This window comes from Arthrobacter sp. zg-Y40 (genome assembly GCF_020731535.1).
GTDB lineage: Bacteria > Actinomycetota > Actinomycetes > Actinomycetales > Micrococcaceae > Arthrobacter_B.
The window spans coordinates 683,059-724,133 of record NZ_JAJFZS010000001.1 but is presented as its reverse complement, the minus strand read 5'-3'; the positions used below and the strand labels follow the sequence as shown (position 1 = coordinate 724,133).

At 66.6% G+C, this 41,075-nt stretch carries 36 protein-coding genes and 1 tRNA gene (1 of these 37 running past the window's edge); 19 read left to right on the top strand and 18 right to left on the bottom strand.

What is annotated here, in order from left to right; all coding sequences use genetic code 11:
• Window positions 1–90: 90 nt before the first annotated feature.
• Window positions 91–1,914, bottom strand: coding sequence for a septum formation family protein (locus LJ754_RS03390; RefSeq protein WP_227925395.1), 1,824 nt, complete (start codon window positions 1,912–1,914; stop codon window positions 91–93).
• Between the two features lie 276 nt (window positions 1,915–2,190).
• Between LJ754_RS03390 and LJ754_RS03385 the strand changes: the two genes are divergently transcribed.
• The gene (locus LJ754_RS03385; RefSeq protein WP_227912583.1) at window positions 2,191–2,424 is read left to right on the top strand and encodes a DUF3073 domain-containing protein; all 234 of its coding nucleotides are present in this window, start codon (window positions 2,191–2,193) and stop codon (window positions 2,422–2,424) included.
• Window positions 2,425–2,572: 148 nt separating this feature from the next.
• On the opposite strand, the gene purM is transcribed toward LJ754_RS03385, so the two are convergent.
• The 5 genes from purM to LJ754_RS03360 form a co-directional block, all read right to left on the bottom strand.
• The gene (purM, locus tag LJ754_RS03380) at window positions 2,573–3,688 is read right to left on the bottom strand and encodes a phosphoribosylformylglycinamidine cyclo-ligase (protein WP_227925394.1); all 1,116 of its coding nucleotides are present in this window, start codon (window positions 3,686–3,688) and stop codon (window positions 2,573–2,575) included.
• Complete coding sequence (gene purF / locus LJ754_RS03375; protein ID WP_227925392.1) at window positions 3,685–5,250, bottom strand: amidophosphoribosyltransferase; 1,566 nt, start codon at window positions 5,248–5,250, stop codon at window positions 3,685–3,687. The genes purM and purF overlap by 4 nt, the downstream gene beginning before the upstream one ends.
• A 70-nt stretch (window positions 5,251–5,320) precedes the next feature.
• Window positions 5,321–5,614 (bottom strand): hypothetical protein, encoded by a 294-nt coding sequence (locus LJ754_RS03370; RefSeq protein ID WP_227912586.1) that lies wholly within the window; start codon window positions 5,612–5,614, stop codon window positions 5,321–5,323.
• A 104-nt stretch (window positions 5,615–5,718) separates the two neighbouring features.
• Window positions 5,719–6,084 carry a sterol carrier family protein gene (locus LJ754_RS03365; RefSeq protein ID WP_227925391.1) on the bottom strand — a complete coding sequence of 122 codons (366 nt, stop codon included), beginning with the start codon at window positions 6,082–6,084 and terminating at the stop codon, window positions 5,719–5,721.
• Window positions 6,085–6,086: 2 nt separating this feature from the next.
• Window positions 6,087–7,091: an asparaginase gene (locus tag LJ754_RS03360; RefSeq protein ID WP_227912588.1), complete on the bottom strand. Its 1,005-nt coding sequence runs from the start codon at window positions 7,089–7,091 to the stop codon at window positions 6,087–6,089.
• Window positions 7,092–7,376: 285 nt separating this feature from the next.
• On the opposite strand from LJ754_RS03360, the gene purD reads away from it, so the two are divergent.
• Entirely contained in the window at window positions 7,377–8,699 is a 1,323-nt protein-coding gene (gene purD, locus LJ754_RS03355) for a phosphoribosylamine--glycine ligase (protein WP_227925390.1), read from the top strand.
• Complete coding sequence (locus LJ754_RS03350; RefSeq protein WP_227925388.1) at window positions 8,696–9,604, top strand: phosphoribosylaminoimidazolesuccinocarboxamide synthase; 909 nt, start codon at window positions 8,696–8,698, stop codon at window positions 9,602–9,604. Before purD ends, LJ754_RS03350 begins: the two co-directional genes overlap by 4 nt.
• A gap of 170 nt (window positions 9,605–9,774) precedes the next feature.
• Here LJ754_RS03350 and LJ754_RS03345 read toward each other — a convergent pair.
• The 3 genes from LJ754_RS03345 to LJ754_RS03335 form a co-directional block, all read right to left on the bottom strand.
• A tRNA-Pro gene (locus tag LJ754_RS03345) sits at window positions 9,775–9,851 on the bottom strand.
• Between the two features lie 128 nt (window positions 9,852–9,979).
• A complete protein-coding gene (locus LJ754_RS03340; RefSeq protein WP_227912591.1) occupies window positions 9,980–10,936 on the bottom strand; it encodes a metallophosphoesterase in 957 nt (318 codons plus the stop codon).
• Window positions 10,936–13,281, bottom strand: coding sequence for a transglycosylase domain-containing protein (locus LJ754_RS03335; protein ID WP_227912592.1), 2,346 nt, complete (start codon window positions 13,279–13,281; stop codon window positions 10,936–10,938). The genes LJ754_RS03340 and LJ754_RS03335 overlap by 1 nt, the downstream gene beginning before the upstream one ends.
• A 35-nt stretch (window positions 13,282–13,316) precedes the next feature.
• Here LJ754_RS03335 and LJ754_RS03330 point away from each other — a divergent pair, with 35 nt between their 5' ends.
• Genes LJ754_RS03330 through LJ754_RS03320 form a run of 3 tightly spaced genes read left to right on the top strand, consistent with a single transcriptional unit; the run spans window position 13,317 to window position 14,858 of the window.
• The gene (locus LJ754_RS03330) at window positions 13,317–13,475 is read left to right on the top strand and encodes a DUF4177 domain-containing protein (protein WP_227912593.1); all 159 of its coding nucleotides are present in this window, start codon (window positions 13,317–13,319) and stop codon (window positions 13,473–13,475) included.
• Window positions 13,472–13,954 (top strand): RidA family protein, encoded by a 483-nt coding sequence (locus tag LJ754_RS03325; protein ID WP_227912594.1) that lies wholly within the window; start codon window positions 13,472–13,474, stop codon window positions 13,952–13,954. The genes LJ754_RS03330 and LJ754_RS03325 overlap by 4 nt, the downstream gene beginning before the upstream one ends.
• Window positions 13,947–14,858 carry an NUDIX hydrolase gene (locus LJ754_RS03320; protein WP_227912595.1) on the top strand — a complete coding sequence of 304 codons (912 nt, stop codon included), beginning with the start codon at window positions 13,947–13,949 and terminating at the stop codon, window positions 14,856–14,858. Before LJ754_RS03325 ends, LJ754_RS03320 begins: the two co-directional genes overlap by 8 nt.
• An 87-nt stretch (window positions 14,859–14,945) precedes the next feature.
• On the opposite strand, the gene LJ754_RS03315 is transcribed toward LJ754_RS03320, so the two are convergent.
• Complete coding sequence (locus LJ754_RS03315) at window positions 14,946–15,623, bottom strand: Crp/Fnr family transcriptional regulator (protein WP_146360700.1); 678 nt, start codon at window positions 15,621–15,623, stop codon at window positions 14,946–14,948.
• A 221-nt stretch (window positions 15,624–15,844) separates the two neighbouring features.
• Between LJ754_RS03315 and LJ754_RS03310 the strand changes: the two genes are divergently transcribed.
• Window positions 15,845–17,026 carry a MarP family serine protease gene (locus LJ754_RS03310; protein ID WP_227912596.1) on the top strand — a complete coding sequence of 394 codons (1,182 nt, stop codon included), beginning with the start codon at window positions 15,845–15,847 and terminating at the stop codon, window positions 17,024–17,026.
• A 69-nt stretch (window positions 17,027–17,095) separates the two neighbouring features.
• Here LJ754_RS03310 and LJ754_RS03305 read toward each other — a convergent pair whose 3' ends face one another.
• The 4 genes from LJ754_RS03305 to LJ754_RS03290 form a co-directional block, all read right to left on the bottom strand.
• Entirely contained in the window at window positions 17,096–18,085 is a 990-nt protein-coding gene (locus LJ754_RS03305) for a DUF2332 domain-containing protein (protein ID WP_227925386.1), read from the bottom strand.
• The gene (gene aroQ, locus LJ754_RS03300) at window positions 18,078–18,539 is read right to left on the bottom strand and encodes a type II 3-dehydroquinate dehydratase (protein ID WP_227912598.1); all 462 of its coding nucleotides are present in this window, start codon (window positions 18,537–18,539) and stop codon (window positions 18,078–18,080) included. Before aroQ ends, LJ754_RS03305 begins: the two co-directional genes overlap by 8 nt.
• A gap of 7 nt (window positions 18,540–18,546) precedes the next feature.
• Window positions 18,547–19,887 carry an MFS transporter gene (locus LJ754_RS03295; RefSeq protein ID WP_227925384.1) on the bottom strand — a complete coding sequence of 447 codons (1,341 nt, stop codon included), beginning with the start codon at window positions 19,885–19,887 and terminating at the stop codon, window positions 18,547–18,549.
• Window positions 19,888–19,951: 64 nt separating this feature from the next.
• Window positions 19,952–20,542, bottom strand: coding sequence for a TetR/AcrR family transcriptional regulator (locus tag LJ754_RS03290; protein WP_227925382.1), 591 nt, complete (start codon window positions 20,540–20,542; stop codon window positions 19,952–19,954).
• A gap of 104 nt (window positions 20,543–20,646) precedes the next feature.
• Between LJ754_RS03290 and LJ754_RS03285 the strand changes: the two genes are divergently transcribed.
• On the top strand, window positions 20,647–21,069 hold the full coding sequence (locus tag LJ754_RS03285) for an organic hydroperoxide resistance protein (protein WP_227925381.1): 423 nt from the start codon (window positions 20,647–20,649) through the stop codon (window positions 21,067–21,069).
• 78 nt (window positions 21,070–21,147) lie between these two features.
• On the opposite strand, the gene acs is transcribed toward LJ754_RS03285, so the two are convergent.
• Window positions 21,148–23,136 carry an acetate--CoA ligase gene (gene acs / locus LJ754_RS03280; protein WP_227925379.1) on the bottom strand — a complete coding sequence of 663 codons (1,989 nt, stop codon included), beginning with the start codon at window positions 23,134–23,136 and terminating at the stop codon, window positions 21,148–21,150.
• A 300-nt stretch (window positions 23,137–23,436) separates the two neighbouring features.
• Between acs and LJ754_RS03275 the strand changes: the two genes are divergently transcribed.
• The 4 genes from LJ754_RS03275 (at window position 23,437) to LJ754_RS03260 (ending at window position 28,599) form a co-directional block, all read left to right on the top strand.
• Window positions 23,437–24,648, top strand: coding sequence for a hypothetical protein (locus LJ754_RS03275; protein WP_227925377.1), 1,212 nt, complete (start codon window positions 23,437–23,439; stop codon window positions 24,646–24,648).
• Window positions 24,649–24,772: 124 nt separating this feature from the next.
• A complete protein-coding gene (gene nth, locus LJ754_RS03270; RefSeq protein ID WP_227925376.1) occupies window positions 24,773–25,570 on the top strand; it encodes an endonuclease III in 798 nt (265 codons plus the stop codon).
• Window positions 25,567–26,250 (top strand): NUDIX hydrolase, encoded by a 684-nt coding sequence (locus LJ754_RS03265; protein WP_227925371.1) that lies wholly within the window; start codon window positions 25,567–25,569, stop codon window positions 26,248–26,250. The genes nth and LJ754_RS03265 overlap by 4 nt, the downstream gene beginning before the upstream one ends.
• Before the next feature lie 210 nt (window positions 26,251–26,460).
• The gene (locus LJ754_RS03260; protein WP_227925369.1) at window positions 26,461–28,599 is read left to right on the top strand and encodes an acyltransferase family protein; all 2,139 of its coding nucleotides are present in this window, start codon (window positions 26,461–26,463) and stop codon (window positions 28,597–28,599) included.
• Window positions 28,600–28,655: 56 nt separating this feature from the next.
• On the opposite strand, the gene LJ754_RS03255 is transcribed toward LJ754_RS03260, so the two are convergent.
• The gene (locus LJ754_RS03255) at window positions 28,656–30,389 is read right to left on the bottom strand and encodes a bifunctional 3'-5' exonuclease/DNA polymerase (protein ID WP_227925367.1); all 1,734 of its coding nucleotides are present in this window, start codon (window positions 30,387–30,389) and stop codon (window positions 28,656–28,658) included.
• 76 nt (window positions 30,390–30,465) lie between these two features.
• Between LJ754_RS03255 and LJ754_RS03250 the strand changes: the two genes are divergently transcribed.
• Together LJ754_RS03250 and LJ754_RS03245 are read left to right on the top strand one after the other, a co-directional pair.
• Window positions 30,466–31,023 carry a DUF4334 domain-containing protein gene (locus LJ754_RS03250; protein WP_227925365.1) on the top strand — a complete coding sequence of 186 codons (558 nt, stop codon included), beginning with the start codon at window positions 30,466–30,468 and terminating at the stop codon, window positions 31,021–31,023.
• 92 nt (window positions 31,024–31,115) lie between these two features.
• Window positions 31,116–31,388, top strand: a complete 273-nt coding sequence (locus LJ754_RS03245) for a hypothetical protein (RefSeq protein ID WP_227912608.1) — start codon at window positions 31,116–31,118, stop codon at window positions 31,386–31,388.
• Here LJ754_RS03245 and LJ754_RS03240 read toward each other — a convergent pair.
• Together LJ754_RS03240 and LJ754_RS03235 are read right to left on the bottom strand one after the other, a co-directional pair.
• Window positions 31,339–33,888 carry an alpha/beta fold hydrolase gene (locus tag LJ754_RS03240; protein ID WP_227925364.1) on the bottom strand — a complete coding sequence of 850 codons (2,550 nt, stop codon included), beginning with the start codon at window positions 33,886–33,888 and terminating at the stop codon, window positions 31,339–31,341. The two genes, LJ754_RS03245 and LJ754_RS03240, sit on opposite strands and share 50 nt — an antisense overlap.
• A gap of 93 nt (window positions 33,889–33,981) precedes the next feature.
• Complete coding sequence (locus tag LJ754_RS03235) at window positions 33,982–34,569, bottom strand: DJ-1/PfpI family protein (RefSeq protein WP_331461500.1); 588 nt, start codon at window positions 34,567–34,569, stop codon at window positions 33,982–33,984.
• A gap of 195 nt (window positions 34,570–34,764) precedes the next feature.
• Here LJ754_RS03235 and ssd point away from each other — a divergent pair, with 195 nt between their 5' ends.
• The 5 genes from ssd to LJ754_RS16825 form a co-directional block, all read left to right on the top strand.
• Window positions 34,765–36,027, top strand: coding sequence for a septum site-determining protein Ssd (ssd, locus tag LJ754_RS03230; RefSeq protein ID WP_227925361.1), 1,263 nt, complete (start codon window positions 34,765–34,767; stop codon window positions 36,025–36,027).
• Between the two features lie 83 nt (window positions 36,028–36,110).
• Complete coding sequence (locus LJ754_RS03225) at window positions 36,111–37,268, top strand: TadA family conjugal transfer-associated ATPase (protein WP_227925359.1); 1,158 nt, start codon at window positions 36,111–36,113, stop codon at window positions 37,266–37,268.
• 40 nt (window positions 37,269–37,308) lie between these two features.
• Complete coding sequence (locus LJ754_RS03220; protein WP_227925357.1) at window positions 37,309–38,136, top strand: hypothetical protein; 828 nt, start codon at window positions 37,309–37,311, stop codon at window positions 38,134–38,136.
• Window positions 38,133–38,723 (top strand): type II secretion system F family protein, encoded by a 591-nt coding sequence (locus LJ754_RS03215; RefSeq protein ID WP_227925355.1) that lies wholly within the window; start codon window positions 38,133–38,135, stop codon window positions 38,721–38,723. Before LJ754_RS03220 ends, LJ754_RS03215 begins: the two co-directional genes overlap by 4 nt.
• 964 nt (window positions 38,724–39,687) lie before the next feature.
• Window positions 39,688–41,075 carry the 5' portion of an ankyrin repeat domain-containing protein gene (locus LJ754_RS16825; RefSeq protein ID WP_331461503.1) on the top strand. 1,543 nt of this gene lie beyond the right edge of the window, so 1,388 of the gene's 2,931 nt are visible here — the first part of the coding sequence; its start codon is at window positions 39,688–39,690; its stop codon lies beyond the right edge, outside the window.

Here is a 41,075-nt window from a genome sequence, read left to right as displayed (position 1 = left end):
CCCCCCCCCCCCCCCACCCCCCCGCGGGCGGGGCGGCGGCCGCCCCCCCCCCCCACGCCGTTCGTTTGTTTGTTTGTTTGTTGCTGCCGGTTAGTTGGTCCGGATCAGGGACTCCGTCAGTTCCTGGCCCTCGGGGCTGAATACAAAGCAGTCCAGCCGGCGGTCTCCGTTGGACCAGGTCTGCTCCGTGGGGATGGACTTGGCGACCTTGAGATCCGGGTAGGACGAGGCGCTATCGGCGTAGTCCACGGCGGCGCACACCTCGTTTACCCGGTCTTCCAGGGCGGCTGTGCCGGGGAAGTCGTCGCTGCCCTCGAACCGCTCCGATGCCACCAGCTGGGCGTCGTGCGGAGTCTCGCAGGTGACGACGTCGGCAGTGGAGTTCACGTCCTCCCAGTCCTGCAGGCAGGCGCCGGCTTCCAGGTCCACGGGGCTGACGTTTTCGCTGACCACCCCTTCGCCCTTGCCGTTAAAGACGAAGACCACCAGGAGGATGGCAACGACGGCGGCCAGGACTACGCCGCCGATCACCAGCAGCAGCTTGGTGTTGCGTCTGCCTGCGCCCTTGGCCGGACCTGCTGCGGTTGCGGGGGCCGGTGCCGGGGCACCCGGCTCCTCAACTGCCGGCGTCTGTCCCGTGGCGTCTGCTTTAGGCTTCCGTGCGGCGCCGGCGGCAGCGGCAGCAGCCTGGCTTTCCGCCAGACGGCGGGAACGGCGGGTATCGCCGGTCGGAACCGAAGCCGTTGTTGGCTCCGGCTCGGGTGTGTCTTCGGCTTCAGCCTTGTCCTGCGCAGGCAAGGCATCCGTCACGGGCGCCGCTGCATTGATTCCGTGCAGCAGGCCGGGTGCATCCTCTGGCCCGGCGTGGGACCGGGCTTCGGATGGGGCTTCCCCAGCCCCTTCCTCGGTGTCCTCAGTCGCGGGTTCTTCGACCGCAGCTTCTTCAGCTGCGGGTTCTTCAACTACGGCTTCTTCGGCCGCGGGTTCTTCGCGTCCGGTCTCCGGCGAGCCCGGTCCTGCCTGCGCCGCGTCGGGGGCTTCGGGGTCCGTTTCGGCTGCTTCTTCAGCTGCGGGGTCAACCCGAATCTCTGCGCCGGCAGGAGCGGGCTCGAGACCGGAAAGCCGGCCCGCTTCGGCGGCATTGGCCTCCACGGCGGCTGTTTCGGAAGCCACGTCCTCAAGCTCGGCGGCCTCCACCGCGTCACTGCTCAGTGCCGGTTCGGCCAGGGACGGCTCTTCCAGCTCCAGCTCCTCGGGGGCCACTACCACCGGTTCCGGCGGCAGTTCCACGTCGTCCTCCATGTCCCCGGGTTCGTCCGCGGTGCTTTCGACGCCGGAACTTTCGGCGGACGGGTTGTCGCCGGCGCTTTCGGTTGACTGGGAGTCAGCATCAGCGCCCTCCGCATGCACGGCGTCATGCTCGGGTGCGGATTCCGCGGCTACAGCGTCACCTTCTGCAGTCACAGTGTCATCGTCTGCAGCCTCTGCGGGCACAGTGTCATCGTCTGCACGTTCTGCACGTTCTGCACGTTCTGCGGACTCGGGGGACCCGGTACCGGCAACCGCCTCTGAACTGTCGGCGCCCTTCCCTGCTCGTGTTGCCCTGTCCGCCAGGCGGGAGAGGACGGCACCCACAGCCGTTGCAACGGCAGTCTTTTTTCCCGGTGCCTCATCGGCTTTCCCCGGCGTCTCATCGGCATCGGCGTCGGCTGGTTCGGCCGGCTGCGCGCCCGTGCGGACAGCACCGCTGCTGTCGGCGAAAGTGCGCTCCCACAGGCCTGTGTCGTGGCTTCCGTCGGCGGATAGCCAGGCAGGGGAGTCCGAATGCGCGCTCAGATCGGGGAAAGCAGTGGGGTTTCCTGCCCCCCCCGGTAGCGGAGAGTCCGCCCCCGGTGTATTTTTCTGATCGCTCATGGTGAACGGTGGTCCTCCCTGTAGGTGGCGCTGTGATGCGCCCCAAAACTGTATCTACCCCTGACTTTAGCCAATATTCGGGGGGCGGCGCAGGGGCAGGTGCAGGGGAGGCCGGCCTGATGTGCTCCCGGGGCAGCCCGGACGGAACTGCAGGGGGCACAAGGCGGCGGGAAAACATGTAATCTGTACTTACGACAAATTGACCAAATATTCCGAGGCCTCGTTCATCTGCCCGAACGACCCGCCTCCGGATCGACGCAAAAAGGGGGTCACGCCATGGGGCGCGGCCGTCAAAAGGCAAAAGCAACCAAGCAGGCACGGGAGATGAAGTACTTCACCCCTGCCACGGACTACTCGGCGCTCCAGCGTGAGCTTTCTGGACCGACGAGCCGTCCATCCAGTCGATATCCCGAGGAGCCGGCTGAGCCGGACTACTCGGCGTACGAGGATAAGTACGCGGATCAATTTGGCGACGATGACGATGATGAGGGCAATCGCCGCGCAGGCTAGCGGCAGCCTCAATACGTTGGCCAATTGCCATCCTTTCAGCGGACCACCTTCTGGTGGGTCCGCTGATTGGCGTTAACGCCGCGCTTGCCGGGCGGCCGGACGCAGAACGGCCCCGGACCGGGCGGTCCGGGGCCGCCTTGCTGTCTCGTCAGGCGTAGCTGCCGACCAGCCGCACCACTCCGCCGTCCACGCCCTTGGCGCCCTGGACGAAGTCGACGTCGGGGCCGTCCGGCGCCTGGGCGTCGCCCACGCTGCCCATCACCCAGGCGGGCACTCCCAATGCAGCCAGCCGCCGCAGTGCGGCATCGGCGCCGCCAGCGTCCACAATCGCCACCATGCCCACGCCCAGGTTCAGGGTGCGTTCCAGGTCCGGCTGGGGCACGTTGCCCAGTTCGGCAATGAGCTTGAACACCGGCGGGAGTTCCCAGGTGGAGCGGTCCACTGTGGCCTGCAGCCCCTTGGGCAGGACCCGGGCCAGGTTGGCGGCCAGTCCGCCGCCGGTCACGTGACTGAAGCCGTGCACACCGGCTGCGTCGTACCGGGCCAGATCCAGGCAGTCTGCCGCGTAGACGCGGGTTGGCTCGAGCAGTTCTTCGCCCAGTGTCCGGCCCAGTTCCGAGACCTGGCGTTCCAACTGCCAGCCGGCGTGGTTGATCACGCGGCGGACCAGGGAATAGCCGTTGGAGTGGATTCCGGAAGAAGCCATCCCGATCACCACGTCGCCGCGGCGCACCCGGTCCGGGCCCAGCAGCCGGTCCGCTTCGACAACACCGGTAGCGGCACCGGCGACGTCGTACTCGTTTTCGCCCAGCAGTCCTGGATGTTCGGCGGTTTCCCCGCCCACCAGGGCCGTGCCGGCCACCTCGCAGGCGGCGGCAATACCGCGGACAATGCCGGCGATCCGCTCCGGCACCACCTTGCCGCAGGCGATGTAGTCCGTCATAAAGAGCGGCTCGGCGCCGACCACGACGATGTCGTCCACCACCATGCCCACCAGATCGAAGCCGATGGTGTCGTGGATGTCCAGCGCCTGGGCAATGGCCACCTTGGTTCCCACGCCGTCCGTGGACGTCGCCAGCAGCGGCTTGGTGTACGACAGCAGTTTGGATGCGTCATAGAGCCCGGCGAAACCGCCCACCCCGCCGAGGACCGAGGAATTGTGTGTGGCCTTCACCGCGGCCTTCATCAGTTCAACGGCTTTGTCGCCGGCTTCAACGTCCACCCCTGCGGAGGCGTAGGTGATGGAGGTGTCGGGCGCGTTCATACGGCCTCTTTCTTTTCGGAATCGTTGAGCAGGTTCTCGTATTCGCTGTCCGGGCCGGGGTCACAGCCGTTGGCCCCGCTGCTCTCCGCAGGGTTCCCGGGGTCCGCTTCCAGGAGGTTCTTGCCCAGCCGGTCCGCGGAGGGCAGCTCGATGGGGTAAACGCCGGTGAAGCAGGCCGTGCACAGGCGTTCCCGCGGCTGGCGGGTTGCCCCGATCATGCCGTCTTCGGAGATGTAGGCCAAGCTGTCCGCACCGATGGACGCCCGGATTTCCTCCACGGCGGCTCCATTGGCGATGAGCTCGGCGCGGGATGCGAAATCGATGCCGTAGAAACACGGCCACTTTACCGGCGGTGAGGAGATTTTGACGTGGACTTCCACGGCGCCGGCTTCGTGCAGCATCCGAACAATGGCTCGCTGGGTGTTGCCGCGCACAATCGAGTCGTCCACCACCACCACGCGCTTGCCGCGGATCACTGATTCCAGGGCATTGAGCTTGAGCTTGATGCCCAGCTGGCGCAGGGTCTGGCTGGGCTGGATGAAGGTCCGCCCCACGTAGGAATTCTTGACGAAGCCGTGGGCGAAGGGGATGCCCGATTCCTCGGCGTATCCCACGGCGGCGGGTGTGCCCGACTCCGGCACCGGGATCACGATGTCTGCTTCCACCGGGTGTTCCCGGGCCAGCTGGCGGCCCATCTCAACGCGGGATTCGTAGACGGAGCGTCCGGCGATGGTGGCGTCCGGACGGGCCAGATAGACGTATTCGAAGACGCAGCCGGCGGGCGTCGGCTGCCCGAAAGTCCGGCTGCGGACGCCGTTATCGTCGATGGCAATGAATTCACCGGGCTTGATTTCCCGGATGAAGCTGGCGCCTACGGTGGCCAGTGCGGAACCTTCCGAAGCCACCACCCAGCCGCGTTCCAGCCGGCCGAGGACCAGGGGGCGAACCCCGTAGGTGTCGCGTGCCGCGTACAACGTGCCTTCGTCCATAAACACGAAGGAGAACGCGCCGCGCAGTTTGGGCAGCAGTTCCATGGCCGTGTCTTCGAGGGAGCGGCCGTCGCTGCCGTTGAGCAGGGCGGTGACCAAAGCGGTGTCTGACGTGTTTCCCTGGGCTATTTCCCCGGAGCGGGGCCGGCCCTCGCGTTCGATGATCAGTTCATACAGTTCAGCGGAGTTGGTCAGGTTGCCGTTGTGCGCCAGGGCCACGGTGCCGGCGGCGGTGGCGCCCAGAGTGGGCTGGGCATTGGCCCAGTGCGACGCGCCGGTGGTGGAATACCGGCAGTGCCCGACGGCGATATGCCCCACGAGGGTGTTGAGCGTGGTCTCGTCAAAGACCTGTGAGACCAGGCCCATGTCCTTGTAGACGCTGATGCGGTTGCCGTCGCTTGTGGCGATGCCCGCCGATTCCTGCCCCCGGTGCTGTAGCGCGTACAACCCGTAATAGGTAAGCTTTGCTACCTCTTCGCCGGGGGCCCAGACGCCAAAGACTCCACAGGCATCCTGTGGGCCTTTTTCGCCGGGCAGTAGATCATGGGAAAGCTGTCCGTCTCCGCGTGCCATGAGAGCATTGTCTCACGCTGATAGATGCCTCACGTCCGTATGCGCGCAACGTTACGCATGCCGCTGTTCGCTAGCTCTCCGGTTCGCCGGAATCCAGTCCCTCCACCGTGGCGCGGCGGCTCTTGCGCACGCTGAGCCAGTCAAGCAGCAGGGCCAGCAGGGCGCCCAGCGCCAGGCCCGGCATAGCGAACATCATGGTGAAGAAGCCCAGCGTCGCGGAGCGGGTGAACTCGGGATCCTCCGGGCCGCCGTAGGCGAGAACAATGGCGGCAATGAATCCGGCGATCACTCCCAGCGCCATAAAAGGGACAAAGCGTGGGGCGCGGCGGACCGTGATCTCGCGGCGCTCGGGGGTGTGCTGCATGCTTCGATTCTACCGGCCGTAAACACCCGGCCGCGTTCCAGGCGCTTAACAACCCGGCGCTGGACGGGAGGACCCGGCTGGGCCGCGGGGGCCCGGCTGCAGGCCTAGCGGCTGGCCGGGAACAGCGGAAGCACGTCCGCAAGGTCGGCGCGCAGCCCGGATGCTGCGACCTTCCCGGCCGCGACGGCGTCGGCCCAGGTCTGCTGCCCGGTGGCCAGCGCAAGCCAGGTGGCGCCGTCGGTCTCGATGACGTTGGGCGGGGTGCCGCGGGTATGCCGCGGCCCGGCCACGCACTGCGTAACACCAAACGGCGGAACCCGTACCTCCACGCTGTTGCCCGGAGCGCGGGCAGCGAGTTCCTCCAAGGCGTAACGCACCGCAGTGGCGGTGGTGTTGCGGTCAGCTCCGCCGCCGGCGGCGGCCCGCAGGGCAGACCGTCCGTCCTCGGCGGTGATCCGGCGCCGTGCCACCGCTAGCCCAGCAGTGCGGTGACGGGTGCGCCCAGCCGGAGGCTGCCCACCGGGCGTCCGCCGCCCAGCACCGGCTGCATGATTTTTGCCAGGACCTTCTCCACGGCCAGCGGATCCACCGCGCCGCTGGCAGCGAGCAGCGTCAGGCCCACCAGCGAGGCGGCGCGGGTGCTGCCGTCAAGCATCTTCAGGGCCACCGAGGCGCCCGTCTCGGTGCCCAGCACCAGAACGCCCTCGGCGCCGTTCTTCGCGATGATGCCCAGGTCTTCCATCACAATGGTGTTCTCCCGGCCGTGCCCGTGGACAGCCCACGGGTAGTCCAGCATGGCGGTGGCCACGGTAGCGGCACGGGCGTTGCCGTGTTTGCCGGACGGAGCCTTGGCCAGCCGCCCGATGCCGCGTGCGAGCCCGGTCAGGGACACAGCGGCCAACGGCGCGCCGCAGCCGTCTACGGCCCAGTGCTGCACGGTCTCGCCGGTGAATTCCTCGATCACTTCGGCAATGCGCTGCTGCAGTGGATGCCGGGGATCCAGGTAGGTGGCGTGGTCCCAGTTGTTCTCGGTGCAGGCCCACAGGAACGCGGCGTGCTTGCCCGAACAGTTGAAGGCCAGACGCTGCGGCCCCTTGCCCTCCCGGATCAGTTCGTTGCGGGCCTCGGTGTCCTGTGGCCAGTCCTCGGGACACTGCAGGTGGCCTTCGGTGACGCCGGCCGCGGACAGCATCCCGCGCACCACGTCCATGTGCTCGCGCGAGCCCACGTGGCTCGCCGCGGCCAGTGCCACCTGCGCACCGCGCAACGGGACTCCGGCCTGCATGGCGGCCACAGCCTGGAACGGCTTCAGCGTGGAGCGCGGAAAGATGGGGGAAGTGATGTCGCCGAGTTCGGTGACCACGGTCCCGTCGCCGGCCATTACGACGGCGGAGCCGATGTGGCGGGATTCAATAAAACCGTTGCGCTCAAGTACGGCCAGTTCAACGGCGTCGGACGCGGTAAAAGTTGCAGGCATGCCATTCAGTCTAAGCGGGTGCGGAGTCCGCGGGGGGCAAGCCGGCGATGACGGCCCCGGCACCGCCGTCGATCTTGCTGCCCCCCGCCGGTCCGCGGAGTGCGCTGCCTGCGGCGCCTGCCGCAGTTCCACTATCGGACGGGTGCCGGCTACCTGCAATGGTGCCCACGCATGCGGGTACCCGCGAAGCGCAAATAGGTAGCAGGCAGGTGGACTCAGGGGCCGGCGCGTCATGTGGGGGAGTTGCTTTCGGGGGTCCGATGCCAGCAAGTACCCTGAACTACTGTGAAGGTACTCGTTGTTGGCCCAGGCGGCCGCGAACATGCCCTTGTCCGATCCCTCTTAGCCGACCCGTATGTCCGCGAGGTCCACGCAGCCCCCGGCAACGCCGGTATTGCGCAGCTGGTTCCCGTGCACCTCGTGGATGCTGCTGATCCGCAGGCCGTGACGGAGCTCGCGCTCTCCCTCGGCTCAGACCTGGTGGTGATCGGCCCCGAGGCGCCGCTTGCCGCCGGGGTGGCCGACGCCCTGCGGGAGGCCGGTGTCGCGGTCTTTGGCCCCTCCCGCGCCGCTGCGCAGCTGGAAGCATCCAAGGCCTTCGCGAAGCAGGTCATGGCGGCGGCCAACGTCCCCACCGCCATGGCCCGGGTGGCCAAGACGGCGGATGAAGCCGCGGATGCCCTTGACACCTTCGGCGCCCCCTTCGTGGTCAAGGATGACGGGCTGGCCGCAGGCAAAGGCGTGGTGGTGACGGCGGACCGGGATGCCGCACTCGAACATGCCCGGGCCTGCTTCGACGCCGGCGGGAGCGTGGTCATCGAGGAGTTCCTGGACGGTCCCGAAGTGTCCCTTTTTGTCCTCTCGGACGGCCGGCACGTGGTGCCGCTGGCACCCGCCCAGGACTTCAAACGCGTGTTCGACGACGACGCCGGACCCAACACCGGCGGCATGGGCGCCTATTCGCCGCTCGACTGGGCACCTGCCGGGCTCGTCGATGACGTGGTCCACCGGGTTGCCCAGCCCACCATCGATGAAATGGCATCCCGCGGCACCCCCTTTGTGGGCGTCCTGTACTGCGGCCTGGCGCTGACCACCCGCGGGGTGCGGGTCATCGAGTTCAACGCCCGCTTCGGGGACCCGGAAACGCAGGCCGTGCTCGCCCGGCTGAAGACACCGCTGGGCGGACTGCTGATGGCAGCAGCCAAGGGCGAACTGGACGCCATGGAACAGCTCAAGTGGGACCCGCGCCCGGCCGTCGCCGTCGTGGTTGCCGCCGAAAACTATCCGGACGCGCCCCGTACCGGTGACCGGGTGCGCGGCCTGAAGAAGGCCGAACGGCTTGACGGCGTACACGTGCTGCACGCCGGGACACGGCTGAAGAAGGACAAGGTGCGCAGCGCCGGGGGCCGGGTGCTCGCCGTCGTCGGACTGGGGGAGGACCTGGCCGCCGCACGGGAGCGTGCCTACGCGGGAGTGGACCTCATCCGGCTGGAGGGCTCCCAGCACCGCACCGACATTGCGTTGAAGGCCGCGCGGGGGGAAGTGCAGGTGCCCGAGGGCAGTGCCGGCGCCCGGCCGGAAGCAGCCATTGAAGGGGACCTGGCATGAGCGGGCTGGGCTCGGCGCCCGAGCTGCCGGGCTGGCGGCACGTCTATTCCGGGAAGGTCCGCGATCTCTATGTGCCCATCGGCGAGGCGGAGGAAACCGGGGACGGCCGGGTCCTGGTGGTGGCCTCGGACCGGATCAGCGCGTATGACCATGTGCTCTCCAGCATTATCCCGGACAAGGGCCGCATCCTGACCCAGCTGAGCCTGTGGTGGTTCGAGCAGCTGGCCGAGGTGCCCAACCACGTCCTGTCCGCGGACGAGGGCATCCCGGAGGCGGTTGCCGGGCGGGCAATGATCTGCAGGAAGCTGGACATGTACCCGGTGGAATGCATTGCCCGCGGCTACCTGACCGGCTCAGGCTTGGCAGAGTACCGCGCTTCACAGACCGTGTGCGGGCTGCCGCTGCCGGGCGGACTGGTTGACGGATCCCGGATTGCGCCGGCGGTCTTCACGCCGTCCGCCAAGGCCGAACAGGGCGAGCACGACGAGAACATCACCTACGAGGCCGTGGTGGATACAGTGGGTGCCGGGACGGCGGAGCAGCTGAGGTCGCTGACCTTGGACATCTATACCCGGGCCGAGGCCATCGCCCGGGAACGCGGCATCATCCTGGCTGACACCAAAGTGGAGTTTGGCCTGGATCCGGCAACCGGGACAGTCACCCTGGGCGATGAAATACTGACCCCGGACTCCTCCCGGTTCTGGGACGCGGCCCTGTACGCCCCGGGACAGGCACAGCCCTCCTTCGACAAGCAGTATGTGCGGGACTGGCTTACCTCGCCCGCCTCCGGCTGGGACAAGGCATCGGACACCCCGCCCCCGGCGCTGCCGGACGACGTCGTGGAACGCACCCGCGCCCGCTACGTTGAGGCGTACGAGCGGCTGACGGGCAAAGCGTTCGTGTAGGAGCGTCCGGCCGGTGCCCTGCAGCCGCAGGGCGCCGGCAGCTGCCGCTTTTCGCAAGAAAGCCCGCTCAAACGCCAAAGGCTCCGCTTAACGCAAAAGGCTCCGCTTGACGACAAAGGCCCCGCTTAACGACAAAGGCTCCGGTCAGATTTCTCTGACCGGAGCCTTGCTGGTCGGGGTGACAGGATTTGAACCTGCGACCTCGTCGTCCCGAACGACGCGCGCTACCAAGCTGCGCCACACCCCGTAACCATTGTTTCGAAGGTCTTTGACCACCTCGCGAAGCAACTTTACAAGGATACTAGACAAACCCCGATTCTGCGAAACCGGCCTCCGCTGCCCCCGCCGGAGGCCGGTTTTCCGGGCCTGCGCCGGTCAGGAGTCGCGGGCCGTGAGGGTTAGCAGGACCGCTTCGGGGCGGCAGGCAAACCGCACCGGAGCGAACCGGGAGGTTCCGATGCCTGCGGAGACATTCAGGGGAACCCGGCGTCCCCCGTGGGCCCACGACGTGAGGCCTTTGGCCTGCCAGGTGGGCAGGTCGCAGTTGCTGACGAGGGCGCCGTACCCGGGAATGCACACCTGTCCGCCGTGCGTGTGGCCGGCCAGGATAATGTCGGCTCCACCACCGGTGAACTGGTTGAGCACCCGCTGGTACGGAGCGTGGGCAACGCCGATCTTTACTTCGGGTGCCGGTACCGCCGTACCGCCGGTGCTGTCGGCGTCGTCAAGGTCACGGAAGCCCTGGTACCGGTCGCGTTTGAGGTGCGGGTCGTCCACACCGGAGAAGTTCAGGCGCAGACCGGCCAGGTCCATAACGGTGCCGGTATTGGTGAGGTCCCGCCAGCCGGCTTCGCGGAACGCCCCGAAGAGGGAGCCGAACGGAAGTTCGTCCGGGGTCCGCTTGTGCTTGGACGGCCCGGTGAAATAGGTGAACGGGTTTTTCAGCACGGGCGCGTAGTAGTCGTTTGACCCCGGCACAAACACTCCCGGGAACCGCATCACCGGTTTGAGCGCCTCCAGCACCGGAGGCACTGCCTGGAGATGGCTGAGGTTGTCACCGGTGTTCACCACCAGGTCCGGCTCCAGGTCCGCCAGCCCCTGCAGCCAGCGGACCTTGCGGTCCTGGCCGGGAACAAAGTGGATGTCGGAAAGGTGCAGGACCCGCAAGGGCGCACTTCCAGCCGGAAGGACCCTGACGGTCTCCTCCCGGACGCTGAAGAGGTTGCGTTCAATGAAGCAGCCGTAGGCCAGCGCAGAGGCGCCGCTCGCAGCGACGCCCCCGGCCAGCCAAGCCGCTTTCCGTGCCGTTGACGCGAGGGGAAAAGCGGACACTAACCGTTCCCTCCGGCGCCGCCGCCACCGCCGCCCGGGTTGCCGCCGTTGCCGTTGCCGTTGTTGCCGCCGTCGTTTCCACCACCGTTTCCACCACCGTTGTTGCCGGTGCCGTCACCCCCGGGAGCAGGAGCAGCAGGTGCAGGAGCAGCGGGCGTGTCCTTGTCAGCCGCGGGGGCTGCCGGAGGAGCCGGGACCGTTGCCTTCGGCTGCCCGCCGCCCATGATGCTGGCAGGCGGAGCGGTGAACGGATTCGCCGTGTACTGTCCGGCAATGCGCTGGATGAAGTTCTTCCACGACGGGCCGGCAATCAACGAACCGTCAATTTCGGGATAGACCCGGCCGCCGATCAGCTTGTCCGACATGGTGGTGTTGTTGGCTTTCCAGTTGCCGATCCATGACGCGGTTGCCATGCCGGTGCTGTAACCCATGAACCAGGTCTGCGAACGGTAGTCGTTGGTACCGGTCTTGCCGGCCGTGGGGACGCCTACCTGGAGGTTCAGGCCCGAGCCGTTGGTCATAACCCGCTGGGTGGCCACGTTGACGCCCTGGGCAACTTCCTTGCGCATTACCTGCGAGCAGGACTGCTCCGGCACCGGGTACTCGGTGCCGTCGGCGCCGGTCACCGATTCAAGGGCGATTGGCTTGCACATAAGACCCTCGGCAGCGAACGTCGCAAAACCGGTGGCCATGGACAGCGGCGAGGCGTCGCCGCCGCCGCCGAAGGTCGACGGCGGGTCCACGGAGAGCATCTCTTCTTTGCCTTCCTCACCCTTGCCGTTGTGGACGCCGGCGGCAAAGGCCATCTGCTGGTACTTGCACAGGTCGATCTCGCGGGCCTCGGCCAGCGTGATGGTGTTGTACGAGTTGGCGAGACCGTCCAGCACAGTGGTGGTCTTGTAGTTCTTGTCGCCGTAGTTGATGGGGGTCCACGGGTCCGTACTGACGTAGGCCCCGCCCTCGTAGCAGCTGGCGTTCCAGCGGGTTCCCACGGGGTAGGTCCGCTTGGAGCCGTTCAGGGTGGTGTTCAGGGTCCTGCCCGAATCAAGCCACGCAGCAACGGTGAAGGGCTTGTACGTCGAGCCGGGCTGGAAGCCGCCCAGGCCGTTGAGGTACTTGGACTTGTCGCCGTCCTGGTAGACGTCCACATTGAAGTTCTGGACCGAGTTGCCGGGCGCAAGTTCCGGCGTGTACCGGGTGTTCTGCGCCATGACCAGGATCTTGCCCGTCCCCGGCTCCACGCTAACCATGGAATGGCCGATCTCGGCGTCGGTGGAATCCGGGTTGGCAGTCTCGTTAATGGCAGTCTGCGCCGCGTTCTGGAACGTGGCGTTCAGGGTGGTCTTGATCTCCAGGCCGCCGCGCTGAAGCAGCTTCTCGCGGTCCTCGGGGGTATCCCCGAAGGCCTGGTCGTTGGTGATCAGCCGGGTGACGTAGTCACAGAAATAAGGGGCCTGGGCAGCACCCACGCAGTTGCTGGAGACCGGGGTCACGTTCAGGTCCAGCCCGGTGGCTACGGCTGCGTCGTGTTCTTCCTGCGTGATGCGGCCGGTTTCCAGCATGCGCTCGAGCACCAGGTTGCGGCGCTCCAGGGAGCGTTCCGGGTTCTGTTCCGGGCTGTAGTACGTGGTGCCGTTGACGACGCCGGCCAGCAGGGCGGCCTGCGGGATGGTCAGGTCCTTGGCGTCAACATTGAAGAAGTACCGTGCCGCCGCCTGGACGCCGTAGGTGGTGCCGCTGAAGGGAACAATATTGAAGTAGCCCTCAAGGATTTCGTCCTTGCTCAGCTCCTTCTCCACCGCAATGGCCAGCTTCATTTCCCGCAGCTTGTCGCCGTAGTCCTTGTTGCCGCTGAAAACGACTTCTTTGTCGTTCTGCCGATTGGTGTCAATGATGACGTTGTTTACGTACTGCTGGGTGATGGTGGAGGCACCGCGCGTGGTGTCGTTGGTGACATTGGAGACCAGTGCGCTGATGATGCCCTGCAGGTCCACGCCGCCGTGCTCGTAGTACCGGTCATCCTCGATGGCCAGGACAGCATTCACCATGTTCGGCGAGACCTGGTCCAGGGTCACCGGCTGGCGGTTCTCGTCATAGAGAGTGGCGATGAGCGAGCCGTCATTGGCATAGATCTTGGACGGCGTGGCCAGGGCTCCGCGCTGCAGCTCCGAGGGGAGCTGGTCGAAGAACTGAATGGAGCCGGAAGCGGCGGTGCCGGCTGCCGCGGCCGCCGGAACCAGGAGACCGGCTGCCAGGACTCCGCAAAGAGCACTGATGCCGAAGAACGCGACGAGCTTTCCGAGTGTGGTCGCCGTGTCGAAGAACGGTGATTTGCGTGCTGCCATGCGAGACAGTCTACAAGCACGTTACGCTTTCCCTTATGACCAAATGGGAATACTTCATTACACCACTTCCGCTTCACACGCCCGGGCAGGTCCTGAATATGCACGGGGACGAAGGATGGGAGCTGGTGCAGATTGCCGCCGCGCCCAACGGCACGGGTTCCGTTGCCTATATGAAACGCGAAAAAGGCCAGTGAGCGCCGCTGCCGGTGCAGTATCGGCCGTTGAGATCCGGCTGAGGGAGCTGGGCCTGACCCTTCCCGATGTCGCAGCTCCGGTGGCTGCCTATGTCCCGGCGGTAATCACCGGCAGCCTCGTCCATACGTCCGGCCAGCTGCCGTTCGTGGACGGGACGCTTCCGGCAACCGGCAAGGTGGGTGCAGAGGTGGATCCGGCGGACGCCGCGTCGTACGCAGCGATCTGTGCCATCAACGCACTGGCGGCGGTAAAGGCGCAGATCGGTGATCTTGACCGCATCAGCCGCGTCGTGAAAGTTGTCGGTTATGTTGCTTCGGACCCTTCCTTCACCGGCCAGCCAGCCGTTGTGAACGGCGCTTCGGAGCTTCTGGGGAAGGTATTCGGTGCGGCCGGAACCCACGCGCGCTCCGCCGTCGGCGTTGCCGTCCTGCCGCTGGATGCGCCCGTCGAAGTAGAAATGATCGTGGAATTTGCCTAACTCGACTATCCGGCTCTTCCCGGTCGCGCCCGATCAGCGGGTAGCGGCCCAAAGCTGGTTCGAACGCTCCGACCGGACGCCGCGCAAACCGCGCCTGGCCTCCTCGGTGGTGCTGCTGCGGGACTCCCCGCGCGGTACTGAAACGTACCTCTCCTACCGGCGGGGCGAGTCCCCGCTGGGCAAGGTCGCCTTCCCGGGCGGCAGCGTGGAAGAGAACGACGACGCGCAGGCCACCTGGTTCGGGCCTGCGCCCGCCGCCTGGGCCAAGTCGATGGGGATCGACGATTCCCGGCTGGCCCGCCGGCACGTAGTAGCGGCCATCCGGGAACTGTTTGAGGAAACCGGAGTCCTGCTGGCCGGCCCGGATGAAGCCACCCTGCTGGAAAGCAACCGAGGCCCGGAGTGGATGGCGGCCCGCACCGCCATCGCCGCCCAGGATGCCTCTTTCCTGGAACTGCTCGGCAAGCGGGGCCTTGGGCTGCGGACGGACCTGCTGCGTCCGCTCTCCAACTGGCACAGCGCAGACTTTGCCCTGCGCCGTTTCGACACCCGCTACTTCGCCGCCATTGCTCCGGTTGGCCAGGACGCCACACTGCTGGAGGGCAAGGGCGTATGGGCCGGGTGGAAAGCTGCTGCCGACGTGGTCGCCGCACGCGACACCACGGCCCTGGGCGACGAAATCGGGCGTCCGGATACGCAGGGGTTGACCCTTGGCGAACTGGTGGTTCCCGCCGTCGAAATCACCCTTGAAAAGGTCGGTTCGGCACGCGGCTGCATCGCCTACCTGTCCAGCAGGCGGCCCGCTGCGGTCTACCGGCCGGAACTGGTGGAAGTGGACGGCGAACCGCGCCTGGCCGTGAATCCCGGCGGCGCCGCTGAAGGATCTTCTGCGCACGGACGTTGATGCTGCCGGATACAGCAACGGCGCCGGCCCCCATAGGGGTCCGGCGCCGTTCCTGTATCTCCTGCGTTTTAGGGCGTCTACAACTGCCTAGCGCGAACGCTGCCGCAGCCGCTGGACGTCCAAGATGACCACTGCGCGTGCTTCCAGGCGCAGCCAGCCGCGCTGGACGAACTCAGCCAAGGCCTTGTTCACGGTTTCACGCGAGGCGCCAACCAGCTGGGCCAGTTCTTCCTGCGTCAGCTCGTGGGCTACCAGGATGCCGTCCGTGGCCGGACGGCCGAAGCGGTCCGCCAGATCCAGCAGCGCCTTGGCCACACGGCCCGGAACGTCGGAGAAAACGAGGTCGGCCAGCGACTCGTTGGTGCGGCGCAGGCGGCGTGCCAGGGCCTGGAGCAACTGGACGGAAACCTCGGGGCGGGTCTCGATCAATGCCCGCAGGTTCTCGTGCCGAAGACCGGCAAGCCGGGTCTCCGAGACGGCAGTTGCCGTGGCGTTGCGCGGGGAGGGATCAAACAGTGCCATCTCCCCGAACAGCTCACCCGGGCCGAGGATAGCCAGCAGGTTCTCCCGCCCGTCGGGGGCTGAACGGCCCAGCTTGATTTTTCCGGAGACGATGAAATAGAGCTGGTCGCCCTGATCGCCCTCGCGGAAAACGGAGGCCCCGCGGGAAAGGTCGACCTCAGTGAGCTCTTCGGTCAGAGCGGCGAATACGTCGTCTCCCAGAGAGGCGAACAACGGCGCGCGGCGCAGTACCTCGATATCCATGAAATCTCCTGTAAATAGTGTTCTCTACCTATTATCTTGCCGCACGTCACGCGCCAGTGACACCTGAAGCACGTTTGTTCGCCTATGGATGAGAAAAAGAGAGCAGGCCCACGCACGGCTCCGAAGAAGCGGTAACGGGTTCTTCAGGTTGTACGGATAAACTCGTCAAACGCAGCGGCCAACCCCCGTCGAGCCGCCCGAACCCCCTTTTGGAGCTTTTAGTGCTCGGATTGACACTTCTGGACATCGTCCTGCTCCTTGTCCTGCTTTTTTACCTGGTGGCAGGGCTGCGCAACGGGCTGGTGGTGACTCTGGGAGGAATCGTTGGATTCGTTGCCGGCGCCGTGGCCGCGTTCTTCGCCATCCCCCTCGTAGCGGGATGGGTGCCGGACAACGGCTGGCGGCTGACAGTGGTGATCGCCACCGCCGTAATCCTTGTCCTGATAGGGCATGCGGCTGGTGCGGCGCTGGGCGGAATGATCCGGCGGTGGCTGAATTTCCCGCCTCTTCGGGTCCTGGACCGGCTGCTTGGCGGGGCCGCGAACCTGGTTGTTGCGGCCCTGGTGATGGCCATGCTGGCCTTCAGCGTCACGACGCTTGGCGTGCCGTACCTATCCCAGCAGATTGCCGGGTCCAAGGTGCTCAATGCGATTGATGACGGCACTCCTGAACAGGTCAAGACGTGGAGTGCGCAGATCCGTTCCTTTACGGTCTCCGAGGGATTGCCGACCATCCTGGACAGTGCGGCGCCGCAAACGGCGGTGCCGCCCAGCGCGGAAGTCAGCTCGGCAGCACTGGAAAAGGCTTCGGCTTCCGTGTTGAAGATCACAGGTACGGCCTACCAGTGCGGACAGAACCAGACGGGATCCGGGTTTGTGGTGGCGGATGACCGGGTGGTCACCAATGCCCACGTGGTGGCCGGCGTCAACGAGCCGGTAGTGGAGGTTCCCGACGGGTCCGTCCTGCCGGCCAGGGTGGTGTACTTCGACGCGGCCCGCGACCTCGCCGTGCTCGCCGTGGATGACTTGGACGCGGCGCCCATCCCGGTAGGCGCCCCGCTGCCGGACGGCACTACGGCCGCCTTCGCCGGTTACCCCGCCGGCGGGCCCTTCCGGCTCCAGGCAGCGAGTGTCGAAGGGCTTTCCGAGGTAGCCGTGCGTGACATCTACGGCACCTCACCGGAGGTGCTGGAGGTCTACACGCTGGCAGCGAACGTCCAGCAGGGCAATTCCGGCGGACCGCTGCTGGACATTGACGGGCAGGTGGCGGGAGTCATTTTCGCCAAAACCACCGGGGACCAGCCCATCGGCTATGCCTTGTCCCTTGCCGAGGTGGGCCCGGTCATTGAGGACGCCCCCGGCTTCAGCAAGGCCGTTTCCGCCGGGTCCTGCACCGCCAAGTAGCGGCGGCCCCAACCGAACGCCACGCGCATAACGGAGCCGCAGGCTAACCGCGCCCTCCGGCCGTGCCGGTCACAGCCAGTCCAGGGACTGGCCGTGCGGGCCGGTCCGCGCCACCGGCGTGCCGTTGTGGTGCAGCACAAACAAACCCGGATCCGCGGAACCGGGCGGAGCGGAAAGTCCCGGCATCACGCCCAGGCCCTCATTGGAGAGCCAGTGCACCGGCCGGCCGGGAACGCCGAGGCAGCTGAAAATGGTGTCGCGGAAAATTTCCCGGTCGCCCTCCGGCAGGTAGGCCAGGACCGCTGTGTGGAAAACAACGACGGCGGCCTCGGCCGGCGCAGCCTCAATCAGTCCGGCAATCTCGGCATTCAAGTCGCCGCGCACAATCCGGGCAGGGGAGTGTGCCGCTGCTTCGGCCGCAACCCCCAGCAGCCGGCGGCGTTCATCCATGCCCGGCCAGATCAGGGCGTCCAGCCAAGCGAGGTCGGCCGGATCGGCCGGGTCCAGGGGATTAAGGTCCACTCCGGACCGGTGAATGATGTTCGGCACCGACGACGGCAGCGGGGGATTGCCGGTGGTCCGGCACGCCAGTACCCAGTTGTCCCGGCCCTGACCGTTGATGACGGCGCCGTCGTCGTACCGGTAGGCGTATCGGTCCGGATACAGGCACAAACCCGCGGACGCACCAACCTCGATCAACGCCAGCGGGCGTCCCTCGTCCCGGGCGATCCGTGCCAGCGACGGCAGGAGGACGGCGCAGCGGCGCGGCTCGTTGGTCTGCGTGCTGCGCCGCAGGATCACGTCGCGGATACCGTCCCAGTCCTGGAGCAGGAAAGCGCGGAACCCGCTGTAAGTGCCGGCTTCCGCGCCCCGGCTGCGGGCAGCGGCCAGCACGAGGTTGGGTTGGCGCTTGACCCGGGGAAGCCCGTCAATCAGCTCCAGCACCTTGGCGTCCCGGCTGATTTCCTCACACCACTGCTCGTAGACTTCCGAGGCGCCGCGGGCCTCGTAGCGGGCGAAGCGCGCATACCGCTGCGCCGTTGACGGGGCCTCAGCCACGCTCCGGCTCCAGCGACTCCGCCAGGTACTCCACAGCCATGCGGTAGCCGCTGATACCTGCGCCGCAGATCACCACGGAGGCTACCGCGGAGACGAAGGAGTGGTGCCGGAATTCCTCGCGACGGTGGATGTTGCTGAGATGTACCTCCACCACGGGAAGTTCCACGGCGGAGAGGGCGTCCGCGATGGCTACCGAGGTGTGGCTGTAGGCCGCGGGATTAATGACGATGCCCGCAGCTGTGCCCCGTGCCGCGTGGATGGCATCGATCAGGTCGCCCTCATGGTTGGACTGCACACAGTCCACGCTCCAGCCGCGGGAGGAGGCTGCAGCCATGGCCGCAGCCTCCACATCCGCCAGCGTGGAGTGCCCGTAGATTCCAGGTTCACGGGTGCCCAGGAGATTCAGGTTGGGGCCGTTGAGGACCAGGATGTTGCGTGTGCCGGCAGTAGTCATGGCTTAACTATGCCGGAGCGGATCCTGTCTTCTGCGGCGCAGCAGCCGTGTTGTGCTGCGTCATGTGACGCGCCGCCAGCGCGCCCGCGATGGTGATCAGGGACATCAGCGCCAGTACGACGCCGGGGTGCCACCAGGCGGCGCCGGTTGCATTGGAGAATACCTGGGTGACGGAGGGGGTGAAGCCGGAGAGGATGCCGGCAATGCTGTAGGCGAGGGACAGGGCCGTGAAGCCGGTCCGGGCCGGGAACAGGTCGGCCATGAGTCCGCCCAGTGCGGCCCAGGCCGCCGTTGGAGCTATCCCGCCGATCAGGATGGTCAGGATGTAGACCGGGGTGTTGGCGTTGCTGATGATGAAGTACAGCGGGAAGGAGATCACCAAGGTGGCGACGGCACCGGCCATGACCATCCGGGCGGAGCCGATGCGGTTGGCCAGGAAGCCGAAGGCCGGGATGGTAGCCAGCTGGAGCACCGATCCGACCAGCGCAGCGTTCAGGACAGTGGATTCCGACAGTCCCAGGATCTTGGTTCCGTAGGACTGGGTGTAGGTAGTCATCAGGAAGTAGGAGCCGATGCCCAGCAGGGCGGCGGCAGCAGCAACCAGCACTGCTGCCCACTGTGTGCGCAGTACCTCGAGCAACGGGACCCGGGTTACCTGGTGTGCCTTCTCGACGCCCTTGAATACCGGGGTCTCCTCAATGGCCAGGCGCAGGTACAGGGCAATGCCCATGAAGGGGAAGGCCAGCAGGAAGGGAATGCGCCATACCCCGGCCACCATGGCCTCGTCCGAAACCTGCGCCAGCAGCAGGAAGATGCCGGTAACCAGGATGGTCCCCACCGGAGAGCCGATCTGGGGAATGGCCGCGTAGAGGGCGCGCTTGCGCGGAGCTGCATGTTCGGTGGCGATCAGGATAGACCCGCCCCACTCGCCGCCTACGGCCAGGCCCTGCAGCAGGCGCAGCAGCACCAGCAGCAGCGGCGCCCAGATGCCGATGGTGTTGTAGTCCGGCAGCAGGCCAACCGCACCGGTGGCGACACCCATCAGGATGATGGTCCAAATCAGCGAGGTCTTGCGCCCCACCCGGTCTCCGATGTGCCCGAAGAGGATGGCGCCCACCGGCCGGGCAATAAAGCCCATGCCCAGGGACAGGAAGGACAGCAGGACGCCTGTTGCTGCATCCACTTCCGGGAAGAAAATCCGGTTCAGGATCAGTGCGGCCGCGGTGCCGAAGACATAGAAGTCATAGGACTCCAGGGCCGTGCCGATAAAGGACGCCCCCGCTACCTTGCGGGCCATCTTGGAAGAGTGTGGTCCGGCAGGTGCGGCCGGTGCGAGTGAAGTAGACACGAGAAGGAATTCTCCTATCCGGCGCCGCTTTTCCCAAGCCCGTGAGGCGAAGGTCACATTGGCGTCATACCTGGGCCTCGGGTTTGGGTTTTCCCGCAGTGATCCGGGGCAGGACCAGTGCCTCGCCGGCTGCCGCCAGTGCGGGCCCGACGGCGGTTCCGTCCTCCACATATCCGTGCACCATGGCGCCGTCGCGCAGCATCAGCAACTGGTCGGCCAGGCTGTCCGCCTCCTGCACGCCGAGCAGGCGCAGCCGGCCGGCCACAAGTGAATGCAGCCACGCACGGTGCCCTGTAATGACCATGCGGACGGGATGCTCCGGGTCCGGGTACTCAGCCGCGGCATTGATGAAAGGGCACCCGCGGAAGCCGGGGGAGCAGGCCTCGGTTCCCATCACTTCTGCCAGCTGGCGCAGGCCCGTGCAGGGGTCCGGGTCAAGGGCTGCGGCCCGCTCCTGCATTCCTGCGGACTGCTCCTGCAGGTACGCCACCACCAGATCATCCTTGGAGCGGAAATACCGGTAGAAAGTCACTTTGGTGGTGCCTGCAGCAGCAATGATCTTGTCCGCGCTCACGGCCCGCACGCCCTCGGTGTAGAACAGGCTCGAAGCACTGCCCAGGATCCGCTCGCGTACCCCTGACGGTTGCGTGCCCATTGCTTTCCCCTCTTCCTTCACGGTATTCGGCCGGCATTACTTGCGGTAGACGTACTAGTTAGTCTACCTTGATCCTACAGACTTTCCCCACATAAGGAGTTCCCATGAGTGCTTTGTACACAGCTGCTGCCACCGCTACCGGCGACGGACGCAACGGAGAAGCCCGCACCAGCGACGGCAAGCTGGAGGTCAATCTCTCCACCCCAACCGAGATGGGCGGCTCCGGCGAGGGAACCAACCCCGAACAGCTCTTCGCCACGGGATACGCCGCATGCTTCCTGTCCGCGCTGAAGATGATTGCACGTGCGGAGAAGGCCCCCATTGCAGATGCTGCCGTCACGGCCGACGTCAGCATCTACAAGCAGGAAGAAGGCGGCTTCAAGCTCGGCGTCGCACTGCACGTGGAAATGTCCGGCGTGGACGAGGCAACCGCGGACAAACTGGTCCAGGCAGCCCACCAGGTCTGCCCCTACTCCAACGCCACGCGGGGCAATATCGAGGTGGAGCTCGACGTCACCGTCGGCTAGTCCAACCCGCTCCTCAACACAGCAGGTGCCCGCCCCGGTCCGGGGAGGGCACCTGCTGTGTTTTGCCGTCGGAAGGGTTTACCTGCGCAGGGATTCGGCGATCTGCTGCATCACAGTGTTATCCGCCAGCGTGCTGGAATCACCGGCTTCGCGTCCCTCGGCCACATCCTTGAGCAGGCGGCGCATGATTTTGCCGCTGCGGGTCTTGGGCAGTTCGGGAACCACCAGGATGTGCCGCGGCTTGGCGATCGGCCCGATTTCCTTGCCGACATGGTTGCGCAGGGTGGTGACAATGTCGTCGTCGTCCTGGGCGCTGCCGCGCAGAATAACAAAGGCGACCACGGCCTCACCCGTGGTGTCATCGGCCGCACCGACGACGGCGGCCTCGGCAACCGAGGGATGGCTCACCAGGGCGGATTCGATCTCCGTGGTGGAGAGCCGGTGCCCGGAAACGTTCATCACGTCATCGACCCGGCCCAGCAGCCAGATGTCGCCGTCCTCGTCCTTCTTCGCGCCGTCACCCGCGAAATACATGTTGTCGAACCGGGACCAGTAGGTCTCCTTGAACCGTTCCGGGTCTCCCCAGATGCCGCGCAGCATGGCCGGCCACGGCTCCTTGATGACCAGGAAGCCACCGGATCCGTTGGGCACCGGCTTCCCCATTTCATCCACCACGTCCACCGAGATGCCCGGCACGGCTACCTGCGCGGAGCCCGGCTTGGTGGCCGTGACGCCGGGCATGGGTGCGATCATGTGCGCCCCGGTTTCGGTCTGCCACCAGGTATCCACGATCGGCGCCGGGTTTTCCTTTTTGCCGCCGTTGGCACCGATGACCTGCCGGTACCACATCCATGCTTCGGGGTTGATGGGTTCGCCCACCGATCCCAGCACCCGGATGGAATCCAGGTTGTACTTCTGCGGAATATCCCGGCCCCACTTCATGCAGGTACGGATGGCGGTGGGGGCGGTGTACAGGATGGATACCTTGTACTTCTCCACCAGTTCCCACCAGCGGCCCTGGTGCGGCGTGTCCGGTGTGCCCTCGTACATCAGCTGGGTGGCGCCGTTGATCAGCGGAGCGTAAGCCACGTAGCTGTGGCCGGTGACCCAGCCGATGTCCGCGGTGCACCAGTACACGTCCGTTTCCGGGTGCAGATCAAAGGTGTTGAGGTGGGTGAAGGCGGTCTGCGTGAGGAACCCGCCGGTGGTGTGCAGGATGCCCTTGGGTTTCCCCGTGGTGCCGGAGGTGTACAGGATGAACAGTGGATGCTCGGAGTCATGCGGCACTGCGGTGTGCTCGGTATCCGCGGTGTCCACGACGTCGTGCCACCACTGGTCCAGGCCGTCGTTCCACTGCACCGGCTCTGCGTTGCGGCGGACCACCACTACGTTTTCCACCGTATGGCCCGGCCTTGCGAGGGCTTCGTCAACGGCGCCCTTGAGCATGCTGGGCTTGCCCCGGCGGTAGGAGCCGTCGGCAGTCACCACAAGCTTGGCTTCCGCGTCGTCGATCCGGCTGCGCAGGGCGTCAGCGGAGAAACCTCCGAACACCACTGAATGCACCGCGCCGATCCGCGCGCAGGCCAGCATGGTGATGACTGCTTCCGGAATCATCGGGAGATAGACGGCCACCCGGTCGCCCTTGGCCACGCCGAGGGACTCGAAGGCGTTGGCCGCTTTCTTCACTTCTTCGGTCAGCTGGGCGTACGTGTAGGTCCGGGTATCGCCGGGCTCACCCTCGAAATAGATGGCAACACGCTCGCCCCGGCCTTCTTCCACATGCCGGTCCAGGGCGTTGTATGCGGCGTTGAGCTCTCCGCCTACGAACCACTTGGCGAAGGGGGCATCACTGAAGTCCAGTGCCTGGTCGAAATCCTTGTCCCAGGACAGCAATTCGCGTGCCTGCCGGGCCCAGAAGGCGGGACCGTCCGCTGCTGCTTCCTCGTAGAGGGACGGCTGGGCCACCGCAGACGCGGCAAATTCGGCACTCGGCGGGAAGCTCCGGCGTTCGTGCAGAAGGTTCTCGAAGGCGTCACCGTGCTTCTTCGCAGGGGACTGATCAGACATGTTTGAACCCTTTCACTTCGCAGAAATCCAGCACCAGGGGAATGGTGCCGGCTGCCATCCACACTATCGCCGGTTTCGAAGGGCTGTGTCCGGGCTCACACAAACAGTTGCAAAACGGCGTGAAAATGCGGTGAGCGGTATGTCACTGCCCCGGGGCGCGCCGCCACTCGGCTAGTCTGCCTCGCCGTCGTTGATTAGGCTGAGGGAAGGAAGCAACCGCCTTTGTACCGTAAATGCGGCCTACCGTTCCCGGCGGCCCGTCCACCGGTGCTGCGGTGGTGGTCGTGAATGGAGATCAGTATGAACAACCCCCCTGTTGAGAATGAGACCCGCGGCATGGCCGACGCTTCGCACGCCGACGGGCAGTCCACGGCCGCGGGAGGGCGGGCACGTCCCGGTACCGCCGATGCCGGGGGCCAGGAAGCACTGTTCGGCCCGTTCAGCCTGCGTGACACCGTAGTGGGCGGATCTGTCCTGGTGATGCTCGTGGGCAGCATCCTCCCGTTCTTTACCGTCAGCTCACTCAGGTTCGAAGAGGACTTCAACCTCTGGAACGGGTTCTCCCTGTTCTTCCTGGGTATCGGCATCCTGCTGCCGCTGGTTGTTGCCGGGCTTTTCGCCGGCCGCCGGCTTGCTCCGGGCACAAAGCCCCGGGTCGGTTCGCTGTCCCTGGACCAATTCGCCTCCGTGGTTGCTGTTTTGGCGCTCGCGTTCTTCTTTATCCAGACCGTTACCGATTTCGCCGTCGGTCCGCTGATCGCCCTCATCGGCTCCCTGGGCCTGGTGGCCGCGACCACACTCGCCCCGCACCTGCCGTTCTTCGCCAAGGAGTTCGAAGGCCGTCCCGAGCGCACCGCGGCCCCCATGGCACGTGAAGCGCTGCCGCTTCGCGCCCGCCCGGCACGGCCCAAGGCTGAAGCCCCCGCAGCACGCCGGTTCACCAACCCCATCCGCCGCAGCGACGCCGGAACCGGCCAGGCCGGTGCAGCGCACCAAGCCGAAGCCCAGCAGGGACCTGCTGTTGCCGCCGGAGGAGGGGTTGTCGCAGGTGCCGCCGCTGGCGCTTCCGCAGCGGCGCCGCAGACCGCACGCCCCGCCGACAACGTTCAGGCCGCCCAGGATGCGCACCCGGCCGCCCAGGCTCCAACCCCGGAAAGCAGCCGGCAGGAACCCCTGGCCGCCACCACGGTGAACCCGGTGGTTCGCGAGAGCGAAAACCCCGCCGCTGAAAATCCCGCTGCCGGAGCTGCCGCGGACGAGCCCGCTGAGCCCATCACCGCTACCCGCGACGAGTCCGAAGCCGTGGTGGAAGCGTTCTGGTTCGCTGTAGGAACCCCCCGCCAGATTGTTGACGAACGCACAGGACTGCCCCTGTTCATGTTCCACCCCGGTGACTGGGAACTGGGACTGGAAGACCGCGGCGATGAATTCCTTGTCCAGGACAAGCGCACCGGCCGCATCGGCGTACTGCGCGACCTGAGCAACATCGAGCGTGTCGACGCCGAACAGTAACCAGCGGTTCTTTCCGGCCCTGCGGTGCACCCCGCAGGGCCGGAAACCGGGCCAGCTCCCGGTCACCTAGCCCGGCAGCGGCCCGCAACCGGCATTTCAACCGTCAGCAGAAGGACAACAGGCATTGGCAAAGGCAACCGGCAGCGATCCGTCCCTCCTTGCACTGAAGCGGAGGGCACGGCGGATCAACCGGCTGCTAGGCGAGGTTTACCCCTACGCGGTGGCCGAACTGGACTTCAGCAACGCGTTTGAGCTGCTGGTTGCCACGGTGCTTTCCGCGCAGACCACGGACATCAGGGTCAACGCGGTCACCCCTGTCCTGTTTGGCCGGTACCCGGACGCGCGGGCCATGGCGGAAGCGGACGAGGCGGACCTGCAGGAGATTATCCGGCCCACCGGCTTCTTCCGCGCCAAGGCTGCCAGCGTCAAGGCACTGTCCACCAAGCTGGTGGACGAGTTTGACGGCAAAGTGCCGGACCGGCTGGAGGATCTGGTCACCCTGCCCGGTGTGGGCCGCAAGACTGCCAACGTGGTGCTGGGCAACGCCTTCGGCATTCCCGGCATCACGGTGGACACCCACTTTGGCCGCCTGGCGCGGCGTTTCGGCTGGACGATGTCGAAGGACCCGGTGAAGGTAGAGGAGGACGTGGCAGCCCTGTTCGAACCGAAGGACTGGACGCCGTTGTCCAACCGGGTGGTCTTCCACGGCCGGCGGGTATGCCATTCCAAGAAACCCGCCTGTGGTGCCTGCGCCGTCGCACAGCTCTGCCCTTCCTACGGGGAGGGCGAGACAGACCCGGACAAGGCCCGCAAACTGCTGAAGTACGAATTGGCGCCCGGACGCGAGGAACTGCATGCCCGCATGATGGCGGCCGAGACCCGTGCCCAGCTGCGGGCCGCCGGCTTCGGGCTTGAAGCATGAGTGCACGCGCTGACCTCGAGGCGCTGGCCGCTGCGGTAGCCGCCGGGAAAACGTCCTTCAACGCGGACATGGAGCTGCTGCAACGCAGTGTGGACCCTGCCACGGCACGCCCGGCTGCCGTGCTGATCCTTTTCGGGGTCCTCGATGACAGGCCTGCGGACTTCTCCGCCGACGCCGTTCCGGACGATTTGGACGTACTGCTGATTGAGCGGGCGGCTACACTCAGCGACCATCCGGGGCAGGTGGCTTTCCCGGGCGGCTCCGTGGACGCCGCCGACGCCACCGCGGTGGATGCCGCGCTGCGCGAAGCGGAGGAAGAAACCGGGCTCGATCCGGCAGGCGTCCGCGTACTCGGCGAGCTCCCTGCCATCGGGTTGCCGGTCAGCAACTTCCTGGTCAGCCCCGTCCTGGGCTGGTGGGACAAACCCACCCCGGTGGATGTGGTGGACTACGGGGAGTCGGCGTCGGTTTTCCGGGTACCTGTCGCTGACCTGCTGAATCCGGACAACCGGCGCATGGCCGTCCTCCCGGGCCGCAAGGGTGCGCCCCGCACTCCCGCGTTCCTGGTCGGCGGAGTGCTGGTCTGGGGATTCACCGGCATCATCCTCTCCAGCGTGCTGGACGAATTGGGATGGACGCAGCCGTGGGACGAAACCCGTGAGGTTGTTCCGGCGCTCTGATGCACCGCCGATGACACGGTGCCGACCCGAAACGGCCGAAGGCCCGTTGAGCGGTATAGAGTATCCGTTGCGCCGCCCATGTTGCGGTGTGCCCGGACACACAGCTCCCTCCGCCCCCAGGGGCAGCAGCGGATAGTGCACGGGGTGTCTTCGTTGCGGCTTGTGGGCGCGGAACAAGTGCCGGCGGCGTGTTTGTGGGGGGAACAACTGGTGGCCAATGTCAGTCTGCTGGCAGTAGGGGTGGTTCCGGCTGCCCGCCACTGGTCAGGCGGGGTGCGTCCGGTAGAGCCGACGCCGGGCCGGTTTCGTACCGACATCCAGGCGCTGCGGGCCGTGGCGGTTGGCCTGGTGGTGGCAAACCACCTCTGGCCGGCCGCACTTCCGGGCGGGTTTGTGGGCGTGGATGTCTTTTTTGTCATTTCCGGATTCCTTATTTCCTCCCATCTGTTCCGGGAAATCCAAGCGTCGGGAAGAGTCCGCCTCGCTGCCTTCTACTCGCGGCGGGCACGCAGGCTCTTTCCAGCAGCATTCCTGGTCCTCGGAGCCGCAATGCTTCTGGCGGTGCTGTTCCTGCCCTATCCCCGGTGGGGTGCCACCGCCAAGGAGGTGCTGGCAAGCGTCTTCTATGCAGAGAACTGGCTGCTCGCGGCCAAAAGCGTCGACTACTCCGCCATGACGGAATCCGCATCCGCCGTGCAGCATTACTGGTCGCTCTCCGTGGAAGAGCAGTTCTACCTGTTCTGGCCGCTTGCACTGGTTCTCGTTGCCGCCGTTTCCCGCCGGGTGAGGTCGGCTCCGGACCGGATGCTGCTGGCGGTTGTTGTGCTTGCAGCAGCGGTGTCTTTTGCCGGAAGCATCTATATGACGCAGACCCGGCCGGAGCAGGCGTATTTCGTCACTCCCGTACGGGTCTGGGAGTTTGCGGCCGGCGCCGTGGTTGCCCTCGCCGGAGTCCGCGGGATGGGGCGGCCGGCGCGCAACGTCCTGGCCGTGACCGGTTTCGCCATGATCATTGCCAGCGCGCTGACCAACGGCCCCGAAACTGCCTTCCCCGGTTGGACCGCCGTAGTGCCGGTGGCAGGAACCGCGTTGGTGATTGTGGCGGGAACCGGTGCCGGGCGCCTGCAGCACAGCCGGGTCACGGCGCTCCCCCCGGTGCAGTTCCTTGGCAAAATCTCCTATTCCCTCTATCTCTGGCACTGGCCGCTCATTGTTGCCGCTCCCTTTGTCTTGGGAGAAGTGCCAACCGGCCCCCACAAGCTTGCGATCCTGGTTCTCTCCCTGCTGCTCGCCTGGGCAACGAAGCAGTGGGTGGAGGACCGGTGGATCGTCCGTCGAGGCGGCCGGCGTCAGCTGGTGAAGGGAAACGGGTTCCGCCGTCCGGTGGCCGGTATGGCGGTGGTCGCAGCGGTTGCCTGTCTTGTGGCCGGGGCCGGACAGCTAAAGGAAAGCCAGGCCATCGAATTGGCGGCAGCCGGTGCTGCCGGGCCTTGCTACGGTACGGCCGCCGTCGGCAACCGCGACTGCGGAGATCCATTCGCCATCCCGGTGGCCGTTCCGGATATGAGCGATGACAACGGATACTGGCACGTGCCGGAACGGTGCGGGAAGGTCCCGGACCGTCTCCTGGAAGGGGGCGGGCCATCGTCCTGCGACTTCTCGGACGGGGATCCGGACGCCGAGACGGTGTGGATCGCGGGTGACTCCCATGCCCAGCACTGGATCGCAACGGTCCTGGCCCTCGCCGAAGAACGGGGGTGGAACGCCAAATGGACCACTCTCGGCGGGTGCCCTCTTCTCGACGGGGTCCCTCTGGTGTCCTTCAACGGGGGCATCCTCGACCAGATCGACAGGGACAAATGCGCCCGCTGGTCCCGGCTCACTGTCGATGCCATCGAAGCGGATCGGCCCGCAAAGGTTTTTGTGAGCATGTACGCCGAACAGGAGTTCATTGACGACGGAACGGGACGAGGACAGGACGACCAGTTCGAAGACGGACTCATGCGGGTCTGGCAGCGGTGGACTGATGCCGGGACAACGGTGTTTCCGATCATTGATCCGCCGCTGAACGCTTCGGTCCGTGATGGCGACTGCATTGTCCGGCATGCCGCCACGCCGGCGGATTGCGCCGTCCCGAGGGAGGAAGCAATGGCGATGAACCCGGTTTCCCGTGCTGCTGAGCGAATGGACAGTGACATGATCCGCCTGTTGGACTTCACCGACTACTTCTGCGATCTGCACGACTGTTATGCAGCCGTGGGCGGGGTGGCCGTGTACTACGATGCAACCCATCTCAACTCGACCTTTGCCCGGACCATGGCCCCGGCACTTGGAAAAGAGCTGGACTAGGTCCGGAAAGCGGTGCCGGCAGCTGGCCTGCGGTGAAGTGAATGCCGGCCGGGCCGCTATTTGGCGTCAGCGTAGGAACCGACGGCGGTGACCAGCACGGGGAATTCCAGCGGAATGGAACCGAAGAGCAGCCGGGTGGCGGCAGCCGCGGCGTCGGACACCAGTGCGGTGACCTCATCGACGCGGGGAACCGGCACATGCAGCATCACTTCATCGTGCAGGAAAAAGACCAGGTCGCCGGCCGGGGCCTGGGCCGAAGCTGCACGCAGCCGGCGCCGGATCTCCGCTAACCAGCACAAGGCCCATTCCGCCGCCGTGGCCTGGACCACGAAGTTGCGGGTGAACCGGCCCTGGGAACGGGCGAGCGAGTCAGCGCGGCGCTGTTCTTCGGCGTTGGTACTCTGCTGGGCGCGCAGCCAGCGGTCGGAAACCGGCGGCGAACTCCGGCCCAAATGGCTGCTGACCGTCCGCCCCGCTTCACCGGCGCGAGCACCGCGTTCAACCACCTCGATGGCGCGCGGGTAGGAGCGGGTCAGCGCCGGCATCAACCGTCCGGCTTCGCCCGAGGTGGCCCCGTACATGGCGCCGAGCATCGCCATCTTCGCCTGTGCCCGGTCCCCGTTGAAGTTCTGGTCGGCAATGCCCTGATACAGGTCCTTGCCGCGGGCTGCTGCCGCCAGGGCGGAATCCTGCCCGAGCGCCGCCAGCACCCGCGGTTCCAGCTGGGCAGCGTCTGCCACTACCAGCCGGTGCCCGGGGTCCGGACGGACCGCATCGCGGACCGTCTTGGGAATCTGCAGGGCACCGCCGCCGCGGGAAGCCCAGCGGCCGGAGACGACACCGCCCACCACGTACTCGGGCCGGAACCGGCCATCCCGAACCCAGTTATCCAGCCAGGTCCAGCCGTTGGCGGTGAGGAGACGGGACAGTTTTTTGTACTCCAGCAGCGGTTCGATCGCCGGATGATGATGCTGCTCCAATTCCCAGGAACGCGTGCTGCGTACTTCTATGCCGGCCCGGTGCAGGGCCCTTAGCAGCTCCTGGGGCGAATCGGGGTTGAAACCGGGGTTGCCCAGCAGCCGGCGCAGCTCTGCCGCGAGTTGTTCAAGACGTTCCGGCCGTGCTCCTTCCCGCGGCCGCGGACCGAGCACATCTTGGAGCATCGCTTCGTGGATGTCCCGCCGCCACGGTATCCCCGAGCTTTCCATCTCCACTGCGATCATTCCGCCGGTGGACTCTGCCGCGGCCAGCAGGTTCAGCCTGGCCGGGGACGAGGACCGCGCGACTGCGTCCAACTGGTCGGCCAATTCCGCCGCCAGTTCGCCGGCAGTGCTGTGGGCGCTCCCGGCCGCGGCGCCGTCGGGAGCTTCGAGCGTGTCGAAGATGGAGGTCTGGTCCGGCGAGGCCTGTACGGGCAACAGCTGCCGCGGTACGGGATCCTCATCCGGCGCCTGTGTCCGGAGCTTCTCCGTGTAAGGGGTTGCCGGTACGGATTCGGCATAACGGAGGATGCCGCGTACGAGGGCCAGGTCATGGCACCGTTCCACCGTGATTCCGGCCGCCAGCATCCGGCCATAGACGCCTCGGGCCGATTCCCAGACCCAGCGCACCGGTGCCGAGCCGCGGTGTGCCTGGTCGAAGTGCCGCACCGCGGCGGGCAGGTCCGCGAACGGCACAACGACGGCGGGAGCCGCGGGAACGCCGGCGTCGTCGGTTTCCTGCAGCGTCCAGGAGCCGGCCGGCCCATCCGCCCAGTCGACACCGGTGCCGGGCGCGAGGACGATGTACATGCCTCTATTCTCACCCGGATCGGTGCAGCACCGGTCCGCCGTGTCCGGGCGGAGCCCCGAAGGCTAGTCTTACCGGATGGGCGAACCACGGATCGATGGACCGGATTTAATGCTCCGGGAACTCAGCGGTGGAACCACTCCGGCGCAGGCCCTCGGGTTTTTTGATTCCCTGCCGCCGGTGCGGGTTCAGGAGCTTACGGGGTCCTGGCAGGGAGCGGAGGTGCCGACGTCGCACCCCCTCGACGGCGTCCTGACCCGGCTCGGCTGGTACGGCAAGCAGTTCGACGGGCCTGACGACGCCCACCCTCTGCTGTTTGCCGGCGGCGACGGCGGGCCGTTCGACGTCAACCCCTGGTTCGTGCCGCTGGGCACGGTGCTGCGGCTGGGGCCCCTGCTGCGCCAGCCGGCGGCGGGCCGCGCACTCCGCCCCCTCCTGCAGCTGGTCCGGACGCGGAAACCACGGGCCCGCCTGCGGATGGTGGAGTACCGCGGCGTACTTTCCGCGGCCATGGTTTACGACTCGCAGCCCATCATCGATTCGTTCCGGCGAGTCAGTGGGAACACACTCCTGGGCGCCATGGACTACCGCGGCCCGCAGGGCCCCTTTATGTTCACCCTTCGAAGAAGCGGCTAGCCGCTCCGGGCCGGCTGATGCCGTGCGGCGGCATCGGGCGCATGTCCGATAGGGCAGACTGGACTGTCACCTTATACGCAGGACGGAATCCCTTGATCACTCTTCAGCAGGACAATGACGGCTTCATTCGGATGGACCGGCACTTTCCGCGCTCCGCGGCCATCCGCATCATCTTCAACGACGGTTCCGCCGAGATCTGCACAGGCGCCCGGGTGAACGAGGCCTACGACGACGCCGTGGCCGTTTTCCGGGAGAAGAACCACCTCGATGCCAAGGGCTTTTCCCGCGTCCGGAAACTGCCGGCCAACTCCAAGATCAATGCTGTGCCGGTTTCACCCGGGATGGGCCAGCAGGAACCTCAGTAGAAACCTCAGAAAGCGCCTCCGGTGACGGGTCCGGGAGCGGCTCCGGGGACGGCGCCGTCGGGCTGGCGGCGCGGAGGTGCCCGGTGATCAGCTGCAGCAGTTCCGGCACCGCGGCGGCATGGAAGTAATGCCCCATGCCGGGCATGGTCACGTGGCGTGCACCCGGGATCGCCGCCGCCGTGGCCAGGCCACCGCTGGGATGCACAATAGGGTCCCGGTCGCCGTGGATCACCAGTGTGGGCACCCCGATTCCGGCCAGGTCGGCGGTGCGGTCCTGCGAGGCGTGGATTGCGCCCAGTTGCCGGGCCCGGGCGTGCCCGCTGTCCGGGTAGGCACCCCGCTCCCATGCCAGGGCGGCCAGCGGGCCCTCGACGGCGGGATCGGCCGGATTGGCCCGGCCGGACAGGTGCCGCATCATTCCCACCTGGGCGCGGACGAACTCCTCCCGGGTGCGGGGTGGGCGCTGTGCGAACCGGACCTTGGTGGACAGCGCCGCGGCACCGACCTTGGGTGCGCCCGTGGTCGAAATCAGGGAGGTCAGGGTCAGGGTCCGCGCCGGATGGCGGGCCGCGAAAGACTGGGCAATCATCCCGCCCAGTGACATCCCCGTCACGTGTGCCCGGGCCACCTGGAGGTGGTCCAGCAGCCCGGCGACGTCGTCGGCCATGTCCTCGATCCGGTAGGCGCCGGGCATGGGCCGGGCGAGCGCCTGATGCAGCAGGGTCGGCACAGGGGTGTCCATTCGGGTGGAACGTCCGGCATCCCGGTTATCCAGGCGGATCACCCGGTAGCCAGACGCTGCCAGCCCGTCCACGAGCGCCGCGGGCCAGGCGGTCAGGTCCAGCCCGAGACCGGAAACCAGGACTACCGGCTCACCATCCTCCGGGCCGTCCACGCGGAAGCACAGGCGCACCCCGGAGGCGAGGGTGGCAAAACGGTCCGCACCCGGACCGGCTTCGGCGCCCGGGCGTTCCGGACCCGTAAAACACAGGTGTTCGTCCGCCAAGACGCCGTTCTGCAGGTCCCGGCGGTCCGCCAGGAAGTTCATGGTCATCAGCCACGGTGCCTGCGTGCCCTGACGCGGCAGGGACGCCAGGCTGCGCTGGACATAGCCGGCCCCGAAATCCAGGAGCGGGCGCGTTTGGAGCGCTTCCGGCGCCACCGGAACCGCCGCGGTGTAACCGTGCCGGTCCATGGACGTCAGCAGACGGGAGAACCACTGGGTCAGCAACCCCACCTTCAGGGTCCAGGCCGCATTGGTGTAACCGATGGCGAAGGCCATGTTGGGGATGCCGCTGAGCATCACTCCGCGGTAGGCCACATGCTCGGGCAGGTGCACTGGGGCACCGTCCAGGCGCAGTTCCATGCCGCCCAGAACCTGGATGGTGAACCCGGTGGCGGTCACGACGACGTCGGCCTCCACCTCTTCGCCCCATGCCAGCCGGAGTCCGTGTTCCGTGAATCCGGTGAGCTGCCCGGTCACCAGCGCAGCGTGGCCGCCGCGCAGGGCGGCGAAGAAGTCGCCGTCCGGCACTGCGCAAAGCCGCTGGTCCCAGGGTTGGTAGGGCGGGTTCAGGTGGGTGTCCAGATCGAACCCCGGCGGCACTACCCGGGACTGGATTTTGCGGATGGCCTTCCGGGCCAGGTTTGGCCAGCGCTGGCAGAACGCCCAAATAGCCCGTTGCCGGCGGGCACTGATCTCGGCCATGATCCGGCCGGTGCGCTCAGGGCCAACGACGCCGCGCAGCCGGCGGGCAATGGGGTCCTCCGCCGGTATGGGCAGGATGTAGGTGGGGGTCCGTTGGACCATGGTGACCTCTGCTCCGAGCGTGGCCAGCGCCGGTACAAGCGTGACCGCGGTGGCGCCGCTGCCGATCACGGCGATCCGCTTTCCGGCCGGGTCCAGGTCCTCCGGCCAGTGCTGCGGATGCACAATCCGGCCGCGGTAATCTTCGCTGCCGGGAAGGTCCGGCGTGTATCCCTTGTCGTAGCGGTAATAGCCGGCGGCATTGAAGATCCAGCGGGCGCTCAGGTGCAGGAGTTCCCCGGTCCCCACCGGTTCGGGCCGGGTGCCGTCGGGACCTGGTTCCGGTGTCCGCATCATCTCCACCGTCACGTTCCACCGTGCATCGGCGCTGGACCAGTCCGCCGCTACCACCCGCTGGTGGTAGCGGATCAGGGTGTCGACGCCGTATTCGGCCGCTGTCTCTTTGAGGTAGCTCAGGATGCTCGGCCCGTCGGCTATGGCTTTCTCATCCCGCCAGGGGCGGAAGTCGTAGCCAAAGGTATACAGGTCCGAGTCGGACCGGATCCCCGGGTAGCGGAACAGGTCCCAGGTCCCGCCGGCCCGGCTCCGGGATTCGAGCAGGGCCACGGAGCGGCCGGGATGGTCATGGCGAAGGCGGCAGGCCGCGCCGATGCCGCTGAGGCCGGCACCGATGATCAGCACGTCCAGGTGTTCCGGGCCGGATGGATAGTGCGTGGAGTTTTCGGGTGCCATGGTGATCCGTTTCCTTGTCCGCGGGGTCCTCTGCCTGCGCCGACCCTACCGCCGCCGGCGGACATTTCGTGCAGGATTCCGGGTAGGGATTTCCTACACGGGAGGTTCGGGATCGTATTGGATTCCGCGCCGAACCTGTTTGGCCCGTTCTTCTCCGGCCAGCCGGCGGACCAGGTGCAGGGCCATGTCAATGCCGGCGCTGACCCCGGCACTGGTGACCACGTCGCCGTCGTCCACCCAGCGGTCCTCGGACCGGATTTCGATGCTGGAATCCCATGCCGCGAGCCGGTCCAGTGCATCCCAGTAGGTCGTTGCCGGGCGGCCGGAAAGCAGGCCGGCAGCGGCGTAAACCAGGCTTCCGGTACATACACTGGCCATCAGGGGGACATCGGCCCGCAGGGCGCGCATCCAATCCAAGTGCTCCGGATCCGCTGCCAGCGCCCGGGTGCCGTGTCCGCCGGGGTGCAGGAACACCTCAAAGTGCGGGGCTTCAGCCGCGGAGAGCTGCGGCGTCAGAAGCATGCCCTTGACCGCAGCGACCGGGGTACCGTCGGCGGACAGCAGGACGACGTCGTATCCGTCTTCGGGGAAGACCTGGGTCCAGTAGGCCAGGACTTCCCACGGACCGACGGCGTCGAGTTCTTCCACGCCGTCAAAGAGCAGTATGCCGATGTGCTTCATGCCGGTCATCCTGCCAGTGCCGCCGGTGAAAGCAGGGAACGACACAGCGCCGGGGCAGGTTCCGGCGGCCTGCGGCGGTTCCCGGAACCGGAACCTGGTCCCTCTCTTCCTCCACATCCGGAACCGGGACCGGGTCTGGCTGCCCGGCCGGTGCCTCGCCCCCGGGCAGGAACCGGGACTGGCACGGTGGGTGCCATGGAAAAGGATCACGGCTTGGCTCAGGACTTCTCAGGGGCGGGCATCTCAGAGGCGGGCATCTCAGCACCGGACTTCCCAACGGCGGACTTCCCAACGGCGGAGGCCGCAACGGCGGAGGCCGCAACGGGACGGAGCAGGCTGAGGCCGGCATCTGCCGGGAGGCGGGGCAGGCGGCTGCGCGGAGCCATTGCCCGGGAACGCGGTCCGGTGGTGCTGGTGTCCGGGGACCAGGAACTGCAGGACGAGGTGGCCCGCTTGGCTGCGGCGGCCGGGGTGGAGATCACCACGGCCGGCAGTGTCCCGGCTGCCGTGGCCCTGCAGCCGGATGCGGTGCTCGTGGGATCCGACTACCTGCGGAATTCCGGAAACAGCTCCGGTGCCGGATTCGGTGCAGCCTTCCCCTCCGGAGCAGGGAAAGCGGAAATTATTGTGGTCGGACTGGCAGCGGATACCCAGGTCTGGGAGGCCGCCGCCGGGAGCGCCGCGGCACGCGTTGCGATCCTGCCTGCCGCAGCAGCCTGGCTTGCCGGCTATTTGGGCCGGGGCAGGGCAGGCCCCGGCGGTCTGGTCGTAGGGGTGTTGGGTGGCTGCGGCGGTGCAGGGGCGTCCACCACGTCCTGCTGGATCAGCTCCGCGGCTGCGGAAGCCGGCGAATCGGTCCTTCTGATCGATGGAGACCACTGGGGAGCCGGATTGGAGTGGGGATTGGGGACCGCTGAGGCGGAGGGCATCCGCTGGCCGGACCTTGCAGGGCTGAGCGGGACCCTCAACCCCGTCCAGCTGGCTGCCGGGCTGCCTGCGGTGGCAGGGTTTTCGCTGCTCGCCCGCGGCAACGGCGAACCGTCCAGGGACGGCGGCGTTGTCCTGGCCGTTATGGATGCGGCCCGTCGGGGATACGGCGTAACCGTGTTGGACCTGGGCCGCTCCACGGGCCTGGAATTCCTGCTTCCCTTCTGTGACCAGGTGTTGCTGGTGGTTCCTGGACGCGCCGGCGGCATCCTCGCGGCGCGGTCGCTGCAGCCGGATTTGGCCGGGACGCCGGTGCAGGTGGTGGTGCGCGGACCGCTCGCGGACGGGTGGGACGAACAGCGGGTAGCCGAAGCCACAGGGTACCCATTGGCCGGTTACCTGCCGTTCCAGCGGGGCATGGAGCAGGCCGCGGAGAATGGGCGCATCCTGGCCGGCCCGGCCCGGCGCAGGATCGCCGTGGCGTCGCGGCGGATCCTCGCGGAAACCTTGATGGCCGGGAGGGCCGCGTGAGTCCCGGGAGTAGCGGAGGCCGCTCTGCTGCCTTTCCGGGCAGGGCGTTCCCAGGTGCTGCATTCCCCGGCACAGCGGTCCCGGTGGGTCCGGATCCGTTGCTCAGCCGCGTGCGGGACCGGATCCTGGCGCATCCGGAACCGGTCACCGGGGCACGGCTGGCGGAGGCGGTCCAAGCCAGCGGCCGGCTGCTGGGATCGGAGGGAACCCTGCAGGCTGTGGACCGGGTCCGCGCCGAGCTCCAAGGCCTTGGGCCGCTGCAGCCCCTGGCTATGCTGCCGGACGTCAGTGACATCCTGGTCAACGGCCCGGACCGGGTGTGGGTGGACGCCGGACACGGGCTGGAGCTGACCGGGGTTCGCTTTGCCGCAGACTCCGATGTGCTGGCACTCGCCACCCGACTGGTTGCCGCGGGGGGACGGAGACTGGACGCCTCGTGCCCCTGCGTTGACGTCCAATTGCAGGGTTACCGGGTTCACGCGGTACTTCAGCCTGTCTCCACGGGGTCAACCCTGCTCTCCATCCGGATCCACCGTAACCGCGCCTTCACGCTGGCTGAGCTGGGCCGCGGCGGCACCATGGACGGCCGGTGTGAAGCGGTGCTTCGGGAAATTGTGCGGCGCCGGTTGAACTTCCTTGTCAGTGGGGCCACCGGTTCCGGCAAGACCACCCTGCTCTCCACGCTGCTGGCCCTCAGCGGAGCACAGGAACGGCTGGTGCTCGTGGAAGACGCCGCGGAGCTGGCTCCGCTGCACCCTCACGTGGTTGGCCTGCAGAGCAGACACGGCAACGTGGAAGGCAGCGGGGTGCTGGAGCAGGCGGAACTGGTCCGCCAGGCCCTGCGCATGCGGCCGGACCGGCTGGTGGTGGGCGAATGCCGGGGCGCGGAAGTCCGGGAGCTGCTGGCCGCCCTCAACACCGGCCACGACGGGGCGGGCGGAACCATCCATGCCAATTCGGCTGCGGATGTGCCTGCCCGGCTGGCCGCCCTCGGTGCTCTGGCCAGCATGACGCCGGAGGCGGTAGCCCTGCAGGCAGCCGCGGCCCTGGACGTCATCATCCACCTGAAACGGGAAACCGGTCTCCGCGTGGTGTCCGAGGTAGCGGTACTGGCGCTGGAGGACGGTGTGCTGAAGGCTGTTCCGGCGCTTGTCCGCGCAGGCGGGGAATACCGGCAGGACAAAGCGTGGGAGCAGTTGCAGCAGCGGCTGGCGGACCGCTTGGCCGGCGGTGCCTGCTGATGCCCGGAGCGCGCCGGACCCGGCATCCGGAAGTGCGGCCGTGACCGGACTGACCCTTGCCGTGCTGCTGTCCGGGGCCGCCTTCCTCGTATGGGGCAGGTGGCCGGAGCCGGTCCGGGAGGTTCTTGAAGGCAAGCCTCTTCACGGTTCGGCCGTGCGGTTGCAGCGCGCCCGGACGGCGGACCCGGACCCGGATGCTCCGGCACTGCTTGTCCGTGAGCTTGCAGGACTGTTATCAGCGGGACGGTCCGCGCAGCGTGTATGGGCTGACGCTGCCTCCTTGTACACCGCGAAAAACGCGGCCGGCGGCCGGATACATCCTTTCCTGCCGGTGCTCCAGGCCGCCGGGGCAGCAGCAGCCCTCGGTTTGAGTCCGGTTGCCGTCTTCGCTGACGCTGCTGTGCGGGACAGCGGACGGCGCAGCGCGGGACCGTGGCCGGCCGGACGGAAAGCCGGCACTGCGGACCGGCCGCCGGCAGGCGGCCGGCTGGACAGGGCCGGGCAGGTCGGGTTGCTATGGGCCGGCCTGGCCACCTGCGTTCGGGTGTCCGAACGCAGCGGTGCCCCGCTGGCCGCCGTCCTGATGCGCTACGCAGGGCAGTTGGACGATTCCCGGGATGCTGCCGCGGACCGGGCAGCGGCGTTGGCCGGACCGCGGGCTACGGTCCGGTTGCTGACCTGGTTGCCGGCCGGCGGGATGGGACTTGGTTATCTGTTGGGCGGCAATCCGCTGCAGATACTGGCGGGGACGCCGCTTGGATGGGTCGCGGCGGGTTCTGGCTGTGGTTTGTGGCTGGCCGGGTACTTATGGTCGGGCTGGATAGTGCGAAGGGCGGCCGACCCGGCGGAACCGGCGGACCAGCGATGAACGGACTGGCAGTGTTCGTCCTTCTGGCCGCTGCCGCAGTCCTGCTCCTGGCGCCCGGAAGGGGCTTGCCGGGCATCGGCCCAGGCCCGAGTGCCGCCCAGCCGAACACGGAGGCGGGTGTCAGTGATCCGGCCCTAATGCTGGATTTGGTGGCGGCGATGCTCAAAGCCGGACAACCGTTGTCCTCCGCCCTGGCGATAGTCGCCGAAGGTGTGGACGCTTCCACCGCACGGTGCCTTGGCCGCCTGCTGGGTGCCTCCAGCCTCGGGGCTCCGTGGGAGACCGCATGGCAGCTTGCCTGCAGCGAGGAGGCAGGACCAGCCGGAACCGGGACGGAACCGGTATCGGCGGCCTTCCTTGCCCTCGGGCCCGCACTGCGCTTCACCGCGACAACGGGGGCACCGTCGGCGGCCGTCATCCATTCCCACGCTGATGCCATGCGCCGCCGGCGCCGGGCGGAAAGCAAACGGCGTGCCGCCACACTCGGGGTCCGGCTGGTCGTGCCGTTGGGCCTGTGTTCCCTGCCCGCCTTCGTCGCCCTGACCGTGGTGCCGCTCCTGCTGTCCCTGGTCCCGGGGTGGCAATAACCGTCCTTCCTCGAACGCTGCTTTCCTTCCTCCACAGCAGGCAATCGGGGAGCCGTTGTCCTTGTGCGGGACGCGGGCTCCGGCGGCGCACGACGCCGGAAGGCAGGATCGAAGTTCCACGGAACTCCAAGCAGGAGGAACGCACCATGACACTGAATCCGCCGGTCGCACCGCCGAAACCGCTGGCCGCACCGCTGATCCCGCCCGCTATGCACCGCTTGCCCCAAGCCCCGCACCGTTTGCCGCTGCCCGCATCACGGTTGCCAGTGTCCGGACCGCTGCGGCAAGAACGGTTGGCCCCGGATGCTGCGGGCCGGGCAGGAGCGAACGTGCGCCCGGCGCCCGGTGCACGCTCCGGCTCCCGCTGCAGCAATCCGGAGTCCGACGGACGCCACGGCGTGTACCTTCTGTCCACCCCGCCGGCAGCTCCCAGCCGCCCGCTTTCGCTTATGAAGCCCGCTGATGCTCCGGCCGCTCCGAATCCGTCGCCTCATCCGTCTCTTTCGTCTGGTTCGGCTGTTCCCGCGTGGACGGACCGGGAGGCGGGGATGGCCACCGCGGAATATGCCATTGCCACCCTCGCCGCTATGGTCGGACTAATGCATACTCGCGCGGGTATCGAACCACTCCCGTACTTTCTGACCATGATGTTCAGGAACTACGGTGTCCAGGTTAGTGAAAACAATCGACCAGGGCTCCGCCCAAGTGACCTTACCGGCATCGTTTTTCAGGTAACGCACCCGCGGGAAGCGAAAGAGCCGGAGCCTCATTCCCGTAGCTGGATGCCTGGGAGATCCATGGGGCTCTTTCCAACCCCAACCTGCTGAAGCGCGACTTCATAGGAGAGGCTTTCAATGAGGGCGAAGAATGGTTCAGAGACTTGATTCGCTTCCGTCCTTCAAGGGTCCGATATGCTCGCACTAAATCGGTGTATGCGAAGCTTGAGTTGGAAGCGAGACAGAATATGGCGTTGTGGTCTTGGGGGAACAACGAAGCCCTCTTGGAGAGCCCAGAGGTCTCCACAAGTAATCACCAGTTTATGCCCGGCGAAACCTACTATTCGGGTCCACAAGAGATTCCAAATCTGCCGGAACTAGATTCGGTTATCGTCTATTCAGATAGTGACACGAAGTCACCGTCTGTTTACGCCATCACACCCGACGGCAACCTTTTCGTGTGGGGTATTAACCTCGCAGGGAGGTTGGGGGATGGGAGTGGTTCGTTCGTACGATCCCGGCCCCTCCGCTTGAGCACAATCAGCGACGTTAAAGCAGTATGTGGAGGTTTCACAAGCACATACGCGCTCAAAGCGGACGGTCAAGTGTGGGCATGGGGCACTTTCCGGGAAGCACGGGAATGGCCCATCATTCCTGATTATGCGACACCTAAACCAGTTACAGGTCTTGACGGAATAATTTCCATAACTAAGCCAGTGGAAGGACTAGGTTCCCGGCTGGCTGCACTGTACGCAATCCGTGCGAATGGGTCGGTACTAGCCTGGCGCCCCACTGGTGACGACCCGCTTGGAGACGGTGAGGTAAAGCAGGTCACGTTCCCAAAGGCAGCAAAGATCCGATCCATTGTGGGGGGTGATGATTCGGCATTTGCCATCTGCTTCGACGGGACTGTCTGGGGATGGGGCAAGAATGACTGTGGACAGCTAGGAGACGGATCAACCTCGGACCGTGAAGATCCAGTTCAGGTTGGCGGGCTTAGTAATGTTTCGACCGTCGCGGTGGGGTGGGGTAGGACATTTGCGGTGTGCGAGGACGGATCAGTCTGGGCGTGGGGCGCAAATTCGGATAGCCCCGGGTTTTTCGGTAGCGGCCACCAAATCACCGGCCTCTTGGGGATCGGCGACGCAGCCGACCAATCCAGATGTGTACGCGTTGAGGGACTGCCCGCAATCCAGGAAATAGTCGTAGCGGGTCGGTCGGTCTTGGCACTGGCCAGGAACGGCGATGTCTGGGCTTGGGGCGACAACTCAGAGGGGACTTTAGGTATCGGAACGACAGCCAACCAGTCGAAGCCCGTCCAGGTCATTGGGCTCACAGACGTGAAAGCCCTGATATCAGACTACAGTTCGCTTTATGCCCTGAAGCAAGACGGCACGGTCTGGGCATGGGGTGGAAACTGGCAAGGAAAGCTAGGGGACGGAACGGACACGAGTCGTTTTAGTCCCGTCCAGGTTTCGGGACTCGTCGGGGTTAGATCGCTTAGTGTTGCTGGCTCTGCCGTACTGGCGCTGGTGCCGGATGTTCCCGAAATCGGGACGGCGTCGTTCAACGGGTTCAAGCATCAGGAACCGAACAAACCCATAGCCGACCTTGCGCAAGCAGCCGCGGCCGGAAA

Bases quoted from the DNA above. Each gene is read 5' to 3' on its own strand.
- LJ754_RS03390 (WP_227925395.1), bottom strand. From the start codon at position 1,914: ATGAGCGATCAGAAAAATACACCGGGGGCGGACTCTCCGCTACCGGGG.
- LJ754_RS03385 (WP_227912583.1), top strand. From the start codon at position 2,191: ATGGGGCGCGGCCGTCAAAAGGCAAAAGCAACCAAGCAGGCACGGGAG.
- purM (WP_227925394.1), bottom strand. From the start codon at position 3,688: ATGAACGCGCCCGACACCTCCATCACCTACGCCTCCGCAGGGGTGGAC.
- purF (WP_227925392.1), bottom strand. From the start codon at position 5,250: ATGGCACGCGGAGACGGACAGCTTTCCCATGATCTACTGCCCGGCGAA.
- LJ754_RS03370 (WP_227912586.1), bottom strand. From the start codon at position 5,614: ATGCAGCACACCCCCGAGCGCCGCGAGATCACGGTCCGCCGCGCCCCA.
- LJ754_RS03360 (WP_227912588.1), bottom strand. From the start codon at position 7,091: ATGCCTGCAACTTTTACCGCGTCCGACGCCGTTGAACTGGCCGTACTT.
- LJ754_RS03350 (WP_227925388.1), top strand. From the start codon at position 8,696: ATGAGCGGGCTGGGCTCGGCGCCCGAGCTGCCGGGCTGGCGGCACGTC.
- LJ754_RS03335 (WP_227912592.1), bottom strand. From the start codon at position 13,281: ATGGCAGCACGCAAATCACCGTTCTTCGACACGGCGACCACACTCGGA.
- LJ754_RS03330 (WP_227912593.1), top strand. From the start codon at position 13,317: ATGACCAAATGGGAATACTTCATTACACCACTTCCGCTTCACACGCCC.
- LJ754_RS03315 (WP_146360700.1), bottom strand. From the start codon at position 15,623: ATGGATATCGAGGTACTGCGCCGCGCGCCGTTGTTCGCCTCTCTGGGA.
- aroQ (WP_227912598.1), bottom strand. From the start codon at position 18,539: ATGACTACTGCCGGCACACGCAACATCCTGGTCCTCAACGGCCCCAAC.
- LJ754_RS03290 (WP_227925382.1), bottom strand. From the start codon at position 20,542: ATGGGCACGCAACCGTCAGGGGTACGCGAGCGGATCCTGGGCAGTGCT.
- LJ754_RS03285 (WP_227925381.1), top strand. From the start codon at position 20,647: ATGAGTGCTTTGTACACAGCTGCTGCCACCGCTACCGGCGACGGACGC.
- acs (WP_227925379.1), bottom strand. From the start codon at position 23,136: ATGTCTGATCAGTCCCCTGCGAAGAAGCACGGTGACGCCTTCGAGAAC.
- LJ754_RS03275 (WP_227925377.1), top strand. From the start codon at position 23,437: ATGAACAACCCCCCTGTTGAGAATGAGACCCGCGGCATGGCCGACGCT.
- LJ754_RS03265 (WP_227925371.1), top strand. From the start codon at position 25,567: ATGAGTGCACGCGCTGACCTCGAGGCGCTGGCCGCTGCGGTAGCCGCC.
- LJ754_RS03255 (WP_227925367.1), bottom strand. From the start codon at position 30,389: ATGTACATCGTCCTCGCGCCCGGCACCGGTGTCGACTGGGCGGATGGG.
- LJ754_RS03250 (WP_227925365.1), top strand. From the start codon at position 30,466: ATGGGCGAACCACGGATCGATGGACCGGATTTAATGCTCCGGGAACTC.
- LJ754_RS03240 (WP_227925364.1), bottom strand. From the start codon at position 33,888: ATGGCACCCGAAAACTCCACGCACTATCCATCCGGCCCGGAACACCTG.
- LJ754_RS03235 (WP_331461500.1), bottom strand. From the start codon at position 34,569: ATGAAGCACATCGGCATACTGCTCTTTGACGGCGTGGAAGAACTCGAC.
- ssd (WP_227925361.1), top strand. From the start codon at position 34,765: ATGGAAAAGGATCACGGCTTGGCTCAGGACTTCTCAGGGGCGGGCATC.
- LJ754_RS03215 (WP_227925355.1), top strand. From the start codon at position 38,133: ATGAACGGACTGGCAGTGTTCGTCCTTCTGGCCGCTGCCGCAGTCCTG.